Genomic DNA, 57,671 nt, shown 5'->3' with positions numbered 1-57,671 from the left:
GGTTCCTTGTAATCCATAAATACCTTACGGTAAAATTCTTTATACTCTTCATCCGTGCACTCATTTGGGTGTTTCATCCAGAGCGGCTGTGTATCGCTTAAGGATACCGGCCGTTTATTGATCTTTACTTTATCTTTGGCAGGAGAAACTTCCACAACTTCTTTCTCGCCTTTATCATTCTCCTTTTCCTCTGTCTTGGCATCCTCATGGATATGTTCAACTACCACATCATCTTCACGGAGATCTGCCTCATCGATGGTTTCATACTCCTGTTCAGCATTTGCTTTGGAAAGATAGATATTTACCGGCATGAAAGAACAGTATTTCTCGATAACCTCTCTCATACGATATTCATTGGCAAACTCCAAGCTTTCCTCATTGAGGAAAAGAGTGATCTCTGTTCCCGGTTCTGTTTTGTTTCCGTCTGCCATCTCATACTCCGTACCACCGTCACAGGTCCAATGTACCGGTGTGGAACCCTCCTTGTAAGAGAGAGTATCAATATGAACTTCATCTGCAACCATAAATGCAGAATAAAATCCAAGTCCGAAATGACCGATCATCTGATCATCCGTTGTTTTATCCTTATATTTCTCAAGAAACTCTGTGGCACCGGAAAAAGCGATCTGTGTGATATATTCCTCTACTTCATCTGCTGTCATACCAATACCGTTATCGATAAACTTCAAAGTTTTCTGATCCGGATCAACGATAACATTTACAGCCGGTTTGTAACCTTCCGGGAATGTATAATCTCCCATAACTTCCAGCTTTCTCAGTTTGGTGATCGCATCGCATCCGTTGGAGATCATCTCTCTTACAAAAATATCATGGTCGGAATATAACCATTTCTTGATAATCGGAAAAATATTTTCACTGTTGATTGATAAACTGCCATGTTTTGCTGACATATATGTCACTCTCCTTTTGTTTTTATTTTTATTTCTGATGTTCCGACAGAGCCGGAAACCTGTTGTTTTTTTCAATAAATATATACTAATACGACTTTTTACAAAAGTCAAGAAAAATTTAGCACTCATCATTATAGAGTGCTAGTAACAGCATGTAAAACGGATCTCTATGTGCAAAAAAATCCCTCCGTACATTTTTTGTACGGAGGGTGCTGTAAAACTATCTTCTACATTCTGTTCTTATTTTTTCTTTCTACGATATACAAGGATTCCTCCAATACATACCACAGCCACGATCAAAATGATCACAAATGTCATGATCGGTGTACTGTCTCCCGTCTGCACTGCAGATTTCTGATTTGTCTGTGTCACTGCCGGACTCGGAGTCGCAGTAAGAACTGCTGCCTGTGATACCGTAAAAGTAACCGTACTTTCTGACTGTGTACCGGTATCCTTCCAGCTGGAGCCGTCGTATTTCTGCTGTCCAAAGGTAACTTTCAGAGTATATTTTCCCGGCTTGCTGACACGGAATGTTGCAGTATAAGGCTCTCCATCCCAGGTACGGGTCTCTGTGATCTTCCAGCTCTTCGGCTGATATCTGGTATCTCCCTTACGCGGGTTTGTATTATCCATTCCTGCACCAGCTGCTGTAAAGGTGATCTTTGTATTGGTATCATACTTGCCATTGGAATCAATGCCTGTGATCTTATTGTCCGATGCAGCGGCTTCCGTGCCCTGATATCCATTTACTGTAATACTTACTGCGATCACTGTACTGATCTTGTTGGGATTCTTAACCCCCTCCGGAAGAATGACGGTACCTTTTACATTAAATATCTGACGTTCTGCAGAAGACGGATCATAAGAAGATCCCTTAACATCCCATTTAACAGATGCCTTCTGCTCTCCCTTTGTTGTAGTGATCTTTACTGTTCCCGGAAGCTTCAGGGCTTTCTGGGTTTTCTGGGTTCCATTGGGTAGATCTTTGATATCGGATGGCTTTTTGATGCCTGTAAGGTTATTCGCCTTCTTACCGTTATCTGTTTTTTTCTTTGTAACGCTGAAATGGACATTTACATAAGCTTCCACATTTGCATCATTGGCGATCACAATGTCTTCCAGATATTCCCCCTGTGAAAGTCCGCTGACCGGCTGTACGCTAAAGGTTGCATTATCTCCTGCTTCCAGCTCTGTGGCGGAAAGTGTACCAATTGTATATGCATTTGATGAAGGCTGTTTCAGAACGATCTTTGTATTTCCGGTGTTGGTAACTGTAACTGTCTTCGCATCAGGAAGTTCCTTATAGCCTTCCTCTTTGGTTCCAAACTCCAGACTGTCTGTTACCGAAAGACCGGGATTGGGTTCCGGTTCCGAAACTGTAAATTCCAGCCGGACTTCAGCCAGTGTGTTTCCGGTATTCTGATCTGTCACAGAAATCGTATCGCTGTGATCTCCGGCCTGAAGACCGGTCTTGGGCTGTACGGTAAAGATTGCCGCCTTATCTCCGGGATTGAGCACTTCCGCAGAAAGCTCTCCCACCTCATAATCCTCCGGAGCAGAAAGCTGGATCCGGATAGCCTCTGTACCTGTATTCTCTACGGTTACAGGCTGTGCATCCGGCGCAGTCTCATAGCCCTGTTCCAGTGTTCCAAACTTCAGAGGACCTTCCGGTTTCACTGTTGCAGTAACTGTTTTTGGTGTTTCTGTCTTTACCATAACCGAAGCCGTCACTGTAGCAGATGCTTCCGTGCTTTCATCAGAAGCAAATACAAGCTCTTCCACGTATGGATCATCTTTTGCAGAGAGTCCAAGCTTAGGCTGTACGGTAAAGGTCTGCTCTCCTCCCTGCGCCAACTGGATATTTCCGCTACTCTCCACTTCACTGACCGGCGCAATATCAAAAAACTTCGACTCAGGCTGTACTAACGTCACAGCTTCTGTACCTTCGTTTTTGATCGTGACTGTACTTGTTGTTTCTACCTTTTCATAACCGGCAGTCAGATCATCAAAAGGCAGTTCTGTCGGATCCGCAATTAGCTTGTATATTTTTTCCGCTGCAGGGTCCGATGTTTCCCCGGGATCTGTCTGCTCATTATTTTCATGATCTTCGACTTTTTTATTTTCCGGTTCTTTTACTGTAAAGTCCGCTTCAAAGAAGACATCGGCACCTTCTTCTGTCTGATACGTGATCAGATCTTTGTATTCTCCAGCCTTCAGACCTTCTCGTGGTTTTACCCACACAGCAACACTTTCACCACTCTTTAATGGCGCATCGTTAATATCCGCAGCCATGAAATTCTCCGGGGCGATCTCTTTAAAATTAAGATCCCCGGTTCCGTTATTTGTGATAGTAACCATCTGTGCTTCCGGAATTTCCGTATATCCCTCTTCCACGGAACCAAAATCCAGAATTCCACTTCCATCTTCCGTGTATGCAGATGCCGAATATGTCGGTTCCTCATTTTTTTCGGAAGCGTCTGCTGCTGTATCTGCGGAATCCGGTGTCTCTGTCTGACTATCTCCGGATGTATCTGCCTCATCGGCATTCTGAGGCCCTGACTGTTCTCCGTTTACTTCTATAACAGAGTTTTCAGCAGGCTCCTGGGTATCTGCAGGTTCCTGTACATCTGTATTCTCCTGCACATCCGCAGACTCCGTTTCTTCTGCCGGCTCTATGGTTTCCTCAGGCTGAGCACTATCAGGCTCCTCTGACGTTCCAGCTTCTGTATCCGGCGTGTTCTCTGAAGACTCCGAAGCTTCACTTTCCTCCGCATCCGGATCTTCTCCTGCTGCTTTGGCTTCTTCCTTTTTCTTTTCTGCCAGTGCTTTGGCTTCCTCCTCTGTTTCGGAAACCTCCTGGGTCGTCACCGTAAGCTCACCACTGACTCCCGTCTCTTCTTTTCCGGTGATCTTCAGAACGATCGGAATACCCAGATCTTTTTCATCGATTTTATAAGTCTTGTCAGTTCCTACCTCTGTAAGAAGGTCTCCGTCTTTTAATGACCAGGAAAAACTCACATTATCATCTGTGATCCCCTCCGGCTTGACCTTTGAGTAATCTGCACTTAAGGTAGACCCGATCGCAAGTGTTCCTTTGACCTTCAGCTTTCCATCAAGATTTCCAGATGGAGCTGCAGTGGCAAATACCATCGATGGAAGCAGCGTTACAATCATAAGCACAGCCATGACGACTGCCAGCACTCTGCTTTTTTTCATATCCCATCCTCCTTTACATCATTTTATTTTCCCCACATTTACCCTTTCTACGCAGGGCTTTCTTTTTGCTGATGCAAGTTTATCATATTTAATTTTCAGAGGTGTAATCCCTGCTTTCCGTCAGCCTTCTACGATCATATATTTTCCGTCCGGGAGTTTAAATACTTCGCTTTCTTCTTCCAGCTCCTTCAGGGAAATCCCCTCCACATCTGCGCCCATTCCATCCAGATATTTTTTAACATCCTTCAGGGAATCCAGCACAACTGCCATGCAATCCTCGAGAAATTCCTCTGCCTCCTCAAAATCCTCTGCTACCGGCTCATCAAAAAGCTGACCCTGTTTTTCCAGAAATGTCTGGACATATTCTTTCTTGTACATATTAAAGTACCTCCTTTATATCTCCGCCCGCCGCAATCAGTCTGCGAAGTACTGGTTCCACCTTCTCTGTCTCGTAGAAAGCCGCCGCCTTTACCCCTGGCTTCGCATGCTTCATGGCAAAGCTGTATTTTACAGATTTCATCATTTCAATATCATTGTATTCATCCCCGAACGCCATGCATTCATCCGGTCCGATTCCCAAAAGTTCCTGGTATTTACGGATCCCTTTTGCTTTGTTCGTGGTAAATGGAACAAAATCCACCCACGCAAATCCGGATGTCACAACAGTACATCTGTCTTTGAACCGTTCTCTCCAGTACTGGATGGATTCCTCCGTCATTCCTTCTCTCTCATAAACTGCAACCTTCATACAAGGCTCTGTGATCTCATCAAAACTCTTTATGATCTTACACTGATTTTTTACTTCTTCGATCATCAGATGGCGATAATGTTCTGTCTTGGGCATGATATAATAAAAATCCTTTGTAGAACAGGAAAATTCCGCTCCGGGCTTTTCCCATATTACCTGAATGATCTCTCTGACCAGTTCTTTGTCAAAGCTGTCGCAGTACAGAAGCTTCTCATTCTGGACAGCGAGCCCGCCATTTTCACTGATAAATGCCATCTCGTCCTTTACCGGCGCAAAAAGATTCCTCATATTGGCATACTGTCTGCCACTGGCTGCCACAAAGAGGATTCCCATTTTTTTCAGTTCCTTTACCAGCGGAAAGATCTCTTCCGGCAGCGTCTGTCTTCCACCGATAAGCAGCGTTCCATCCAGATCGCTGGCAACCATCTTAATCATGCTGCTTCTCCTCATAAATAGTAAACAGATCACCAGGTACAGCTGCTACAATATCTGCACCGTTATTTTCAAGCTCTTCTCTGTCACGGAATCCCCATAGTGCACCAACGGTATACATTCCGGCAGCACTTCCTGTCTGCATATCTGTCTTTGTATCTCCGATATACATACATTCTTCCGGCTTTACGCCGAAATCTTCTGCAATCTTCAGCGGACCATCCGGTGCCGGCTTTCTGCGGATCCCTTCCTGCTGTCCCATCACCTCATCAAACAGATCGCCATAGATCGCCTTTACCACTTTCTGCGCCGCAACATGAGGCTTATTGGAGCATACAGCCATCTTAAGGCCTGTATGTTTCAGCTTCTGAAGGGTTTCCGGCATATCTTTATATGGCACAACTTTATACAGCGGATCTTCATCAAATTTCCTGCGATAAAGTTCCCTGACTTCTTCGTAGTGTACCAGCTCCGGATCTCCTGCATCGATCAGGCATCTTCTGATCAGCATATCTGCACCTTCACCGCTGTAATAACGAAAATTATCTGCCGGCTGTGGTTTCAGGGAAAACTTTTCCATGATCTCATTCGCCACATATGCCATAGATTCCAGTGTATCCGCAATTGTTCCATCCAGATCAAATATACAAGCTTTTATCATTTTGTCTTTCATCCTCTCAGGTTCATTCCCAGTTTTTTTGTCTCATAGATCAGTCTTGCCACAGGCAGTCCCACCACGTTGTTATAATCACCACGGATTCCCTTCACATAGGCTCCCCAGGCGCCCTGGATCCCATAGCTTCCGGCTTTGTCCATTGGGTCTTTGCTGTTTACATATTCCTTTATTTCTTCCTCTGTCACCGGATAAAAGCTCACATCTGTGCACTCATGGAAGGTATGAGCTTTCCATCTCCCTTTTTCTCTTATCAGCAAAGTTACACCGGTATATACCTGATGTGTATTCCCCTGCAGCATAGCGAGCATCTCTATTGCAGCTGTCTCATCTGCCGGTTTACCTAAAATCTTACCCTCATAAGATACAACGGTATCTGCACCGATCACAACCACATCTCTCAGATCTCGGTTCTCCTCTTCCTCCAGCGCGTATGCCGTAAACATAGCTTTCTGACGAGAAAGTTCCTCCACCACTTTCGCAGGCTCTGCACTGGTGATCCGTTCTTCCCCGCTGGCAGGCTTCACTTCAAAGGCGACTCCTACCTGGCTTAAAAGTTCCCGCCTCCTGGGAGATGCGGAAGCAAGCACGATTTTCTTCATGTGTAATTCCTCTCTTTCCTGTGTTATCAGTATAACCGTTTCTGTAAATGGGCGCAACCGAAATCGTTGCAGGAGCATTTTGTACTTATCCATTTATTCCTGATGACGATAAAACAAAACAAGCAGTACACCCTGATACCTGTTCACGGTGTACTGCTGTCATATGTTTCGTATTCTTTTTGACAGTTTTTATGCTTTCGGTAATTTGAAAGAGCTCTTCAGAGATACAATGCGGTTAAATACCGGTGCTCCCTCCCTGGAGTCATGGATATCTGCGCAGAAGAAACCGTTACGTACAAACTGATAGCTGTCATAACCTTTTGCTTTCAGAAGCTCCGGCTCTACATAAGCACTTGTTACTGTAAGAGAATTCGGATTTACATTAAGAGAACCATCTTCTTTATTGTAAACACCTTTTTCTTCATCTACGATATTCTCGTAAAGTCTTACCTCAACTTTACCTGCATTGGATGCTTCCACCCAGTGGATCGTTCCTTTTACCTTACGTCCGTCCGGTGCATTTCCGCCCTTGGTCTCCGGGTCATAGGTACAGTGGACTACACGGATCGTTCCGTCGTCATCTGCCTCATAACCTGTGCAGGTTACAAAATATGCATTCATAAGACGAACTTCATTTCCAATATAGAGACGTTTGTATTTCTTAGGAGGCTCTGCCATAAAATCATCACGTTCAATATAAAGTTCTCCACTGAACGGGATCTTTCTGGTTCCAAGTTCCTCATTCTCCATATTATTCGGAGCTTCAAGATACTCAACCTGTCCTTCCGGATAGTTATCGATCACGAGCTTGATCGGATCAAGGATCGCCATCATACGCGGACGTTTCAGCTTCAGGTCCTCACGGATGCAGTACTCGAGCATTGCATAATCTACAGAACTGTTCGCCTTTGAAACACCACAGAGTTCTACAAATTTACGGATAGACTCCGGTGTAAATCCACGGCGGCGAAGTGCGGCGATGGATACTAGTCTCGGATCATCCCATCCATCTACGATGCCGTCCTCAACAAGCTTCTTGATATAACGTTTACCTGTAACAACGTTGGTCAGGTACAGCTTTGCAAACTCGATCTGCTTCGGTGGGTGCGGATATTCCAGCTCCTTTACCACCCAGTCATAAAGCGGTCTGTGGTCCTCAAACTCCAGAGTACAGATAGAATGTGTCACACCCTCAATGGCATCCTCGATCGGATGAGCGAAGTCGTACATCGGATAGATGCACCATTTATCTCCTGTATTGTGATGTGTCATGCGGGCTACACGGTAAATGACCGGGTCACGCATGTTCATATTCGGTGATGCCATATCGATCTTGGCACGAAGAACCTTCTCTCCATCTCCGTATTTGCCCTCACGCATCTCTTCAAAAAGCTGAAGATTCTCTTCTACAGTACGGTTTCTGTACGGACTCTCTTTACCTGGCTCTGTAAGAGTTCCTCGGTACTCACGTATCTGGTCTGCAGTCAGGTCGCAGACAAAGGCCTTGCCTTTCTTAATAAGCTTCACTGCTGCCTCATACATCTGATCAAAATAATCAGATGCAAAGAAAAGTCTGTCTTCCCAGTCTGCACCAAGCCATTTCACGTCAGCCTTGATGGACTCTACAAATTCGGATTTCTCCTTTGTAGGGTTGGTATCATCAAAACGGAGGTTGAATTTTCCGTTGTATTTCTGAGCCAGTCCATAATTTAAAAGAATGGATTTCGCATGTCCGATATGAAGATAGCCGTTAGGTTCCGGTGGGAAACGTGTATGCACGGTGTCATAAACGCCTTCTTCAAGATCTTTGTCTATAATATTTTCAATAAAGTTTTTGGAAACTGTTTCGTTCTCCATTGCTTTCCCTCCTAAATATCATCCTGATGTTTTATCTTATCATAAATCCGGAGTTTTTGAAACCCGCAAAACCTGTATCTAAACAAAAAATTGTCTGTTTTTAGACACAAAAAAAGCTGCTGACGGGAATCGAACCCGTGACCTCCGCCTTACCAAGGCGACGCTCTACCGACTGAGCCACAGCAGCTTGTTTCGCGACGTTTGTGCCGCTCACAGTTGTTTATATTATCAGATGATTGTCATATTGTCAATACATTATTTTTATTTTTTTAAAAATTCATATTTTCATGATTATAGCACAAAAAATCCTGTGTGCTGTCGCTCGCAGACACAGCACGCAGGATTCTCTTTTTACTCTTCTGTCTTTGTCTCTTCTGCTTCTGTCTCTTCTTCCGCTTCGGCCTCCGATTCATCATCTGCAGGTGTTTCCTCTTCTGCTTCTGTTGGTGCCTCTTCAGCATCATCTGCCTCTTTGGAAACTTCTACAGTCTCAGATGCAGTCTTGTCCCAGTCCTGGAAGACTTCTTTCTCTTCTTTTTCTTCCTTCTTCTCGTCATCCTTGAAATCATCAAGATCTTCGAAATCATCCTCAAAGTCTTCTTCGCATACAGATCGTCTGGATACAAGTGCTGCGATAGCTCCTGCTGCGGCAGCGGTAAGCGCTCCTACTGCAACAAGTCCCCAATATTTATTGATCTTTGCCATAATTTGGTCTCCTTTCTTATTCTGCTCCTTATGAATATTATTTTAATACTTTTATATTCAAAAGGAAAGAGGTATTTACTCTTCTCAAAAATAGCTTTTAATTTTCCCACGGATCCTCTGCAGTGCATTATCAATGGATTTCGGTGTTTTTCCAAGGATCCGGGCAATATCCATATATCCATTTCCATCCAGATACAACTGCAGTACCCTGTTTTCCAGAGGGCTCAGGCTCTTTTTCATTTCATTTTCGAGAGCCGCCACATTTTCCCGGTCGATCAGGATCGATTCCGGATTATCATGCTCCACACAGGAATCTCTGAAGTTTTCCTCCGCCTCTCCGTCGCTTAAAGACACATAAGTGTTCAGTGGCTGATGTTTCTGGCGGTTTGAACTTTTAATTGCAGTATATATCTGTCTGTCAATACATATATTTGCAAAAGACTGAAAAGACGACTCCCTGTCTGGCTGGTAATCACGGACTGCCTTAAACAGTCCGATCATCCCCTCCTGTATCAGATCATCTGTGTCCCCACCTATCAGAAACATGGCACGGGCTTTTTTTCTGACCAGACCTTTATACTTTTCCATCAGATAATCTGCAATTGCAGATTCCCCTGCACGAAGTCTTTCGATAAGAGCTTCATCCGTCATCTCATTATATCGGCACATTTTTTCTCCGAACAGCTATGGCTGTATTTGATGTATTTATTTTGACAGTCTCTGTCTCACGATCTCAAAAGCAAGCACCCCTGCTGCTACAGAAGCGTTAAGGGAATCGATATCCCCCTTCATCGGGATCGCGGTAGTAAAATCACATTTCTCTTTTACAAGGCGGCTTACACCATTTCCCTCATTTCCGATCACAAGGCCAATAGGTCCTGTCAGATTCTGACGGTACATCACCTCTCCGTCCATATCTGCACATACGAACCAGATGCCTTTTTCTTTCAGTTCATCAATAGTCTGTCCCAGATTAGCAACCTTGGCAACCGGTGTATAATTCAATGCGCCTGCCGACGTCTTGGCAACCGTAGCAGTCAGTCCTACTGCTCTGTGTTTGGGAATGATCACACCATGAGCACCTGCGAGATTTGCGGTACGGATGATAGCTCCCAGATTATGAGGATCCTCAATATTATCAAGAAGAATGATAAACGGAGGCTCTCCTTTATCTTCTGCTTTTTTCAGGATGTCTTCCACTGTAGAATAATCATAAGCCGCAACCTGTGCGATCACACCCTGATGTGCACCTGTCTCGCTCATGGAATCCAATCGTTCCTTTGGAACAAATTTTACAATGGTATCATGTTTTCTGGCTTCTCTTGCGATGGTGCGGACCGGTCCGTCCTGACAGCCATCCAGAATAAACAGTTTATCAACACATTTACCGGAACGAAATGCCTCAAGGACCGCATTTCTTCCTTCTATCATTTCAGTCAATTTAAATTTCCTCCTTCTCAAGTCCTGCATGGACCAGCTCCAGTATCCTTGAAAAATCCTCTTTCAGGTAAAGATATCCCATCAGCGCCTCAAACCCTGTGGCACGCCGGTAATCCGCCATGGTGGCATGTTTGGCCATGGTAGCGGAATGCGCATTCCTTCCTCTTCGATATACACTTTTTTCTTCTTCTGTCAAAAGTGGTTCGAGGATCTCCATCATCCCCGACTGTGCAGATGCTTTTACAAGGCTGCTGGCTTTTTTGTGGAGACGATTTACCGGACAATTCGCTTTTTTCACAAGAATAGTACGGATCACCAGCTCATAAACACCATCCCCGATATAGGCCAGCGTCAGCGGCGAATAGGTCCGAAGGTCTGCGTCTTTCAGATCAAACAGATCTTTCAGTTTCTTTAAGCTCTCTGCCATTTCACACCTTCTCTTGTATCTTTAAGGATGATACCTTTTTTCAGGAGCTCATCTCGGATCTCATCTGCTCTCTTGAAATCCTTTGCCTTTCTTGCAGCCTGGCGCTCCTGGATCAGATCCTCGATCTCTTTGTCAAGAATCTCTTCTTTTTTCTCGATTTTCAGTCCCAGCACATCACTGAGCTTAAAAAGTTCCTCATAAAGGCCACCGGCAAACTCCCTTGAGCTGTTCTCGTCTACGTTTGTGTTGGCAAATTTTACAAGCTCAAAAATTGCCGCAAGTGCATCTGCAGTATTAAAATCATCATCCATGGCAGCTTCAAATTTGGTAACAAAACCTTCTGCTTCTTTGAGAAGCGCAAGCTCTTCTTCTGTAATATTCTCTGCCGCCCCATTGTCTTTACGGTCGCTGAGCTTGCCTGCCGCCTCAAGGATACGCTCCAGAGAGTTCTTTGCTGCCTCCATCAGATCTGCGCTGAAGTTCAGCGGACTTCTGTAATGTGCGTTCAGCATAAAGAAACGGAGAACCTGAAGATCATACTGTTCACCGATTTGACGAACGGTACGGAAATTTCCGAGAGATTTGGACATCTTGCGGTTGTCGATGTTCAGGAAACCATTATGCATCCAGTATCTTGCAAAAATCTTACCATTGCAGCACTCACTCTGTGCAATCTCATTCTCATGATGCGGGAAGATCAGATCCTCACCGCCTGCATGGATATCAATCTCTTCTCCGAGATATTTCTTGGACATAACAGAACACTCAATATGCCAGCCAGGACGTCCGTCGCACCACGGTGACGGCCAGGACGGCTCGCCCTCTTTCTTTGGTTTCCAAAGCACGAAGTCTAACGGATCTTCCTTCTGATCCTCACCGGATACCTTAAGAGAACGGAATCCTGACTGGAGATCATCCAGATTCTTATGAGAAAGCTTGCCATACTCTTTAAATTTCTTTACACGGAAATAAACGGTCCCGTCAGCTGCCGGATATGCATATCCTTTATCAATAAGAGTCTGGATCATGTCGATCATGCCCTGGATCTCCTGTGTAGCCTGGGGTGCCGTTGTAGCAGGTTTTACATTCATATCTGCCATATCTTTCTTGCACTCTTTGATATAACGGGTAGAGATTTCCTCTGCGGAAACGCCCTCTTCAATGGCCTTCTTGATGATCTTATCATCTACATCGGTAAAGTTGGATACATAATTTACTTCATATCCTTTATATTCCATATATCTGCGCACCGTATCAAAAATGATCATAGGGCGGGCATTTCCGATATGGATCAGATTGTATACCGTAGGTCCGCAGACATACATTTTTACTTTTCCTTCTTCCAGAGGTACAAATTCCTCTTTTCTGCGTGTCAGTGTGTTAAAAATCTTCATGTTACTCTTCCTCCAATTTCCCGATTCTGTACAGGGAGCAGATCGCCTGTGAGGAGATTCCCTCTCCCTGTCCTGTAAATCCAAGGCCTTCCTCTGTTGTCGCCTTGATATTCAGCTGTGATATTTTAATCCCAAGTGCTTCTGCGATATTTTCTCTCATCGTCGGAATATGTGGTGCCATCTTCGGTTTCTGAGCGATGATGGTGGCATCGATATTTCCGATCGCATAGTCATTCTCCTTCAGTAATCCGGCAACATGCACCAGAAGTTTCACACTGGAGATTCCCTTATATGCAGGGTCTGTATCCGGAAAATGCTTTCCGATATCTCCAAGAGCCGCAGCTCCCAGAAGTGCATCCATGATCGCATGGATCAGAACATCCGCATCCGAATGGCCCAAAAGACCTTTTTCCCAGGGAATATCAACACCACCAAGGATCAGTTTCCTGCCCTCTGTCAGTTTATGTACATCATATCCCATTCCTACTCTCATCAAACCGTTCATCACTGCCTTTCCTGAAATTTATGTCAAGTCAAAAGAACCTTTTATGAGCTGTTCCTGCTCAGTATGTGAGCATCTTCCGAAGTCTCAGAAGGCTCAGCCTTCTTCTTGTATACGGTGCAAGTCTGAGACTCTCCTCGATCGCTTTTCCCGGCAAGCCGATATCCCGGACTCTGCTCACGCAACCGACGATACTCATCATCTCCTGCATATCTGTAACTGCAGGAAGAAGATCTATGATCTTAAGGATTTCCGGAAGTGCACCGGAAAGTGTTTCTGTGCTTACATCGTCCAGAAGTTCCGGAGTGTTTTCTTTTTCAAGTGCTCCAAGAATCCCTTTTCTGCCGAAGGTCTCCTGCAGGAGTTCTGTGTCTCCGTCTGTAAAGGCATGCACTCTGCAGGCTCCTCTTCGGATAGCATCTGCAAGCTTTTTATATTCCAGAAGGACCAACATGGTTGCTGCAGAAACCTTCTCCCCGTGAAGAGCATCCAGGTGACCATTGACCACTTCCATATCCCAGAGGTGGACCATATGGTGCTCCGCCCCGGATGCCGGTCTGGAGTTTCCTGTCATCTGCATGGCCAGTCCGGAAAGGATCAGCGCATACATCAGCTTCTCACATGCATCTTTCTCTCCTGCTGCAATTTCTTTCAGATTATCCTTAACAGTCCGGATCGCTTTTGTTTCCAGGTCTGCCACCGCTGTACAATAGTATTCATCCATAAGAATACTTGCTATCTTCCAGTCTGCCAGCGCAATGTATTTTCCCAGAATATCCGACACCCCGGCTGCTGTAAGCCTTGCAGGCGCCTTAACAAAAATATCCGTATCCGCAAAAACAAAAAGTGGCGCAGATGCCTGAAATACTTTTTTTACACCATTCCAAGTCATGTCTGCTACTGTGGAAGTAAATCCGTCTGAACTGGCTGCGGTGGGCACAGAGACAAAAGGGATCCGGTACTGATGGGCGACAAAACGGCTGAGATCATGGATCGTCCCCGCTCCAACTGCAAGAACAAGATCGATGTCCTCTTCCATATAATTCTCCACGATCTCCACGGCACGCTCATCTGCCTCAAGACCTTCAGCATCCAGGATCAGTACCTGACACCGGTCATAGATATCCTCCATCAGTTCCTCTGTAGCTTTGTAACTGTTCGTGTCACAGATCAGAAGCGGGGAAATACATTCTTTCAGATCACCGTCTGACATTTCCTTTTCCAATTTCCCGATAGCTCCTGATTCAATTACAATTTCTCTAACGTCTATGTGGTGCTCCCTCCCGCAGCTGCAAGGTCGGGCAAAATCGTCCGCATCGACTCGCATGTACTTATGTCCTCCTGACTTCTTTTAATGATTCACAGCGTATTTCTCTGTCCGCTGAATGATACAATATTACAGTTTGGTATTATACAGGATTTTTTTTTATTACGCAATGATAGAGTTCAACTTGTTTCATCATATAGCAAAAATCCTTTATTTTCAAGGATTTCCGGTGTTTCTACGCCAAACAATGTTTCGCCTGGTTGCGTCTATTTTCTTTTGTTTGTCACAAAAATTGTCATAATAAAAAGCCACTCACAATAAAGGGAAGTGGCTCTGATTATTACATTACATTTTCAAGCTTTTTCAATTCATTCTGTACTCTTGCTCTTCTGCATCCTTCCCCTCCGCTTATTTCCATTCAGCGTCTGCTTCACTTAAAGTCTTTAATTGCCCAAAAAACTCTTTTGCAGCATCCAGACCTACAACCCCACTGTCTGTCAAACAGATATTCGCAATCCGCTTCGCTACTTGCTCATAACCGAATAACATCATAAAAAAAACACCGTCTCACAGACAGTGCACCTCATTTCATGCAACTGGCTGCCATTTTACAGGCCCTGTAGCTTTGCGTCCCAGACTTTCATCTGGTTTGCCGATCATCCTTATTAAGCTTTTATACGTATCCTAAAAAACTGGTTTTATTATACTACAGCGTTCTACTTTACACAAGAAAAAACATTACCGTTTTAACGCCTGAAAACACAAAAAAGAGATTGCTCCAAAACAGAGAAAAATACTTTATCACCACGAAAAAAAATCCCCGCTGTCTGACTGAAATCAGACAACAGGGATTTTTTATCAGATCATCCGATCGCTGCGATCACTTCTACCTCGCAGAGAACGTTCTTTGGCAGTGTCTTGACTGCAACACAGGAACGTGCAGGTTTATTTACGAAATATTTGGCATATACTTCATTAAATGCCGCAAAATCGTTCATATCTGCAAGGAAGCATACTGTCTTGATCGCATTCTCATAGCTGGAACCGGCAGCTTCCAGAACTGCTCCGAGATTCTTCATAACACGGTCAGCCTGCTCCTCGATGGTTGTGCCAACTACCTCTCCAGTTGCCGGATCCACCGGGATCTGACCGGATGTGTAAAGTGTATCTCCATGGATGATAGCCTGGGAGTATGGTCCGATTGCTGCAGGTGCTTTGTCTGTATGTACTGTCTTCATAATAGAATTCCCCTTTCATGAACATTTCGGATACTTCTCTGGCGGAAATATCCATCAGGATCTTACTCAGCTGTTTTTTATTCTAACTCACAGATCACCCCTGGTCAAGGTCCATATTCAGATAATTATAAACAATACCGGAAATATCCCGGATATGCGAAACTGCGTCCCCAGGTTTACAGTCTTCTGACATCACACAGAGGATATATGTAATCTTTTCTCCATATATAATGGCGATATCATGCTGGTCCGTATCCGTTTCTCCAGTCTTATTTGCAATTTCCACGGACACAGATATCCCGCTGGGGATCTTAGTAGTAACCTGCTGGTTCAGAAGCAGGTTCAGCATAGCCTCCGAAGCTTCTTTCGATACACATTCTCCTTTATAGATCCGGGAAAGAAGCTCTGTGCAGTCTTTTACAGAAGTGGTGTTCCTGCCACCGAGGCCGACATCCTTTGAAGAGGACGGGCTTAAGATGTGCTGTACGGAAGTATCTGCAAATTTCTGTTCCGCAAGAAATCCATTTACAGCCTGTGCTCCGTCCTTAAAAACACCCGATGCTGTCTGCAGACGTACCAGCTCATTAAAGGATTCATTGTCACTGACTGTGATCATATTCCAGAGAAGGTCATTGACCTTTGTGGATACGGACGGATCTGTAACATCTTTTTTCATTTTTGCCGCTTCGTTCTGAAGGACTGCATCCATGTTGGCATAGGTCTGGGCCATGACAAACACTTTGATCAGACTGGCTGAGTACAGTGACTGACTGTTCTGTTCAAACTCCTGATCACTGGTTAGATCCTTTACATAAACGCTCCATGTACCCTCATAGGTTCCAAGAAGATCCGCAAGCCGTTTCTCAAGGCCATCCATTCCCAGATCTTTCGTCTCGACTTTTCCGGATTTATCCACGGAAAATCCCTCCGGAGTCTCTCCCTCTTCCTGGAGCAGAACGCCGTTTTCTCCGCCAAAATAATAATATCCGTCAAACATCTGTCCTGCAGCATTCATTTCCAGATAATGGATACCTGGATCTGTAACCATTTTTCCATATTCATCAAAATAATACAGCCCGTTGTATGTTGTTTTGTCCACCACCAGCTCATCCATATAACGTACCTGTGGAGAAGCGCTGAGTTTTCCCAGATTGTTTACCATATAACAGCCGTCAAAAGAAACTTCCTCACCGCTACCGTCTTTTGCCGGAGCCTTCAGATCGGTGATCTGGACCATATGCGAGTTTCCCGCTGTAAATTTACCGCTTTCGTCGTGATAATAATATCCATCAAAAACCGTTCCGTCGATCTCAAAATGATCAAAATAATACACTGCCGGAGTATTTTCTTTGGTTCCATCTTCATTCAGGCAGTAAAAGCCATTGCTTTTCAGAATATATTTCCCGCTTTCACCGGGAATTGGAAGTATCTGGGACTCCTCCGTAACAGAACCAAGGCTTCCCTGTGCCGTCTGCTGCACTGTTGTCGCAAAAACCGGCTGTGCGAGCATCACTGTGCTCAGACAAAATGCCAATGCTTTATATATTTTTTTTCGTCTCATATACTTCTTTCACTTTTCTTATGATCCTATTTTACAGTTTCTTGTCCTGATCCGGCATCCACACATTCCTCCAGTGATTTTCCAGATAAAGACTCTATAAGTATATCGGATTTCTCCGTTCTGTCAAGTAAACCTCTTCCAGAACGTCTCCACTGCACCTTCTACCGTATCCAGCCTGCAGCCTGTACGGTCCTGCCATTCCCTGGGAAAGATTTCCTGGTAATCCCGATCCCAGAAGCGGTCATCCAAAAGCAATATCACGCCTTTGTCCTCTTTTGTGCGGATCACGCGCCCGGCGGCCTGAAGCACCTTGTTCATACCCGGGTAGCGATATGCATAATCAAAACCACAGTGATTCTTTTTATCGTAATACTCTTTCAAGATCTCACGCTGACTGCCGATCTGGGGAAGTCCGGTTCCTACGATCACTGCCCCGATCAGACTTTCCCCTGTCAGATCAACACCCTCAGAAAAAATTCCTCCAAGGACACAGAACCCTACCAGGGTACCTTCCCGTTCCTGAAATTCCTCCAAAAATCCTTCCCGTTCCTGTTCTGTCATATCCGGCGTCTGACACACGCAGCGCACCCAGTCTACGGAAAATTCTTCCTCATAAACTTGCAGTACGTCTTCCATAAGACGATACGACGGAAAAAACACCATATAATTTCCCTGCCTCTGCCAGACACATCTGGCAATATATCCGGCGATCTTCCGGTATTCTGCACGATTTCTCCGGGTATACCGGCTGCTTACGTCGCTGCCGATAAGAATCCTGCGGTTTTCTTTTGGGAAAGGAGACTGCACATAAATCCCATAGGCATCACGGTCTGTTGTCAAAAGCTCCCGGTAATAGAGCATGGGAAACATTGTAGCTGAAAAGAAAATAGCACTTTTCCCTTTTTTCAGGTATTCTCCCAGATTTTCTGCCGGGTTCACACAGAACAGCCTCAGACGAAATCCTTCTTCTGCGTTGTTTTCGGTATATACTACATAATTTTCATCTACCAGCTCTGAAACATTTAAAAAATCACGCACTATAAAATAAAATTCCAGTATTTCCCTGCGTAGTTCTTCTTCCAGTTCTTTTTCCTCCAGTATTTCTTCCAGTTCACCTGATATTGTAAGAAATGTGATCGGCAGTACTCCGGGATTGGGAAGCACCTGATACCCTTTTCCTGTTTCCGCAAGATTCTCTTCCAGTTCCATCATCTGGCGATTTGCTTTATCCAGTGTTCTGGCCAGTTTTGAAAATCTCTTTCTTATCTTCTTTCGAAGTGCTACCAGACTCTGACGGGAAATACCGGCACTGTACATCTCTCTGCCACGTTCTACCAGATTATGTGCCTCATCGATCAGAAAAATATAATCCCCGGAAATATTTTCCCCGAAAAAACGTTTCAGATGAACATTGGGATCAAACACGTAATTATAATCACAGATGATCCCGTCTACCCAGATTGAAAGATCCAGACACATTTCAAAAGGGCACACCTGCCATTTTTCTGCATGAGCACGGATCACTTCTCGGGAATATACCTCTTCAGTGGTCCAGAGCTCATAAACCGCATCATTTACCCGGTCAAAATGCCCCTTTGCATAAGGACATTTCTCCGGTGTACATTCCGGAGTATCCTGAAAACACAGCTTTTCCTTTGCCGTGATCGCCGTTACCTTGAATTTCAGACCTTTTTCCCGCAGGATGTGAAATGCCTCCTGCGCCACAGTTCCTGTGATGGTTTTTGCGGTAAGATAAAAAAGTGTTTCACCTTTTCCCTCACCGATGGCGCGCACGGACGGAAAAATGGCAGACATGGTTTTTCCCACACCGGTAGGCGCCTGAACAAATAAGGTCTTCCCGCTGGAAACCGTATGGTACACACCACTAACAATATCCCGCTGCCCTTCTCTGTATGGAAACGGAAACTGCAGATCCTTCATGGATGCATTTCTCTCTTTTTTCCAGTTAAGAGAATATGCGATCCATTTGTGATAGGCATCCAGAAGCTTCTGATACCAGCCTTTAAGCTCCTCTATGGAAAAATCCTCACGAAATCTCCTGGTTTCTTCCGTCTCAAGATGAGCGTATGTCATCTGAATGTGGATTTCAGAAATCCCTTCTTTTTCTCCCCAGATCATTCCGTAACACATGGCCTGGGCACGGTGGACAGGTATTGGCATGTCCATTGCCTGGACATTTCCGTAAGTCCCCTTGATCTCATCAATATAAACGGCTCCGTCCTCTGTAAAGATCCCATCTGCACGGCCCTCGACCTGAATGACCACATCGTCGTATTCACTTTCTTTTTTCAGAGAAACCTCTGCCTGATAATCGCCCTTCATACTCCGCTGTATCTTGCGGTGAAGCCTTCCGCCTTTTAACATGGCTTCCTTATCTCCGGATGTCCCACTGCTGTTATCCAGATCTCCGCTCCTCAGTATAAATTCCACAAGATTTCTGACAGAAATCCGCACTCTTGGTTTTTCCATATTTTCACTCCCGGCAGCTGCCGGAATTCCAGTCCGGCAGCTATTCTTTTTCCATGCTATACCAGGATTATACCATAAAATATGATCCGAAAGCTTCCCATAATAAAAAGGACGCATGTTCTGCTTTTCTTCTCATGAACTGCGCCCTTTTATCACCGTTTTTCTTTATTCATATTTCTCAACCTGCTGCATACTTGGAAAGAACACGATTAAAATCCTCATCTTCTCCGTAACACTTTACTGTCAGAGTCTTTGTCAGATCCAGACTCAAAAGTCCGAGGATCGACTTTGCATCAATGATAATACGGTTATAAAATACATCAATATCAAAATTACATCTGCTGGCTGCACTGACAAACTCCTGTGCACTTTTTTCATCCAGTTTGATCTGTTTCTCCATAGCTGACCGCCTGCCTTTCTGATTTTTTCATATTTCAGTTTTACACAAAAGTTAAGTTTTTGTCAATACTGTTTATTTCATATCAAACTTTTTTCGACACAATGTACAATATCTTTGTCTTTCCTTTGGAAATCCTGTTGAATTTGATTGTATTATTTTTAGATAAATCTTGGATTTTTTCCAAAAAAATCCGCCGCAGGACGGTATGTTACACGTACTGCGGCGGTTTTAAATAAATCGGATATTCGGAATCCGTTTCCGGATTTATATAAATCGGATATTCGGAATCCGCTTCGCTACTTCCTCATAAACAAAATCCGTTTCCGGATTTTGTTTATATCCGTGTCAGAACAAAAATATCGTAGATTGCTCTGACTGCTTTTTCGAAATCACGATTCTCTACACCGATGATGATATTCAGCTCACTGGAACCCTGGTCGATCATTTTTACGTTTACATTTGCATGGGCAAGAGCAGAGAAGATCCTTCCTGCAGTGCCTCTCTGGGATTTCATTCCACGACCAACAACTGCGATCAGTGCAAGGTCAGATTCCATCTCCACAAAATCAGGCTGCACCAGACGGTGGATACCTGCGATAACCTGCTGCTCTTTCTCCTCAAATTCGTCCTGATGAACATATACAGTCATAGTATCGATTCCGGATGGTACATGCTCAAAGCTGATCCCCTGATCTTCAAATACCTGAAGTACCTTGCGTCCGAACCCGATCTCACTGTTCATCATAGATTTCTCGATATTAATAGAGCAGAAACCTTTCTTTCCGGCGATACCGGTAATAGTAAATTTCGGCTTCTTACAGGTGCTCTCTACGATCAGAGTACCTTTATCCTCCGGGCTGTTTGTGTTACGGATATTGATTGGAATTCCCTCTTTACGAACCGGGAAAATGGCATCCTCATGAAGAACAGTAGCTCCCATGTAGGAAAGCTCACGAAGCTCTCTGTATGTGATTGCCTCGATAGGCTCCGGATTGTGAACGATACGCGGATCTGTTACAAGAAAACCGGAAACGTCCGTCCAGTTCTCATAAATATCTGCATGGATAGCTTTTGCAACCAGGGAACCTGTCACATCAGAACCACCTCTGGAAAATGTCTTTACTGTGCCATCTGCACATGCGCCGTAAAATCCCGGAATAACCGCATGCTGGGATTTGCTGAGTTTTTTGGAAAGGAGTTTATTGGTCTCCTCCGCTTCCAGATTACCAGCTTTATCAAAACGGATCACAGAAGCTGCATCCACAAAATCATATCCAAGATATGCAGCCATGATCTTACCATTAAGGAACTCTCCTCTGGATGCCGCATACTGGATTCCTGCCTGTGCACGGAAATCTTCATCGATCTTCTTGAACTCCTCCTCAAGAGAAAGGCTCAGTCCGAGTCCCTTGATGATCTCATAATATCGCGCCTTGATCGCATTGATCTTCTCAGTGATATCCTCCCCTTTGGATGCTGCGTCATAACATCCATAAAGCATATCCGTCACTTTGATATCCTCGTCAAATCTCTTTCCCGGAGCTGACGGAACTACATAACGGCGGCTCTCATCACTGCGGATGATATCGCCCACTTTCTGGAACTGCTCCGCATTTGCAAGAGAACTTCCACCGAATTTTACAACTTTTTTCATGATAACACCTCTCACCTGTAATTTCGACTTCCAGCGCCGCCTTTTCACCATTCACTGCAACGCTTTACCACAGAAACCTACGGCTATTTTATTGAATAATTTGTAATTTTGCAAGCCTTTCCGTAACATTTCTGCAAAAAAGTCAAATTATACAAGAGAAAAGTATCTCCTGATCTGTTTCTTATGCACAGTACTGCTTCAAAATGTTCTCGAGAGCTGCAGCGCTGCTTGTGTGACAGCGGCATACCGGAATGGATTTTTTCTTTGCTTCTTCTACTGCGCAGTTTACCATTTTGTGGGAAACGGTACTGGTGAACAGGATCATCAGATCCGGCACCCCGATCTTTTTCTTCATGGCTCCTTTTTCCTTGGCAAAAACTTTCGCCTTGCATCCGAAGCCTTTGCAGATATCCTCATACTGACATACCATTCTTTCATTACCGCCTACAATTACAACGCTCATAATTCACTCTCCTTTGATCTCTGAACTTTTATATGACTGTTTCAAGGTTATTTTAAACTAACTTCACTTTTAAAATATTGAGTTAGCACTTGCTAACTCATTTATTATAATACCATCTCACAAAAAGTTTGTCAAAGGTAATTTTAAATTCTGTCTAATTTTTTATATCCTGTGATCTCACATACTGTAAGTATGCCGTTTTTTACCTGAAAATGAACATCCATTCCTGCAAAAGGCATTCCGTATATCCTCTCCGGATCTTTCTGGTAGGCAGGCCTCGGATCCTCTCTGAGCACGCCTTCCAACGCAGTAAGCTTATCCTCCGGAATCCTTGCCTTCCATTCTTCCGGGATCTCTACCTGCAGAAAATGCTGCTCCACCTTCGTCGCAAAGCCGCCCAGCGCTTCCGGATGGCAGTCTGCCACAGGCAGATATGGCTTAATATCATAGATAGGGGTTCCATCCATCAGGTCCGCACCGGATACGATCAGTACAGGAGCTTCTTTGCTTTCCAGATCGATCTTTTCAAGCTTCACACAGGATAAGCCTACAGGATTGGGACGGAAGGGCGATCTGGTGGCAAATACGCCCATCCTTTCATTTCCGCCCAGGCGTGGCGGACGTACTGTAGGGGACCAGTTCTCACGGATCGACTGTGAAAACTCCCACAGCAGCCAGATATGCGAAAAATCTTCCAGTCCTTTTACCGCTTCCCGTACCCGGTATTCCGGTTCAAAAACAATACAGGCTGTCAGTTCTTCCACTCGACCGCTCTGACGCGGGATTCCGAATTTTGTCGGAAAATCACTTCTGATCCTTGCGATTATCTTCATATCCCTATTCTCCCTTTCACTTGCCAGATATACACCTCATGCGCCTGTTACATAATTCTGCTTTCAATGACTGTCATGTCATTTCCGTCAGATCCTCTTGTAGGCAACACAGTTTTTTTGCCGCTTGGCCTGATAGAGAAGCCTGTCCGCTTCCATCACTCCATCTCTGACCTTACAGCTTCCATATACACCTCCCACGCTCATGGAAAGCCGGATTTCTTTGTATTCCGGCACATCTGCCATTGCGATCTCTTCCCGGATATCTTCCAGCTTCTGCTGAAATACCTGTTCCGGGATTTCTTCAAACATCAGAAGAAATTCGTCTCCTCCATAACGCAGTACCACGTCATCTGCCCGCACATGCTCAAAAATCATTCTGACAATGGTACAAAGCGCCGCATCTCCAGCTACATGGCCATAGCTGTCATTGATCTGTTTAAAATTGTCCACGTCGATCATAGCTATAGCCCCCATCTTATCCAGGGATTTCAGCTGTTCCTCAAAATATCTCCGGTTTCTGGCACCAGTCAACGGATCTTCATATAATTCCCGGTTGAATCTGCTGATCTTATCGATCAGAGATCCGCTTCCATAAGCTCCCAGAAAGATCTTATCCGTCATTTTAAAGACCATTTCCATGACAAGAGGTGTCCCGTCTATAACCACATATTTGGCGATTACCTGATAAATGTCATCATTGACGAACTCAAATTTCGTCATTTTGTTTTTACGGGCAAAAACTTTGGCAGAAATACAGTTCTCACATCTTCTGCCTTTATTCCACACTGCAAAGCATTTATGTTCTGCTTCATAAGAGCAATCGTCTAAGCCAATATTTACCGGAGCTGTACGGCTGACATCCACCAGTCTTACAATGTCAAAAACCGTCTTCAGCATTTCTATTTCCATATTTACTTCCCGGGCAGTCATAAATACACCCTTATCTTTATCCATAGTATTTTCCTGCGTTTCTGAAATATTATATACATTCATGATAACACATTGCGCATCAATTCACAATTGTATTTCATCGTCGTTTATGCTATTGTATAGTGTATAAGAAGTAATATTTTTATCAGGAGGTTTCATATGGCACAGAGACGTACAAAGATAGAAGTACTCAATGAGAAAATTTCCAAAGTAGATTCCAAGATTGCTGCCTGCACCGAAAAGATAGCAGCGCTGGAGGATGAAAAAACTGCACTGGCAGCTCAGCTGGATGAGATCCGCAAAGCTGAAAAAAAGGCAAAGGAAGCTGCCGAACTGAAACGTCTGCTCAAGCTGATGCACAAAAAAGACATTTCCGTAGAAGATCTGGAAGCCATGATCTCCAGGGAAGCATGAAACAGATCCTCAACAAACAAAAAACCGGTTTACGAAGAATTTTTTCTTCCAAACCGGTTTTTTTGTGATCTTTCTATGATATGATCTGTATATTTCTGCAATCTTTATATTCTTTGGAACAGCTTTCCGTCAGGATCACCGCTCCGTCAAATGAAAAGAACGTCACCGCACTGATCTGTCCGAATTTGGAGCTGTCAGACACTACGTACTTTTCCAGACACTGCTCCATGGCTGTTCGCTTTACCAGTGCCTCATTGGATTCCGGCGTGGTAAAGCCTTCTCTCTGAGTCATCCCGTTGGTCCCGAAAAAGCCCTTTGTAAAATGATAATTCTTCAACATCTGCATGGCCTGACTTCCGATCACAGCTTCCGTAGATCCCTTCAGTTCTCCGCCGATCAGCAGCACACGGACTCCCATCTGAGCCAGAGCCCTGGCATGGGAAACACCATTGGTGACAAAAGTCGCCCCGGAGCCTTCCAGATGCTCCAGCATATATCCGGTAGTCGTTCCCGCATCCAGATACACAAAATCTTCCGGACGGATCAGAGCTGCCGCATAGGCTGCGATCTTCTTTTTTTCTTCAACATTCAGTTCAACTTTCTGGGCTACGGTAGGCTCATAGGCATTGACAGTATGTTCCAGTGCCACCGCACCGCCAAAAACCCTGGTCAGCTTCCCCGCCTTGTAAAGCGCCGTGATGTCTCTGCGGACCGTAGATTCCGATGCATCCAGGATATCTTTCAGTTCTGTTACCGTAACACTGTTTTTTTCTCTGAGAAGGCCGAGTATGATCTCGTATCTCTGCTCCGTCAGCATTCCTTTTCCTCCTTCAAAAAAGACATCCCGATCGACCGGACCGGGATGCCTTCTGTTCACTCATTCTGAGATTACAGGTTCTCCTGCATGAATTTGCTTACTGCCTCGTATGCTGCATCCTCATCTGCACCATCGAATGTAAAGGTAACCTCATGTCCCTTCTTTACGCCAAGTCCCATAAGTGCAAGAAGCTTTCTGCACTCTACAGTCTTGCCGTCCTTCTCGATAGTGATCTTGGACTCGAAACCTTTTACAAGCTTCACAAGCTCTCCGGCCGGACGTGCATGGATTCCTTCGTTATCTGTTACTACATACTTGAATTCTTTCATTTCTTTATCCTCCAGTTTTTTATTTTAATTTTAAAAAATTTAAGCAACTTTTTTCTTCAGTACCCCGAGAAGTACAGCTGAGATCAGAGTTCCCACAACCAGTGCGACCAGATACATCATTGCATTACCTACAACCGGGAATACGAAGATTCCGCCATGTGGTGCCATCAGTGTACAGTTGAAGAACATGGAAATCGCTCCAGCTGCTGCGGAACCGACGATACAGGACGGAAGTACATGGACCGGGTCAGATGCCGCAAAAGGAATCGCACCTTCTGTGATAAATGCAAGTCCCATAATAAAGTTGGTCGGTCCTGCCTCACGCTCTTCTTTTGTAAATTTGTCTTTAAACAGCAGGGATGCGAGTGCGATGGCACACGGAGGAGTCATACCTCCCACCATAACTGCTGCCATAATGTCATAGTTGCCTGCCGCAATAGCTGCTGTACCAAATACATATGCTGCTTTGTTGAACGGGCCGCCCATATCAATGGCCATCATACCACCAAGAACCAACCCTAAAATTACTTTACTTGAATTTCCCATGCCTGTCAAGGCATTATTTAATCCTGTATTGATACCGCCCATGATCGGCTCTACAACGAAGGTCATACAGAGTCCCATAAGAAGGACACCAACAACCGGATAGATCAGTACAGGCGCTATTGGTCCGCTTTGCTGATTCCATCCGAAACCTGACATTCGATGACTTTCTTTCCATCGAAACGATCCATGGGAACCTTGGCATCTGCAGCTACAATGATGCAGTCTGCCTCCCGGATCTCCTGATCCGTAAGTACATTTTTGCTCCACCGGAGCCTCGTGTCTCTATTTTAATAAAACAGTCTTTCGCCTTCGATGCTTTTTCCAGTCCCTCTGCTGCCATGTAGGTGTGGGCAATACCTGTGGGCGATCAGGAAAAGAAGGGTAACCGGCTCATTTACCGCATCATCTTTACCCCTCTGTTACCTGTTCATATACTGCCTGAACCTCTTCCCTTGTGGCAAGATTTTCAGAAAATGCACTTGCGCTTCCTGCGGAAATCCCCATATGGAATGCATATTCGTGATCCTGTTTTTCCATCCAGCCTGCCATAAAGCCTGCTACCATGGAATCTCCGGCTCCTACGCCGTTTACCAGTGTTCCTTTCGGCGCCGGTTTCTCAAACACCTGACCGTTCTCCGCTACCAGGACAGCTCCCTCACCGGCCATTGAGATCAGCACGTTTCTGGCTCCTTTTTCCTGGAGCTTCTTTCCGTAAGGGATCACATCCCGACGGTTCTTAAGCTCTACGCCGAAGATTTCTCCAAGCTCATGGTTATTGGGCTTCACCAGGAACGGATGATACTTCAGGACATTTACAAGAAGATCTCTCGTTGCATCCACAACGATCATCACGCCTTTTCCGTCCAGTCTCGCCATGATCTTCTCATACATATCATCCGGCATAGATGAAGGAATACTTCCTGCCAGAAAAAGCACATCTCCCTCTTTCAGTGTGTCAAGCTTCTTCATCAGCTCCTGAACCTTTTCAGCGCTGATCTCCGGTCCCATTCCGTTGATCTCAGTTCCATCAATAGATTTCAGCTTCAGGTTGATCCTTGAAACGCCTTCCGGGATCCTGATAAAATCAGATCTCACTCCCATCTCCTCAAGCTTTCTTACAATCTCATCTCCGACGAATCCTGCCATGAAACCAAGTGCTGTATTCTCGATTCCAAGATTCATCAGCACGGTGGAAACGTTGATTCCCTTTCCGCCCGGAAGCATCAGCTCAGAGCTTGTTCGGTTGGTAAGTCCGAGTTTAAAATCCTCCACGGAAACGATATAGTCCAGAGACGGATTAAAAGTAACTGTGCAGATCATTTTTCTCCTCCCATATCTTTTATCCTGCGGTTTTTGACCGCTTTTTGTTGTTTTTCATTTGTTGAACTCAGTATACTTCCAAATTCATTCAAAGTCAATCAAATTACTTCACAAAATTCATGAACGTTTTTGGTTGAGTTTGCACAAAAAACGTGCATCAACCTTAGCTTTCCCTGGTTAATGCACGCTTATCTCTGACTGTATTGGTCACTTTCATTCAAATTCCGTTATAAATCTATGTACCATTCCAAATTCCTGTTTATATTACCTCCATCCTCAGGTACATTTCCCGGAAAGCCGGATCTTCACATTCCATCACCTTTCCTAAATGTGATAGTTTCGCAATAACATTTATCTGATTTGTTTCCTATTCGCAGTATCTCTGACCATCTTCCGATATCTTCTCATCAGCTCCCTTGTCACTTTGTCTTCCTCAAACCGGATTCCTCCGATCTGACGCACCGGCATGATTCCCATCAGGGAATTGGTGACAAAGCATTCCTGATACCATTTAAGATCCTGAACATAGATATAGGTTTCTTCCACCTCTTCCGTGTCACAGAGATATTCACGGAGGATTCCCGGGAGAAGTCCGCAGCTGACTTTTGGTGTATAGATCATGCCATTTCGCACAAAGAATACATTACTTACTGTCCCTTCCGATATCTGTTTCTTTGTATTCAGAAACAACCGTTCATCCATTCCTGCTGCTGTAGCATTACGTTTTTCCAGGATACAATCTCCGTAATTCATGGTTTTGTGATATACAAGAGGTGATGTTTCATTTCGTTTTACCTTGCTGACATCCATGATAAAGCCTTTTTCATAATTCTCCGGCGTATAATGATTGGCACGAAGAGAATACACTACATTTTCCTTTGTAAGCATAAGCTTCAGCGCACAGTGTTCCAGTCCGTCAAATTCTTTCTGCACCTCCGGGCGTTTTTTTTGTTCTTCCAGATATTCTTCGATCCTCCCGGCTGTGATCCCACGCACTGCCGGATCACCCAGCTTCAGGAAATCTGCCGCTCGTTCCAGTCTTTTCAGATGCTTTTCCAGAAGTATGGGGGTTCCCTTTTCTATTCCTATGGTCTCAAATGCTCCCAGACCGAACTGAAAACATTCATCTAAGGTTATGTTGTTCATTTCCTTTGACCTCCTTATGAAGTGTCCCTGTCAGATTCTCTGATCTGTCCACAGAGCCTTTCACTTTTACCGTTCTGTATGTTTCTCTACTGCAGTGCATCCAGGATCGCTTTCGCCTTCTGCAGAGTCTCCTCATACTCAAATTCCAGATCTGACTCTGCTGTGATCCCGCCGCCGACACCAAGGTGATATTTTCCGTCTTTATGAAGGGCTGTACGGATCACAATATTGAAATCGCAGCTTCCGTCCAGTGTCAGGTAGCCGATAGAGCCTGTATAAAGATTTCTCTTTCCGTGTTCCAGCTCGTCAATGATCTCCATGGCACGGTATTTCGGCGCACCGGTAATAGAACCGCCGGGGAATGCAGCTTCCAGAAGATCCATAACATTTTTTCCTTCTTCCAGTTTTCCTTCAATATCCGATACCAGATGAAAAACCGTAGCGTATGCTTCCACTGTAAAAAGCTCGGTTACCTTCACGCTTCCCGGTGTACATACCCGGTTCAGATCATTTCGCTCCAGGTCTACGATCATAAGAAGTTCACTCTTATCTTTTCCGGAATCCTGAAGCTCCCGACGGAGCATTTCATCTTCCTCAGATGTTACGCCACGTTTTCTTGTTCCCTTTATAGGACGGGTATTTACATGACGGTCTTTCATCTTCAGAAAACGTTCCGGAGATGCACAGACGATCTGATAATCTCCGAAATCCAGATATCCGCCGAAAGGAGACGGATTATTTTTCCGAAGATCATAAAAAACATCCAGAGGTGGTTTTTCGCTTTCAATGGTCAGCTGCTGCGTCATATTGGCAATATAGATATCGCCCTCTATAATATAGCGGATCATCCGATCTACTGCCTGTTTGTATTCTTCTTTCTCAAAGTTGGGATGAACCTGGATCCTGAATTTCTCACGGTGAGAATTTTCCGTGACCATCTTGTTTCCGGATTCCTTTTTTTCCCCTGTTTCCGATCCTTCCTGTTTCCCCGCCTCTGTAAATTCCCGGATTGCTTTTTCCATCGCTCTGATTTCTGCTGCAGCGTCTGCACTGATTCCGTTTGACACAAGATAGGTTCTTTTTTCCTGACAGTCTTCTATGATAAAACAGTCATAAAACGTCAGAACTGCCTCCGGAACAGTCACAAGATCCTTTTCTCCGGATGGTACTCCCATCTGTTTTCTTCCGTAATCATAGGAAAAATATCCTACTGCACCGGATACGATGGGAAGTCCGCTGTTATTTTTGTCTTCATGGGTATTTAAATATTCCCGCATATAGTCTTCAAAGGTTGTTTCTGTTTCCGGCCTTCCGTTGATAGTAAAGTTCTCTCCGTCCTTTACCAGCTTCAGATACGGACATCTTCCGATCACAGAATAATGTCCCAGCTCATTGACAAGGGAGGAATCCAGAAACGCTGCTCCGGGTTCTCCCTCGTAGATCCGAAAAATGTCCACTGCCGGGATATATGGGGTCAGTTCTTTTATTCTTCGCTGATTTTTGTACATATTTTTACTCCTCCTTCTGAAAATTCTCCGCGATCCTGCAAAAATTCTCAAGAAGCTCATGTCCATATTCCGTAAGAACGGCTTCCGGATGGAATTGCACACCATAGATAGGCAATGCTTTATGGGAAATTCCCATAACAGCACCATCATCAGAAAGCGCATCCACCTGATACTCCTCCGGAATGCTGTCTTCCCGCACGATCAGGGAATGGTATCTTGTCACCTTGTATTTCTCAGGCAGGCCTGCAAACACTCCTGTTCCATGGTTGTGGATCTCTGTTACTTTTCCGTGCATGGGACACACGCCCTTTTCCACTACTGCTCCCGCGCAGTGGCCGATCACCTGATGGCCCAGACAGACACCAAGAACAGGAATCCTTCCCTGAAATCTTTTTACGGTATCTACGCAGAGCTTCGCATCCCAGGGACGCTTCGGTCCCGGAGAAAGGATGATTCCTTCCGGGTTCAGCTCCTCCAGCTCCTCCAGGGTGATCTCGTCGCAGCGTCTGACCAGGATCTCTCTTCCAAGTTCCTGAAAATATGCCTTGAGATTATAAACAAATGAATCGAAATTATCGATCATCACATACATGCTTTTTTCCTCCATATCAAGCAGATATTTAAGACTCTCTTTATCGTCTGCTCACAAAAAAAGGGATAACGACGGCATGCCCAAAAGACATGCACAGTCGTTATCCCCTTGCGGTCCGTAATCTGTACGTTCTAATATAAATTGTACTGCTGATTATTTCTGTTTCTTGGTTTCCTCATAATGATGGATGTCTGCCAGTACAGCGTTTACATCAAGTCCGTGTACCATACATGCCTCCTCAAGAGACTCACCGATAGAAGACGGACAGCCGATACAGTGCATTCCTTCCTGCATAAGAATGTATGCAATCTTCTCATCGTATGCAAGCATCTCGCCCATTGTTGTTTCCTTTGTGATTTCCATGATCTATATTCTCCCTTCTGGATCTGTAATCTTACCCGGAATCCCGGTTTCCTGGTTTTTTCCGCAGTTATAATATCATTATAACTGTATCTTCCATAATTGCAAGCCTAAATTTATTCTTTTCATTTTCTGTATTATACCCACTCAGGCAGCAGTTTCCTTTTTTCCCCTGCTCCACTTTTTCATCACATAAATATAATACGGGATCAGAGGGATCAGCGCTGCGATCCATGCGGCAGGATCTGCCAGACATACACCTGCAAAACTTGTTTTTCCTGCAACAAACATAACGATCGCACTTCTTGCCGCCAGTTCAAACACACCGCCCAGCATGGGAACCAAGCCATATCCCAGTCCCTGAAGTCCGTTTCGGTAGAGGAAGATACTTCCAAGGAACGGATATGCCCAGAATACCGTATGAAAATAAGTAACAGAAACATTAATAACATCCGTCTGGGATTTGTCAATAAATAGCCAGGTCATGTACTTTCCGAAAAAGAACATAATGATCATAGTGATCACACTCCAGATCAAGATCATGATCTGGGTATATTTCATTCCTGCTTTTACACGGTCCATCTTTCCGGCGCCCCGGTTCTGTCCTACATAGGTTGCCATCGTCGCACCAAAAGCTACAAATACAGTTGCAATGATATTCTGTATTTTTCCCGCAGCGGAAAATCCTGCCATATATACAGAACCGTAAATATTTACCGCACCCTGCACAATAATGGTTCCGATCGCTGTGATGGAAAACTGAAGTCCCATGGGAATACCAAGGGCCAGCAGATAACGGAAGCTGGTAAAAGAAACTTCAAAGTTTTCTTTCTTCAGATGCAGGATCGGGAACTTTTTGATAATATAGATCAGGCAGCAGACTGCGGAAATTGCCTGCGCGATAACTGTAGCATAGGCACAGCCTTCCACTCCCATCCCGATTTTTACAATAAACAGAATATCCAGGAACACATTGATCACTGCCGAAATGATCAGAAAATACAGCGGAGATTTTGAATCTCCAAGTGCACGGAGAAACGCTGCCAGTGAATTATATGCCGCTGTTACGATCAGGCCTGCATAAATAATTCCCATATATCCCTTCACAGATCCCATCAGATCCTCCGGTGAATTCATCAGCCGCAGAATCGGTTCATTCAAAGCCTCAAAGCCAATGGTCATCACAATGGCAAAGGCTGCTGCCAGATAAATGGACATAGCTACGTAATGACGCATCTTATCATATTGCTTCGCCCCGAACCACTGGGATACCAGAATGGCAAAGCCACTGCTCAGTCCGTTAAGCCATCCGGTAACAAAAAACATCAGTGAACCGGTGCTTCCGATTGCAGCCAGCGCATCTACTCCCAGGAACTGACCCGCAACAATGGAATCCGCAATGTTATAAAACTGCTGAAAAATATTTCCGAGACACATGGGAATCATAAAGCGGATGATCAGGCTCACCGGATTTCCCACGGTCATATCATTGGTCTTGTCCTTTGTCAATTTCATCCAACTCCTTTTCTACAAATATAACTATCTTTTATTTTTTAAAAACAATCAATTTACTGATCACATAATTCAATACGATCACAACCACCTGAGCAACAAGTTTCACTGCCATGCTGTTAAATCCAAGCCAGGTGATAAATACCGCAAGGATTGCTTCCTCCACAATCAGCGTAAAGAGCCGGCCTCCGAAAAACGAAGCCATCTGCTTTAAAAATCCGGCGGCGGAATCCACCTGCCCGTCGAATACCCATGTCCTGTTTGTAAAATATTGGAACAGTACGCAGACCACCCAGCAGATCACATTGGCGATCAGCGCATTCATGCCCAGGCCCTTATCCAGCCATGCATACAACGCAATGTTCAGAAAAAATGTGAGCCCTCCAAAGAACAGATACATCAGAACTTCCTTATGTTTCTTATAAAAAGGTTCCAATATATTCAGCACCGGAAGATGCATCAGTTTATCAAAAATGTCCTTCTTTTCCTCCACATCCATATCCTTTCTCCTATTCAGTTTAAGCCGTAGCTTTATCATATGTAAACTTATATAACATAGCAAAAAATATCCTGGATGTCAACGCATTCCAGGATATTTCTATAGTTTGTTTCTTTAATGTTTTTATCTATATTCTGTCATCAGTTTGTAAAGACCTTTTACAAAAATTTCGGTCATTTTCTGCAGACTCTCAATGCTTAAAAATTCATTTGCTTCATGAGCCAGTTCTTCCTCATACGGAAACAGCGGCCCAAATGCCACAGCATTAGGAAGTGCCCTTGCATAGGTAGCTCCGCCAATAGCCATTGGCTCTGTATCCATATCCCCTGTCACTTCCTGATAGGCCTCCATCAGACACCGGATCAGTGCTGAGTCCTTTTTATGGTATACCGGAGCCAGATAATCTACTTCATTATAAAAGAAGCCATATTTTTTCAGCTGTCTCTCCAGCAGCTCCCGAATATCATTATACTCCACAGATGCAGGATAACGAATATTACACTGCAGAAAAATCCTTCCATTTTCATCCATATTCACAGTTCCCACATTAAACGTCAGTGCCCCTGCGGAATCCTCCATGGCACAGCCCAGACGCTCTCCGTCATAATCCATTCCTATGGCCTGATGAAAACATTTCATATAAGAAGCATGAGAAAGTTTTTCGCCAAATTGTCCCAGCGTTTCCAGAAGACAGGAAACTGCATTAAACCCTTTTTCCGGACTCATACAATGTGTACTGATCCCTCTGACTGACAATTTCAAAAATCCATCTGTGATCTTTGCTGTAACCTGTTCCGGAAGCGCAATGCTTTTTACTGCCGCCTTCGGATCTTCACATTTCAGAAGACAGGACGCCTCGTCCGGAACAATATTTCTGCTACGTCCACCTTTTAATTCCACAATTTGTATCTCTGCTCTTTCATCCACAGATTCCACAGAAGAAAGATCAAAGTCAAGAAGTCCTTTTTCGCAGTATAAAAGTGGAAAATTAGCATCTGGTACGATAGATACCTGTGGAAGTATTTCTGCATGATCCAGATAATAACGAATACATTGCCAGCTCTCTTCCTCATCGGTTCCCACAATCATGCGAAGACAGGTATCTTTTGGAATCAACTGATTATCTGCAAGATATTTCATAGCAAAAAGTGAAGACACCAGAGGGCCTTTATCATCTGAAGTTCCTCTTCCATAAAGCTTTCCATCTTTTTCCACAGGATCAAACGGATCTGTGTTCCATCCCTCTCCTGCACTGACCACATCTGTATGGCAGAGGATTCCGATCATCCTGTTTCCCTCTCCGGCAGTGATCTCTCCGGCATAACCATCATAATTTTTTACCTGAAATCCCATTTGCTGTCCCATTCTAAGGACGTACTCCAGAGATTTTTGGATATTTTTTCCAAAAGGTGCTCCTTTAGATGGTGCATCCTCAAAAATCCCGGGAATAGCTACCAGTTCTTTTAGACATCTGACCATTTCCGCTGTATTTTTTTCTACATATTCTCTAGCCATTTATTTATCACCTTTTTTTACCAGTCTCCACACCAGATACAGGATTCCGGAAACCAGCATTCCATTGATAAAAGAAATTCCCACAGTCAAAAACGTAGCTGCAAAACCAAGAGCCCAGGTCACGATTCCAGCCACTGACCATCCTTCACGTAATGTAAAGTTCTCTGCTTTTCCTTTCCCAAGGCTCCAGTATTCCACAATAAACAGAGCAATGATCGGCATAAACGCATTTCCAAGAAGTGTAAGAAATCCCTCAAAATTTCCGGCTACACCAACAGCTGCCAGAACTGTTCCCACAGCTCCAAGTATAACCGTTGCCATAGAACGGCCGCTTTCTTTCAGATTGAATACCATAACTGCATTTAAGCCTGCACTGTAGGCATTGGTAGTATTCGTTGTCCAGGTTGCCAGGATCAGTACGACCATTCCAAGGAACGGAAGGCCAATATTAGAAAATACAAGTGAAATGTCATACTGCTGGGCAATTCTCGTCATTACCGCTCCGAGAATAAGCATAGCCATTCCTGCCGGCATCACACCGATAGCAGAAGAAAGGACTGTATCTTTTCTTGTTCTCTGATATCTGGTAAAATCAGGTGCATTCAAGGCGCCGGTGGCCATAAAACTGATAGTAAGTACAACTCCATCTGCAAAGCTCATGGCCGGATCTTCGATAGTCATACTTAAATTTCCGGTTCCGAAACGCTGGATTGCTACCACACACCCGATCACAGTTACGATCACAAGTGCAGGAATGGCAATCTTATTCAGTTTATCCAGAGCATTGATTCCATATACAGCTGTAACCAGCATGATTATTCCCCACACAACCGTTGATACCGGAATCGGGATTTTTACTCCTGTGCTTGCTTCGATCAGATTGGAAAATGCAGAGCCACAGACACCGTTCTGCACTGCAAACCAACCGATCATGGAGATCATAAATAATGCAGAGATCAGCTTTGATGATCCCTGTTTTCCAAAAACGCCAGATGCAACAACACATGTCGGTACACCAAGATCACTTCCCATGATTCCACAAAATATCATCAACGCCACGATCACTGCATATCCGATTACCCCTGACCAGATGGCCTGAGACATCGGCATAGACTCTGCCAGGATTCCTCCCAGCATCAGACTGGGCACACAGATCATAATTCCCGCCTGGATCATGGCAACATCTGCCCAGCTTTTTCTCTCTTCCATCGGAACCTGTTCCAATGTGACAGATTCCACATTTCCTGTTTTCTTTTCCTGTTCCACTCTCATACCTCTTTATTCTTTTTTATCTCCAGCATAGATTCGATCCGCACAGCCAGAGAAATGATCTCATGAAAAAGCAACGGCTGTTCTTCCACATCAAGATAATTTCTCAGACGGTTAATACGATAACGGATCGTATTCTCGTGCTGTTTCAGTTTTTTGGCAGTTTTTTTAAAATCTCCATTGCACTGTACATACGCCCTTGTTGTAAGAAGCATGTCCTCCATGCCTTCTTCCGTTGTTTTCGCCGCAATCTCTCGACAAAATTCGTCATAAAATTCCTGCATTTCCCGACTTCCCCTGATAGGCAAAAGAAGCTGCTGCGGAGACAATGGATCATAGACCTGCTGCCTCCGGTCCGATGCCTGTGCCATGTCCAGGGCGTCTCCTGCTTCAAGAAGTGTTCGTTCTACTCTGTATCTGGCATAAGGTCTGCCAATTCCAAGTCTGCGGTTATGATAGCTTCTCAAAAGCTGTTCACACACTACATTTTTATGCTGTTCCAGTTCCTTCCTGGAATCTGCACTCAAAATACAGATATCATAGTTATCCGCCGGAATAAATATATCAAAAGATGAACAGACTTCTCCTGTTTTTTTTCTTTGTGTGATCTTCCGCCGTTCATCCCGGATATAAACAGCCTGTACGTACTCCCTGATCCCCGGATTAATGCTAAAAAGGATCTTCATTCGCTCCTGGGGCAGAGTCCTCGATGCTAGGATCTTATCCAGTTTCAGCTGATTAAGCACATTTGTCTGTTCTTCCAGGATACATTGATTAATAACTCCAAGGACCTCTGCATAAGAAATATCTTCCCTCATACAGATCACAGGAAACTGCTTCTCTTCACAGAAAGCAAGCATTTCTTTCGAAAAAAGCTCTGCTCTCTCCTCCATCATCACACAGAGCCCACTGCAGTTTCCTTTTACAAGAAGCGCCAGAACCTGCATCAGTTCTTCTGATTTCGGCTGAAACTGCAAAAGAGATGTGATAAAAAAATCTCCAGGTGCCAGAATATCTTTCTCCAGCACATCCTCTTTAAATGGCGCATCAAAAACAGATGCCCGCTTTACGATCCGGCCAAGTCCGGCCCGTCCTGACAAAATTTTTACATTCTCAAACAAAGGTGCATTTAAAACCTGCAATAAAGATATGTTCATATTATTTATTCTCTGAATGCAGCCAGCTCTTTCAGATATGGATCTGTTATTCTCCCTTCATCCATGATCTGTACACCATCAAGCCATACAGAAGAATTCAGGCAAATGCCATCACAGTGGGATTTTGCATCCTGTCCGTGCGGCGGAGCGTCAAATGGGCTGACATAACCAATTCCCCACTCTGTGGATCCCCATACACGCTCATCCTCCACAATATTGCCGGTAAGAACCGCTCCTGGATTAAACCCATACGCAATATGTGCAAGCTTGAACATTCCCTCATCTTCAAAGCTTTTCAAATGCTCTTCAAAAATGGCTGCATCACGGCCTCCTTCAATTTTTACGATTTTACTGTTTTCAATTGTAAGACGGATCGGCGCATCCGGTGTGGTTCCAAAAGGTGGGGTTACAGATCCGTCAAAAACGATCACGCCATTGATGCTTCCAAATCGCGGCACAACATTGATCTGTCCTGTAAGCATATGGATTCCTGGTACTGTTGCGTTTCCGCAGTCACATGCTGTATAATGGCCAGGATCGATTTCAAATGATATATCACATCCAGCCGGAGTTGTGACACGCATGTTCTTTGCATTTTTTGTTTTTTCAGTGATCGCAAGCATAAATTTTTTGAGCTGCTCTGTCTCCACATTGCCGATGGTACGGATCATGAGGTCAGGGTTAAAATCTACCAGACACATGTAACGCATTTTTTTGTTCTCTGCTTCTGCACGCTCAAATGGTGTGGAATAAAGAAGCCACTGATGATTAAATTCGATCCATACATCTGCACAGAGAAGTGCTGCACTTAACGCATCGACCGGAAGATCCGGATCTGCTGCTTTTCCTACTCCCCCTGGTGTGGGAACTGAAATTACCATTGCATGTGCTCCTGCATTTTTTGCACTGTTTTTTACTGCTTCTACAACCGATGCATCCGAATCATCATCTGCTGTGATGATCACAGTTTCTTCAGGCTTCACGCCAAAAATTTCTTTTACCAGCTTATCTGCTGCTGTTTCAAGTGTGATATCCATGTTTTTTCCTTTCCAATTCGTGGTGTCCCGAAAAATATTTATCTGATCTTTAACTTTTCCAGGTCACTGTAATTGTTTAACATGATAGCACAGTGATTTTTTAATTTGTATGGAATTATTCCAAAATACAGAACAGAAATTTGTAATTTTTTCAAAAAATAAGCCATGGCTTATTTTTTGCCATGGCTTATGGAGATCATCATTTATGCTTTTATCGCCCAGCGCATCTTCGTTGATCTGGCACGTCCATTCTGAGCGCATTCCTGAGCAGACGGTCGGATCACATCTTTGGAATAATCAGAATAAATTCCTTCTTTGTATCCCTGTTTCAGTGCTTTCTTTACCAGTTTGTCTTCTCCGGAATGGAAGGTAAGGATTGCCACACGTCCGCCTGGTTTCAAAGCTCCGGGGAGTTTTTCCATAAAATCATAGAGAACCTCGAATTCCCGGTTTACATCGATACGCAACGCCTGGAAAACCCTCTGGCATGTTTTTTTGACCGTGTCTTTTTTCTCTTTTTCCGGAAGAAAATCCAGAGTCTTCTCGATCACTTCCCGAAGTTTCGTGGTGGTATCTATGCGGTTGCCCTTACGGATCTCATCGGTAATGGCTCTGGCGATTTCCTCACAGTACGGCTCATCGGAATTCTCATCCAGCATTCCGGCAAGTTCTTCTCTGGAAATGGTATCCAGACGCTCCGCCGCACTGATCCCGGACTCCTGGTTCAGTCTTAGATCCAGAGGTCCGTCCACTTTAAAAGAAAAACCTCTCTTTGGATTGTCGATCTGCATGGAAGATACCCCAAGATCCGCCAGGATAAAATCAAAGCCCCCGACTTCTTTCGCGATCTCATCAATGGTGCAGAAATTCTGGAGCTTAATTGTCAGGATATCTTCCCCGAACCCCTGCTCTGCCAGACGTTTCCGGGTCTTGGCGGATTCTTCCGGGTCCACATCCGTGGCATACATATGGCCCTGGCCTTTCAGACATTCCAGCATGGCCTTCGTATGTCCGCCATAACCTAGTGTCGCATCAAATCCGATCTGCCCCGGTTTGATCTCCAGAAAATCAATGATCTCCTTCACCATAATGGAAATGTGCATTCCCGCCGGTGTATTCCCCTTGCTAATCACATGTTCAATAGTATCTTTATATTTCTCAGGCTGAAGCTCTTTATATTTCTCTTCGAATTTCTTCGGATATTTTCCTTTATATCGTACCCGCCTCTTATGCGGTGTCTGTGATTCCTGGTTCATAAAATTCTCCTTATCCTCTGGCATGATCTGCCCTGTTTCTTTCATGATACCATGAATCCTTTTTTTCGTAAACTGCCGGAATCACCCTAGCAGAAAACTTTCAGTTATGCAGCCGAAAATTTCTCTGTATAATACTTCTCCAGATACTCATAAAAATGGTCTCTGTCTATATGATATTCCTCCGGAACGTCAAAGAGGAGTTTTTCCAGCATCTCATCCATAATCCCTCTGGCTTCTTCCTGGCTCATCCCTGCTTTCAGATGTTTTCCCAGATACATGTTGGAAATATAATCATAGATCGGATAATATTTTTCCGGGTTCTCTGCCGTCTTTTCATCGTAGTAATCATGATATTGCTCATCCATCAGCGTCAGGATCGTCGTTGCATAGTTGTCATCCTGATTATATTCATCCAGCTGTTTTGCGTAATATCCAAGACTGTGATTCACATAATCATCCAGAGAATAATTGTCCATACATTCGATCATTATTTTATGGGCATTGCTCTGCATCTGATAGGCAATATCGTTTTCCTCATAATCAAAAAGGCTGACCGCAAACAGGGAATTGATTGCCTCCGCATTGGGAACATCATAATAATTCAGTCCGGCAAATTGAATGTATACTTTGTTTCCGTCTTCATCTGTATAATGGCTGTCCCGCAGACAATGGCTCAGTTCATGGAAGATCACCTGATAATCCCAGGTTCCTTCTTCGTATTCTTTATCTTTCAGCACATAAATCTTATTCTCTGATTTCACGTAACATCCGCAGGAATAAACATCCCAGCTGACTTTTAACAGTTCATCCTCTGTACATTCCACAACTTCCAGGCTCTGAAGATTCTGATAAAAAGGACGAAGTTCCACATCCGGATATTTTTCAAACACACATTTGCAATATTCTTCCATAAGTGGTTTGAATTTATCCGGGATTTTCGGATTCTGCCTGATCACCTCCTCAAAATCCTGAAGGCTTTTTTTCTCAAAGGAAATGGCCTTTTCAATATAATCCATGTCGTAAATATACAACCGGTGAGTCATATCTCTGTGATCCAAATACGTATCCAGCTCAAACGCTTTCTTCTCTTCTTCCTCTGAAACTTCTTCGTTCTCCGCAGCTGGCTCATCTTCAGAATCTATCCCCGCAGAATCTGCCCCGGAATTGGCGGATGCATGAAAATCTTTTTCAAATTCTTTTACTGCCTGTCTGGTTCTGATCACGGAAGGCACGATAACTATTCCTGCCAGGATACACAGAATCATTCCTGTGATAATAAAAATTTTCTTTTTCATGGTTCTTTCCCCTGTATAAAAAAAGCTCCTGACAATCTGTATTTCTACAGACTGCCAGAAGCTTTCTATGCTTGATCAGGCTGAAGTTTCAGCCTTGAAGCAATATGAAGTTCTGCTTAGGCGTTCTTCTTAGCGATTGCTGCCTGTGCTGCTGCAAGACGAGCGATCGGTACACGGAACGGTGAGCAGGATACATAGTCAAGTCCGATCTCGTTGCAGAACTCTACGGAAGACGGATCTCCGCCGTGCTCACCGCAGATACCTACGTGAAGTTTCGGGTTAACCGGTTTTCCAAGCTGGATTGCCATCTTCATGAGTTTACCAACGCCAACCTGGTCAAGCTTAGCAAATGGATCGTTCTCGAAGATCTTAGCATCATAGTATGCGTTAAGGAACTTACCAGCATCATCACGGGAGAATCCGTATGTCATCTGTGTAAGGTCGTTTGTACCGAAGCAGAAGAAGTCAGCCTCTTTAGCGATATCATCAGCTGTAAGAGCTGCTCTCGGGATCTCGATCATAGTACCAACCTCGTACTCAAGGTCAGAACCAGCTGCTTTGATCTCAGCGTCTGCTGTCTCTACAACGAATTTCTTAACATATTTAAGCTCTTTGATGTCACCAACAAGCGGAATCATGATCTCCGGTTTGATGTTCCAATCCGGATGATTCTTCTTAACATTGATAGCTGCACGGATAACAGCGCTTGTCTGCATCTTAGCGATCTCCGGATAAGTAACAGCAAGACGGCATCCACGATGTCCCATCATCGGGTTGAACTCGTGAAGGGAAGCGATGATTGTCTTGATCTGCTCTACAGTCTTGCCCTGAGCATCAGCCAGTTTCTTGATGTCCTCTTCCTCTGTAGGAACGAACTCATGAAGTGGCGGATCAAGGAAACGAATTGTTACAGGATTTCCTTCAAGTGCCTCATAGAGTTTCTCGAAGTCTCCCTGCTGCTCCGGAAGGATCTTAGCAAGTGCTGCTTCTCTCTCCTCTACTGTCTCAGAGCAGATCATCTCACGGAATGCATCGATTCTGTTACCCTCAAAGAACATATGCTCTGTACGGCAAAGACCAATTCCCTCTGCACCAAGCTCACGAGCTTTCTTAGCATCAGCAGGAGTATCAGCGTTTGTACGAACTTTCATTGTTCTGTACTTGTCAGCCCATCCCATGATACGTCCGAACTCACCAGCGATCTTAGCATCTACAGTCGGGATAAGTCCGTCATAGATGTTACCTGTTGTACCATCAATGGAGATTGCATCTCCTTCATGGAACTCTTTACCAGCAAGTGTGAATTTCTTGTTCTCCTCATCCATAGCGATATCGCCGCATCCGGATACACAGCAGGATCCCATACCACGAGCAACTACAGCTGCGTGAGATGTCATACCACCACGAACTGTCAGGATACCCTGAGCAGCTTTCATACCTGTGATATCCTCTGGGGATGTCTCAAGACGAACAAGAACAACTTTCTCTCCTCTTGCAGCCCACTCAACAGCGTCCTCTGCAGAGAATACGATCTTACCGCAAGCAGCTCCTGGAGAAGCACCAAGACCTTTACCCATCGGTGTAGCAGCTTTAAGAGCAGCTGCATCGAACTGCGGATGAAGAAGTGTATCAAGGTTACGAGGATCGATCATTGCAACAGCCTCTTCCTCAGTTCTCATTCCCTCATCAACGAGGTCACAAGCGATCTTAAGAGCAGCCTGTGCAGTTCTCTTACCATTACGTGTCTGAAGCATATACAGTTTACCATGCTCTACAGTAAACTCCATATCCTGCATGTCTCTGTAATGTTTCTCAAGAGTCTCGCAAACCTGTTTGAACTGTACGAATGCTTCCGGGAACTTCTGCTCCATCTCGGAGATGTGCATAGGTGTACGAACACCAGCAACTACATCCTCGCCCTGTGCATTGGTAAGGAACTCACCGAACAGACCGTTAGCACCTGTAGCAGGGTCACGTGTGAAGGCAACACCTGTACCACAGTCATCACCCATGTTACCGAATGCCATCATCTGTACGTTAACAGCTGTACCCCAGGAATATGGGATATCATTGTCACGACGATATACGTTCGCACGTGGGTTGTCCCAGGAACGGAATACAGCTTTGATCGCACCAACCAGCTGCTCCTTCGGATCAGTTGGGAAATCAGAACCGATTTTAGATTTATACTCAGCTTTGAACTGGTCAGCAAGCTCATGCAGGTCAGCAGCTGTAAGCTCAACGTCCTGCTTAACACCTCTCTTAGCTTTCATCTCATCGATGAGCTCCTCGAAGTATTTCTTACCAACTTCCATAACTACGTCAGAGTACATCTGGATGAATCTTCTGTAGCAGTCCCAAGCCCAACGCTCATTGCCGGATTTCTCAGCAAGAGTGTTAACAACTTCTTCATTTAAACCAAGGTTGAGGATTGTGTCCATCATACCTGGCATAGATGCTCTCGCACCAGAACGAACGGATACAAGCAGAGGATTTTCTTTGTCACCGAATTTCTTACCGGTAACTCCTTCCATCTTGGTAATTGCTTCCATGATCTGAGCCATGATCTCATCGTTGATGGATCTGCCATCCTCGTAGTACTGTGTGCAGGCCTCTGTTGTGATTGTGAAGCCCTGCGGTACAGGAAGACCGAGGTTTGTCATCTCAGCAAGGTTGGCACCTTTGCCGCCCAGAAGATTTCTCATAGTAGCATTACCTTCTGTAAACATGTAAACCCATTTTGCCATTTTACATTTTCCTCCTAATTATTGTTCTTTAAAACATAAAAAATGTATGTTTTCTACGCACATAATTATTTTATAGATTTATCCTTCATTAGTCAAGGTTATTCTTCCAAAAAACAGTAATTTCTCTTGTAAAATATGACAGATTTTCCAGTTATATTTTTCACAGATTGTATTTTTCTCGTTATCATCTGAAAAATGTGCTAAAATAGAAAAAAACATGCAGCAATTCCGAGGTAATATTACCCGAATGCTGTCATACAGGAGGTTTATCATGACACGAACGATTGAAAACAGCTTTCTTAAGATTTCCGTTTCCGATCACGGTGCTGAACTCACCGGCATCTATGACAAGACTAATGACAGGGAGATCCTCTGGCAGGCAGATCCGGCTTACTGGAAACGCCATGCGCCTGTACTTTTTCCCAACGTGGGACGTAACTACAAAGATATCTGGCGTCTGAACGGAAAGGAATATCCTTCCAGCCAGCACGGCTTTGCAAGAGACAGCGATTTTATCTGCACGGATATCACCGATACTTCCCTTTCCTTTGTCCTTAAGTCCTCTGAAGAAACCCTGAATATTTATCCGTTTGCTTTCGCTCTGAAGATCACCTACACTCTGAAGAAGCACGACCTGGAAGTATGCTGGGAAGTAGTTAATAATGATTCTGAAACTATGTATTTTACCATCGGCGGCCATCCGGCATTCCGTGTTCCGGTACGTGAAGGCGAATCCCAGAGTGATTACCGTCTTGCTTTTGAAGGCCTGGACACTCTTACCTATCTCCTTATCGATACGTCTGTAGGAACAGTCCTTGCTGACGAGCCACATACACTTTCCCTTGAAAACGGAACCTGTTCCATTGCTCCTCACATGTTTGATAAAGACGCTCTTGTTTTTGATAACGGCCAGATCCAAAAGGCCGGTATCCTCTTCCCGGACGGAACTCCATATCTGACACTTACCAGTGAGGGCTTCCCGAATTTCGGTATCTGGTCCGTACCCGGTGCTCCCTTCGTATGCCTGGAGCCGTGGATGGGACGCTGTGATGACTGTGGTTTTGAAAAACCTCTTTCCGAAAAAGCAAATATCAATGTGCTGAAACCGGATGAGGAATTTATCAAGAGCTATCAGATCACCGTACACTGAGCTATGATAAAAAAAGATCCGCCATACATCGGCTTTTTCAGCTGTCTGTATGACGGATCCTTTTATTTATCTTACTGTCTCAATACGCTCTTATTCTCTCACAAAATGATACTGATAAGCTCTGTACTCCCCAAACTCTGCAGGAAGCGGCATTCCACCATGCATCAGAGCAGCTCCGGAATAGATCCTGCCGGTAGTCTGTTCCTTATAAAGTGCACTCTCATCAAGGCCGCGAAGCTGCACATAATTCACAGTCATATTTCCATGGATCTCCTCCATGACAACATTGAGCAGAACTTCTTCCTGAGAATTTCCAACGATCTCCCATGCACAGACCTCACTCTTAAACGGATCTGTCAGGCGATAGTACCGTCCGTTCTGGATCAGTGGCGCATATTTACGGAATTCCCCGATCTGGCTGCGGACCTCATCTTTTTCTTCCTCAGTCAGCTTCAGAAGATCCAGCTCGTAGCCGAAGGTTCCGGACATAGCAACCACACCTCTGGTATGTAACGGGGTGATCCTTCCTGTCTGATGGTTCGGCACTGCAGATACATGTGCTCCCATGGCCGATACCGGATATCCGAAGGAAGTGCCATACTGGATCCGAAGCCTGTCAATAGCATCGGAGTTGTCGCTGCACCAGATCTGCGGTGTGTAATACAGCATACCTGCGTCAAATCTTCCGCCGCCGCCGCTGCAGCCCTCGATCAGAAGATCCGGATAACGGTTCACCATACGATCCAGAAAATCGTACAATCCCAGGACATAATCATACATTACACGTCCCTGATCCTTGGTCATTACGGAAAATACATCCATCAGGCTTCGATTCATGTCCCATTTAACGTACTCAATATTGGCATTATCCAATACCGCACTGATCTGTCCAAAGATTCCGTCTACAACTTCTTTTCTGGAAAAATCAAGTACCAGCTGATTTCTGGATCTCACTGGTTTTCTTCCTGGAATCGTAAGTGCCCAGTCCGGATGCTCACGGTAAAGATCACTGTCCTCAGAGATCATCTCCGGCTCGATCCAGATACCGAATTTCACTCCGAGGTCATTGACTCTTTTTACCAGTCCGCCGAGAGTCTCTCCAAGCTTCTTCTCATTGACATACCAGTCCCCAAGACCACTGTTGTCATCGTCACGTTTTCCAAACCAGCCGTCATCCAGAACCAGCATATCGATACCAAGGCTCCTTGCCTCTTTTGCCAGATTATATAAAGTCTCCCCTGTAAAATCAAAATATGCTGCCTCCCAGCTGTTTACCAGCACCGGACGGACCTCTGTCTTATATTTACCACGGCAGATATGATGACGGATGCAGCTGTGCAGATTCTGGGAAAGACAGTTCATTCCCTGATCTGTGTAGCTTAAGATCACCTCAGGTGCATAGAAGGTCTCCCCGGCTTCCAGCGGATACCGGAAGCACTCCTCCTGTACACCAAGGAGCATTCTTGTCTGATTGTACTGATCTTTAAGAACCTCACCCTGGAAATTTCCGCTGTATACAAAGGACATAGCATAGCAGCCTCCATGATCCTCTGTTGTGTCCTTCTCTGCCAGGATCATCATCGGATTATACTGATGGCTGGATGTGCCACGGACACTGCCGATCATCTGACTTCCATGAGCCACCGGTACTCTCTGCAGATTCCGCTCCATGGCATGTCTTCCGTAAAAAGTAAGCAGGTCATAATCTCCGTAAAGAAAATCCAGTTCTGCGGACATCACCTTGTTCACATAGATCTTCTCACTGCTCTGATTGCGGATATAGACGCTTCTTGTAATGATATCCAGTTCCGGAAGTACACCGTAAAGAAGCATGGCCTCCACGCCAGTAGCCGGATCCTCCAGTACGATCTCCAGAGTCTGTGCCTCATCATTATCTGCATAAACCGCCGGAAGCCCCGGAAGGCTGTATTTACCGTCACGGATAGTATAATTCTTGTAACGCATATCACAGCTCATGCTTCCGTCACCGTTTTCCAGCATCAGTGATGCACTGCGGAAATCTCCGTTTCCGTAGCAGGAAAGCTCCTGTGGAAGAGAGTCCATGGAATAGGTTCTGTCTGTTCCCGCATCATAGGGATTTCCGGAAAATCCTCTGTCATAGTAGGTCAGAAGATAATCCATGCAGCCTTCTGCCTTTTTACCATAATAGAGATGAAGAAGAAATCCGTACTGATCCACCTGCATCTGATATGTAGTTTCTTTTGTCTGTAGGGTAAACGTTCTGTCTTTCTCGCAGTAGATGATTCCCATATGTGAATCCTCCTTTTTCTTGTGTTTTTATTTTACGGCACCGTTTACAACACCATTTAAAATGTGCTTCTGGCAGATCAGATAAAACAGAAGGATCGGAAGCAGTGCCAGCAGATAAGAGGCAAACGCAAGGTTATAGTTTGTTCCGAACTGAGTCTGGAAATTCAGCTGTGCCAGAGGCAATGTGGTTCCACCCGTAGATCCGGACATGATAACCAATGGAGTCATAACATCATTCCAGGTTCCAAGTGCTGTCAGAACTGCCACTGTGGCATGCATCGGCTTCATGATCGGAAAGATGATCTTCCAATATGTTTTCCAGGTACTGGCTCCATCCACACAGGCAGCCTCCTCAAGGGCCATTGGAATGTTTGTCAGATATCCGGAATAAAGAAGCACGTTCATAGGCATATAAAATACCGTGTAAAGAATGATCACACCGACTTTGTTATCAAGGCCCATCTCAGCAGTCTGCTTTACAAGCGGCATCATCAGGATAGCAAACGGAACAAACATACCGCTCACTACATAGAGATAGATAAATTTATAAAATTTACTTCTCTTGTTTCTGGCTATAGCATAACCTAAAAGTGAATGAATTACAATAGCAAGAACCACTGTGATCACAGTGATCAATACACTGTTTCCAAGAGAATGCCAGAAGTCTGTTACCTCCATAGCTTCCCTGAAATTGGCAAGACTGAATTTCTCTGGCAGAGACAGGATCCCGGCTACACTGTTGGTCATCTCTGTCGGCTGCTTGAATGCGATCACAATTGTCATATAAAGCGGAAATACCACTGTGATAAGGCCAAGGATCAGAAGGATCGTTACCGGCCAGTTCGCTTTTTCTCTTACTTTCGTTTTCATTACAGCTGCTCCTCCTTTTTCCCTGTGATAGTCAACTGCACTGCAGAAATGATCACGATCACAATAAAGAATATAACCGCATTAGCGCTCTGGAATCCAAACTGACCGCCACTCATACCATTGTTATAGATCAGATAGGAAATGGATTCTGTACTCTGTGCAGGACCACCCTTTGTCAAAGCCATGATCTGATCAAATACCATCAGGAAGTTTTTCACACAGAGAACCATGTTGATACTGAAAAACGGAACGATCAGCGGGAATGTCAGATAACGGAACTTACTGAATCCGGTAGCACCGTCAATAGCTCCTGCCTCGTATACATCCTCCGGCACTGTCTGGAGGCCCGAAATATAGATAATGGTATTCATTGCGATGGACTGCCATGCACAAACGATCACGATGGCAACCCATGCCAGGCTCGTACTGGAAAGCATGCTGGAAGACAATGTTTTATTTCCGATCATCTTTCCGAATGCAGGCAGGATATATGTAAAGAAATAATTGAAAATATATCCTACGACCAGTGCGCCAAGTACATTAGGAATAAAATAAGCTCCACGCAGTGCACTCTTGAAACGGATCTTGCTGTTCAGTCCAAGTGCCAGGATCAGGCTGAGTACATTCGTTACAATAGTTGCCACGATGGCCAGCTTAAAGGTAAACAGATAGGAACCGCCAACACGGCTGTCTGTAAAAAGATCCTTATAGTTTCGAAGTCCTACCCAGTCATAGCTTCCATAGCCTTTAAAGTTCGTAAAGCTGTAGATCACACCCTTGATCAGAGGCAGTGTGTTAAAGCAGAAAAATAATGCCACGATCGGAATGGTGATCAGAAGAAAGGTCAGCTTTCTTCCACTCATAGATTTTTTTCCCATGATCAGTTCTCTCCTTCCCCGTTCTTCTCCTCATAGTCCTGTACTTTACGGATAATGTCACGGTTATATCTTGTCCAGTCTGTATCAAATTTTTTCAGGAATGCATCTTTATCCTTTTTCATCAGGAAGGTCTGGATCTGTGCATCCACAGCCATCTCTGTAGGATAATAATGATCCTGGTAGTCGGCCATCCTTCCCTCTTCTATGTATTCCTTCATACCATCCAGCGTAGAGGGAAGTGTGAAATCACCCTCTTTACAGGGAACTGCCTTCTGGTCATCCAGATATGTCTGTATATTCTCATCCTCAAGAAGGAAATCCAGCACTTCATATGCAGCTTCCTTATTCTCACAGTCATCCATCACACAGAACTGAAGGTCAACTCCGGAATTCAGTTTGTTTTCTGACGGATCATTGCTTGCCGGTGTTACAAAAGAATCAATATCCATATCCGGATTTACACTCTGGATTTGCGGGATCGCATAGCTTCCGATGGGATACATGGCAGCCTCCCCTTTTGCAAAAGCGGTGCAGGCTCCATTGTAATCATAGGCAAAGGGATCATCCGGTCCATACTGGATAAGCTCCAGCATACGGTCTGCTACTTCCTTATACTCTTTTGCAAAAGTAGTGTTTCCCTGGTTTACCTGGCGGCATACATCGGCTGGTGCAAGATCTACCGCAATAGAATTCCACGGTGCAAGACAGGTCCAGGTATCTTTAAATCCGAAATAAAGCGGCTGGATACCTGCATCCTGAATTTCCTGGCAAAGGCTCATAAATTCATCCCATGTAGTCGGGATCTGCCAGCCATGCTCCTTGAAAAGCTCACGATTGTAAAGGATTCCGGCGGCATTGGCCACGTAAGGAACCGCATAGACTCCGTCTTCCGGAACGAATTCCAGCGCTTTATCAATTTCTTTATATGCATCTTTGATCGAATCCAGTCCCTGATAATCGGAAATATCCATCAGCATATCAGAATCAATAAAATTGGAAAAGTTAACATCGCCTCCGATTCCAATGATATCCGGATTATCCTCACGGATAAATCTTGTCTTCAATACAGTCATAGCATCGTTTGGTGATTCGATGGTAAGATGGATATCATCATGAGTGGCATTGAATTTTTCTTCCAGTTTTTCAAATGCCTTAACCGCTTCCGGTTTATACTGCACAAGTTCGATCTCTGTCTTTCCGCTGTCCTTTTTACCTGTGCCGCATCCGCTCAATGTAACGGAAGCTGCCATGGTAAAGGCAAGTCCCATACAGAGGATCCATTTACTTCTGTTGCGCATCTTGTAATGCTCCTTCCTTTTCCTTTTATTTGATAAGTCGGATATCACCCATTTAACTGATATGGCTATCCGGGTTCTCCAATACTTATTCTCTGGTTTCTTTTTTCTGAAAGCTATTTTAACATAGCTTTATGCTTGCATAAATAGCAGTGTTTTTCTTGTTTTATACCAAAATGCAATTTTTCTCTGTCTTCATTAAAGTCATCTAGCATTTTGATATATTTTACGCCTATATCACTACTTTTATCTAAAATTAGTATATTCCGAATTTATCGAAAATCAACAGGTTTCTCGAGAAACTTAATTTTCTCACAAAGTTTTATCGATTATCCTTCTCTTTTTAGTATATTTTACAGGCTGTTTTTGTAATTGCATTTTTATACATATGTTGAAGTTCCCTGCTGTTTTAATATATAATGTTACTGAAACCAGACAAAATCATACGCCTAAAGGATAAAAATATGAATGACCTTCTCTTCTCCGTTTTTCCAAATGAAAACTTTGTTGATATCGGACTATACCAATACGGCTGGGAGCACTGCGCTCCGGCACATTCATTCGGCCCGGCCGCACGAAACCATTATATTTTTCATTATGTGATCTCCGGTACCGGAACTCTGATGGCAGACAATTCCGCAGGAGAGACCATCACCTATCAGGTAAAAAGCGGCCAGGGTTTCATGCTTTTTCCCGGTCAGATCAACACCTACATTGCAGATACCGACTTTCCATGGGAGTACACCTGGGTGGAATTTGACGGGCTCCGGGCAAAAGAGATCGTGGAAACTGCAGGTTTAAGTCCGGACCATCCGGTCTATCACAGCCACTCTGCAGATCTCCGCCAGAAAATGATGGAGGAAATGCTTTATATCAGCCATAATTCCCAGGAATCACCCTTTCATCTTATCGGACATACCTGGCTTTTTCTGGATTACTTTATGCGCTCTACTGAAACTGTCCGCATGAAACAGGATGGAAGTATCCGTGATTTTTATATCAAGGAGGCGCTCTCTTTTATTGAACAGAATTTCCAGAATGATATTTCCATTGAGGATATCGCAGCCTGCTGCGGCCTGAACCGAAGCTACTTCGGTAAGATCTTCCACGACACCATCGGACGTTCTCCCCAGGAATTCCTGATCAGCTATCGCATGACCAAAGCTGCAGAACTTCTTAAGATCACAGCCCTGTCTATCGCAGATATCGGAAATGCAGTCGGATATCCCAATCAGCTGCATTTTTCCCGGGCTTTCAAAAATGTATACGGAATGTCGCCAAGAAACTGGCGAATGAAAAACAGACTTATTGAAAAAAAGCCTCCGGCCAGAAAATAGCCGGAGGTTTTTTATTAAAAAATGTATTTACTTAAAATGTAAATTTATCAGCAAAGTATGCATCAAGCTCATCGATCTTCACACGTACCTGCTCCATAGTGTCACGGTCACGGACTGTAACTGCACCGTCATTCTCAGACTCGAAGTCATAAGTGATACAGAACGGAGTACCGATCTCATCCTGTCTGCGGTAACGTTTACCGATATTTCCACGGTCATCGTACTCACAGTTGTACTTCTTGGAAAGCTGCTGGTAGATCTTCTCAGCACCCTCGTTAAGCTTCTTGGAAAGCGGAAGCACACCGATCTTAACCGGTGCAAGTACCGGATGGAAATGAAGGACTGTACGGACATCGTTCTTCTCTTCATCCAGAACTTCCTCATCGTAAGCGCTGCAGAGGAAAGCAAGTACCATACGGTCTGCTCCAAGTGATGGCTCGATAACGTATGGGATATATTTCTGTTTCTTCTCATCATCAAAGTATGTGAGATCCTGGCCGGATACATTCTGATGCTGTGTCAGGTCATAATCTGTTCTGTCAGCGATTCCCCAGAGCTCACCCCATCCGAATGGGAAAAGGAATTCCACATCTGTGGTAGCCTTGCTGTAGAAGCTCAGCTCTTCCTTATCATGGTCACGGTAACGAACCTCATCATCCTTAAGTCCGAGAGCACTCAGCCAGTCAAGGCAGAACTTCTTCCAGTATGCAAACCACTCAAGATCTGTATCCGGCTCGCAGAAGAACTCAAGCTCCATCTGCTCGAACTCACGGGTACGGAATGTGAAGTTACCCGGTGTGATCTCGTTACGGAAGGATTTACCGATCTGGCCGATACCAAACGGAATCTTTTTACGAGATGTTCTCTGTACGTTCTTGAAGTTTACGAAAATACCCTGGGCAGTCTCCGGTCTTAAATATACAGTATTCTTGGCATCTTCGGTAACACCCTGGAATGTCTTGAACATCAGGTTGAACTGACGGATATCTGTGAAGTTGTGTTTACCACAGCTCGGACATCCTACCTCGTGTTCTTTGATGAAGTCCATCATCTTCTCCTGGGACCATGCATCTACGCTTCCCTCAATGGCAATGTCATGCTCTGCACAAAAGTCCTCAATGAGCTTATCTGCACGGAAACGCTCGTGGCACTCTTTACAGTCCATAAGAGGATCAGAAAATCCGCCAAGATGTCCGGAAGCGATCCATGTCTGCGGGTTCATAAGGATCGCACAGTCAACACCTACATTGTACGGAGACTCCTGAATGAATTTCTGCCACCATGCACGTTTTACGTTATTTTTAAGCTCTACACCGAGATTTCCATAATCCCATGTGTTTGCCAGGCCGCCGTAGATCTCGGAACCCGGGTAAACAAATCCTCTGGCTTTTGCAAGAGCTACGATCTTTTCCATTGTCTTTTCCATGATTTCTCTCCTCTTGACTTGCAGCTGTTCCGCCAAATGCGTCCGGAAAGCTCCGGAAAAAGCTGCTTTTTTACATTTTTGGTCTTATTATACTAGTATCCTCATGATTTTTCAAGGATATTTCCATTTGCATTGCATCCTGTCCTGCTTTTAAAAAATAAATCGTTACGGTTATTCCGCAGCCGGCAGTGATCTATCTCATCAATTCCAGGATCTCCAGACTTTTAAACCGCTTGTCTGTATTCAGCTCCGTATACCGGTAAATGTGGCGTTCCAGTTCCCGCAGCACATCATCCCGCACTGTAAACGTATACAGCTTTGCCAGGGGGGACACGGCTATGTAGCGCATGGCATACAGGGCAGCCGCTGAGATCCGTTTCCTGTCCATGACCATCCTGCTGCAGTCCGCACACAGGATCCCATGCTCGTCCTGGGAGAAAAAAAGTTCTCCGGTTTCTTCCTCCGTAAGCTCTCTCCCGCAGCCCGCACACTGGAACAGTTGCGGCATCACGCCCTGGATCACCATAGTCCGCAGTTCATAGATACAGCGCACCAGCCGGTCTTCTATATGAGGATTCAAAATGGCTTTGATGGTCACATAGAGAAGATTCATCATCTCCTTCTCATCCGTTCCCTCTTTGCCAAAATAATCTGCCAGCTCCAGAAAATAATATCCATAGTAAACCCCCGGCTGCCGGGTGGCCAGCTCCACAAAATGATGCTGCACGCTGACCTGGTTCAGATTATAGCTTGTCCTTCCCTCATAAAGAGTAAAGCTTCCGAATACAAACGGGTTAGCTGCTGCCATGAACGGACTGTTCTGCCGTCTCGCTCCCTTGGCAAAAGCGGAGATCTTCCCCCTCTCTCGTGTGAGAAGGACGATCCGCTTGTCATAATCCCCTACCGGCATGGCAGAAAGTACCACTCCCTGTACGGTAATCAGATCACTCATTTTCAGATTTCTTTCTTATCATATCCAAAGTTCTTGATCAGGAAATCACTGTCTCTCCAGTTCTTGGTCACCTTGACCCAGAGCTTTAAGTTTACCTTTGCTTCCAGCATACGCTCCAGCTCATAGCGGGCATTGCTTCCGATCTTTTTCAGCATGGCACCCTGTTTTCCGATGATGATGCCTTTGTGGGAATTACGCTCGCAGATGATGGTCGCATCAATATCTATGATGTTGCTTCTTCCCGGACGTTTCTTCATCCGGTCGATGGCAACGGCGATTCCGTGAGGGATCTCCTCATCCAGTGCATGCAGAGCCTTCTCACGGATGATCTCTGCGGCGATCTGGCGCTGAGGCTGGTCGGTAACTGTATCCTCATCATAGAACATCGGTCCGTACGGAAGATATTTGAAAATACTTGGAATGATATCCTGTGTGTTTTTTCCGCGGAGGGCAGAGCAGGGAATGATCTCTGCAAAATCACAGATCTTACGGTAGGTATCGATTGCAGGAAGAAGCTCTTCTTTTTTTACCGTATCGATCTTGTTGATGATGAGAATCACAGGAACTCCAACCTTCTGCAGCTGCTCGGCAATGTGGCGCTCTCCCGCACCTACGAATGTGGACGGCTCCACCAGCCACATAATGGCATCTACTTCCTTCAGGGTTCTCTCCGCAACCTGTACCATGTATTCTCCAAGCTTGTTTTTTGCCTTGTGGATACCCGGTGTGTCCAAAAATACGATCTGTCCCTCATCACAGGTATACACGGTCTGTATCTTGTTTCTGGTTGTCTGTGGCTTGTTTGATGTGATAGCAATCTTCTGTCCGATAAGATGGTTCATCAGCGTGGATTTTCCAACATTCGGTCTTCCGATGATCGCAACAAAGCCTGATCTAAAATTATTATCCATTCTTTATCCTCTCATAATCCTTTCACAGCCTGCTATCCTATTTAACGGACAGCAGGCTTTGTTTCTCCTCAGCCGATCAGTGGCTTCACTTCCATGAATACATCTTCCGCCTTCTCTATTGCAGTCTCACTTCCTACTACGCAGATCTGATCATCGGAAAGTACTGCTTCTACAAGAGCTGCCAGTTTCTGGATATCCTCCTTCTGCGCTCCGAGGATCTGATTTCTTTCCTTCTGGAGCATATCTTCTGTAACATTGGAGAAATATGCGGTTTTTGAGATACTTCCCTGCATCTGCGGAGTTCTCGGCACATCCTTGTTGCTGATCGTTCCGATGATATATTTTGTCATCTCACGCTCGTCTGCCTCAAAGGCACGGATATAATCCGGCACTCCCTGGTATACTTCCAGGGTTCTCTTTAGATGGGGATCACGGTAGGATACCAGGAAGCTCTCTCCGTTTCTCTTAAAGCCGCTCATGCAGCCATACGCTCCACCCTTTACACGAAGGTTGATCCAGAGATAATCGTAGCTTAAGATCACTTTCAGGATCTCCAGTGCACCGGTATACTCCAGGCCTTTTTTGCGGAAGTTTCCGTTCTGTGCCACATACTGGACCTGGCCGGAGGTCTTGAAGGCTTCGTTTTTCTTTATGCAGGGGGCCTGCTTCACAGACTCCGGCTTCTGTCCGTTAAACAAGACTTTTTTGATCCCGGCAGCCTGTGCTTTTACTACATCCAGAGATTCTCTCTCTCCGGTATAGCTTACACAGAAATTCTCCGGACGAAGGACCTCTTCCATCACCTTACAGAGATTTTTCACGATCTCATCCTTGCAGCTGTCAAAATCCTTCTCCAGTTTTTCGATAAACTGATAATATCCGATTCCTGCCATCTCATCCTGGAATGCCGCCATCGGAGATGCGTAGGAAGCACCACGGAGAACGGCGGTGGAATGGCCTGCACTTGCAAGGCTGGCCTGGGCTCTGGATCTCACTCTGGCAATGATCTCGTAGAGACGTTTGGTGTCATCCAGCTTCGAAGTTGTAAGAACCTCCCGGATCATGGAAAACATGAAATCCATCTCCGGATATAACGCTTTTCCTCTTACGGCAAACATGGCACGGAATGCATCGGTATCCTGGGCATCATCAAAAACCTCTATCCCATAGGCAATACCGCCGGTTCTCGCATTCACTTCATTAAACAGCTCGCCATAAGTGTAATTCTCCGTATCCACTGCACCAAGCACAGATTTCAGAAGTCCCAGATAATGGACTGTATCAACATCAAAGTCATGGATCTCAAAAAGAAGATCCGCATAACCGATACCATTGGTGCACACATCATGATACAGAAACAAGCTGTCCTCCACATGGTGCTCCTCGTTTGTCAGCCCTGTGATCTCTTTTTTGATGTCTTCTCTGGAGAGCATGGGGATGCAGGTCAGCGCTTCCGGAGCTTCCTCCGCTTCCTGATAAGCCTCCAGCGCTTTGGTATTCTCTACCATCCGGGTAAGCTCTTCATCAGAAAGGCTCTTTCTGTAATTCTCCAGCTTTTCTTCCAGTTCCTTATCCCTCTTTGCTGCAAGGCCCTTCTCCGGTACCAGGGAAAGGATCGCGCCATGGGTGTTATCCAGAAGATATTTCCGGATCAGCTCCTCGAAATATCCCTCTTCCAGAGCTTTTTTGAGGAACTCAAAGCCCTCCAGAAGCTGCACCTCACAGAACGGCTTCGTATCATCATAAAGCCAGCTGCTTAAAATATCCAGGCCATACATCAGCCCCTTCGGATAGGAAGAAAAATCTGCTTCGCGGAAACGGAATTCATAGTAATTGATCCCGGCTGTTACTGCCTTTTTATCAATTCCCTCCTCTGCGATCTTTGTGAGAGTGTCGCGGATCACCTTTATAAATTCCTCTTTCCGACTTAAGTTTGCTCCCTTTGCCACAATGGAGAAATAGGTCTGCTTGATACCGTCCTCAAAGGAGCCGTAGATATCTTTGCCGATCTTTGCATCCAGAAGTGCCTGCTTCAGCGGTGCACCAGGTGCGCTTAAAAGTGCGTAATCCAGAACCTCGAAAGCAAGACTTAAGTTGATATCTGCTGCCTCGCCCACAACCATATTGTAGGAAAGATAGGTGTTATCCTCTTCTCCTTCGTCCTCTGATACCGGATAATTTTTCCGGATATCTTTTACCTGGGCAAAAGCTTCCTGATCCCGGATCTCGGAATCAATAGTAAGGGAATCAAAAGCAGACAAATAATGGCTGTCAATAAACTCCAGTTTCTCCTCCATATCCATGTTTCCATAGAGATAGATAAAACTGTTGGACGGATGATAATATTGTCTGTGAAAATCCAGAAATTCCTCGTAACTGAGATCCGGGATATTTACCGGATCTCCGCCGGACTCACAGCCATAGGTGGTATCCGGGAACAGAGAATTCATGATCTCTCTCTCCAGAACATCGTCCGGTGAGGAAAAAGCACCTTTCATTTCATTGTAAACAACACCGTTGTACTTCAGCGGTCCCTCTTTCTGCTCCAGATGATAGTTCCAGCCTTCCTGGCGGAAAATCTCCTCTTTTTTGTAAATATTCGGATAGAATACCGCATCCAGATATACATGCATCAGATTCTGGAAATCCCGGTCATTACAGCTTGCTACCGGGTAGCAGGTCTTATCCGGATAGGTCATGGCATTAAGGAAGGTATTAAGAGAACCTTTTACCAGTTCCACAAAAGGATCCTTCAGCGGAAATTCCCTGGAGCCGCACAGTACGCTGTGTTCCAATATATGAGCAACACCTGTGCTGTTTTTCGGCGGTGTACGGAATGCAATGTTAAAAACCTTATTCTCATCACTATTCTCGATGAGCATCACTCTGGCTCCTGTTTTTTTGTGTCTCAGAAGCCATCCTTTTGAATGAATATCCTGAAGCTCCTCTTCCTTCAGGACTTCATATGCTTTCAGATGATTGGGATTCATAAAATAGTAACCTCCTGAATGTTTCTCTTCACACCCGACATGGATCTTCGTTCAAAAAATCTCAGAATATTTTATCGGATGCATGGCAACAAAAGGCTGCCTGAGTAGTCAGACAGCCTGAAACGGAAGCGCTCCGGCCTCCTAAATGTTTCCTTCGTTGGGATAATACTGCCTGTAGATTTCTCTGGCAGCTCTTGTGATGATTCCAAGCTCAGCTTCCATTCCAAGATTAGCCGGAAGCTCCACAGCTGTTTCCCTGATGTCTCTCTGGACCTTGGCCTTCGCACTGTCCTCCTTGATGTGGATCAGGCCGAAAATCGTTGTGTTATAGGATTTATCTGTCTGACAGAGATCCATGTAGACCAGAACCAGATGACAGCATTCCCGGTAAAGAAGCTCCTCATAAAGGCCGCCCCTTTCCTGGAGCTCCTGAAATTTCAGCTTCTTAAGATACTTGCCTATCTCTTTCTTCGCACTTCTTGTACCAAAGAATCTGGAAGCGGAATTCCGGTTAAACTCCATGGTCATC

51 protein-coding genes, 1 tRNA gene, 1 pseudogene and 1 riboswitch (2 of these 54 cut by a window edge) are annotated in these 57,671 nt (G+C 44.8%); of the genes and pseudogenes, 3 read left to right on the top strand and 50 right to left on the bottom strand.

Going from position 1 to position 57,671, the window contains the following annotated elements; genetic code table 11:
- The 24 genes from htpG to NE638_RS06350 all read right to left on the bottom strand — a co-directional run.
- A protein-coding gene (htpG, locus tag NE638_RS06465; protein ID WP_044961170.1) for a molecular chaperone HtpG crosses the window boundary here: on the bottom strand, nucleotides 1-911 show its start. The gene continues 1,144 nt to the left of window position 1, outside the view; only the first 911 of its 2,055 coding nucleotides appear in the window; it begins with the start codon at nucleotides 909-911; the stop codon falls past the left edge of the window.
- A 240-nt stretch (nucleotides 912-1,151) separates the two neighbouring features.
- Complete coding sequence (locus tag NE638_RS06460) at nucleotides 1,152-4,127, bottom strand: LPXTG cell wall anchor domain-containing protein (RefSeq protein ID WP_244094809.1); 2,976 nt, start codon at nucleotides 4,125-4,127, stop codon at nucleotides 1,152-1,154.
- Between the two features lie 120 nt (nucleotides 4,128-4,247).
- Nucleotides 4,248-4,505, bottom strand: a complete 258-nt coding sequence (locus NE638_RS06455) for a hypothetical protein (RefSeq protein ID WP_015525887.1) — start codon at nucleotides 4,503-4,505, stop codon at nucleotides 4,248-4,250.
- 1 nt (nucleotide 4,506) lies between these two features.
- Nucleotides 4,507-5,310: a Cof-type HAD-IIB family hydrolase gene (locus NE638_RS06450; RefSeq protein ID WP_015525886.1), complete on the bottom strand. Its 804-nt coding sequence runs from the start codon at nucleotides 5,308-5,310 to the stop codon at nucleotides 4,507-4,509.
- The gene (locus NE638_RS06445) at nucleotides 5,303-5,968 is read right to left on the bottom strand and encodes an HAD family hydrolase (RefSeq protein ID WP_044961208.1); all 666 of its coding nucleotides are present in this window, start codon (nucleotides 5,966-5,968) and stop codon (nucleotides 5,303-5,305) included. The genes NE638_RS06450 and NE638_RS06445 overlap by 8 nt, the downstream gene beginning before the upstream one ends.
- 8 nt (nucleotides 5,969-5,976) lie before the next feature.
- Nucleotides 5,977-6,582 (bottom strand): Maf family protein, encoded by a 606-nt coding sequence (locus NE638_RS06440; protein WP_022426223.1) that lies wholly within the window; start codon nucleotides 6,580-6,582, stop codon nucleotides 5,977-5,979.
- Between the two features lie 189 nt (nucleotides 6,583-6,771).
- Nucleotides 6,772-8,439: a glutamine--tRNA ligase/YqeY domain fusion protein gene (locus tag NE638_RS06435; protein ID WP_015525883.1), complete on the bottom strand. Its 1,668-nt coding sequence runs from the start codon at nucleotides 8,437-8,439 to the stop codon at nucleotides 6,772-6,774.
- Nucleotides 8,440-8,553: 114 nt separating this feature from the next.
- Nucleotides 8,554-8,626, bottom strand: a tRNA-Thr gene (locus NE638_RS06430).
- Nucleotides 8,627-8,790: 164 nt separating this feature from the next.
- A complete protein-coding gene (locus tag NE638_RS06425) occupies nucleotides 8,791-9,144 on the bottom strand; it encodes a hypothetical protein (RefSeq protein ID WP_147603663.1) in 354 nt (117 codons plus the stop codon).
- Between the two features lie 84 nt (nucleotides 9,145-9,228).
- On the bottom strand, nucleotides 9,229-9,813 hold the full coding sequence (sigH, locus tag NE638_RS06420; RefSeq protein WP_022426224.1) for an RNA polymerase sporulation sigma factor SigH: 585 nt from the start codon (nucleotides 9,811-9,813) through the stop codon (nucleotides 9,229-9,231).
- 36 nt (nucleotides 9,814-9,849) lie between these two features.
- Nucleotides 9,850-10,575: a 23S rRNA (guanosine(2251)-2'-O)-methyltransferase RlmB gene (gene rlmB, locus NE638_RS06415; RefSeq protein ID WP_227573913.1), complete on the bottom strand. Its 726-nt coding sequence runs from the start codon at nucleotides 10,573-10,575 to the stop codon at nucleotides 9,850-9,852.
- A gap of 10 nt (nucleotides 10,576-10,585) precedes the next feature.
- Nucleotides 10,586-11,011, bottom strand: a complete 426-nt coding sequence (locus NE638_RS06410) for a Mini-ribonuclease 3 (protein WP_015525844.1) — start codon at nucleotides 11,009-11,011, stop codon at nucleotides 10,586-10,588.
- Nucleotides 10,996-12,405: a cysteine--tRNA ligase gene (gene cysS, locus NE638_RS06405; RefSeq protein ID WP_021650981.1), complete on the bottom strand. Its 1,410-nt coding sequence runs from the start codon at nucleotides 12,403-12,405 to the stop codon at nucleotides 10,996-10,998. The genes NE638_RS06410 and cysS overlap by 16 nt, the downstream gene beginning before the upstream one ends.
- Before the next feature lies 1 nt (nucleotide 12,406).
- On the bottom strand, nucleotides 12,407-12,898 hold the full coding sequence (gene ispF / locus NE638_RS06400) for a 2-C-methyl-D-erythritol 2,4-cyclodiphosphate synthase (protein WP_044961210.1): 492 nt from the start codon (nucleotides 12,896-12,898) through the stop codon (nucleotides 12,407-12,409).
- A gap of 70 nt (nucleotides 12,899-12,968) precedes the next feature.
- On the bottom strand, nucleotides 12,969-14,132 hold the full coding sequence (locus tag NE638_RS06395) for a sn-glycerol-1-phosphate dehydrogenase (protein ID WP_244094808.1): 1,164 nt from the start codon (nucleotides 14,130-14,132) through the stop codon (nucleotides 12,969-12,971).
- 450 nt (nucleotides 14,133-14,582) lie between these two features.
- Nucleotides 14,583-14,726, bottom strand: coding sequence for a hypothetical protein (locus tag NE638_RS06390; protein ID WP_015525840.1), 144 nt, complete (start codon nucleotides 14,724-14,726; stop codon nucleotides 14,583-14,585).
- Between the two features lie 36 nt (nucleotides 14,727-14,762).
- Nucleotides 14,763-14,838, bottom strand: a riboswitch (cyclic di-GMP riboswitch).
- Between the two features lie 199 nt (nucleotides 14,839-15,037).
- Nucleotides 15,038-15,412, bottom strand: coding sequence for a RidA family protein (locus NE638_RS06385; protein ID WP_015525839.1), 375 nt, complete (start codon nucleotides 15,410-15,412; stop codon nucleotides 15,038-15,040).
- 94 nt (nucleotides 15,413-15,506) lie between these two features.
- On the bottom strand, nucleotides 15,507-16,973 hold the full coding sequence (locus tag NE638_RS06380) for a serine hydrolase (protein WP_059085173.1): 1,467 nt from the start codon (nucleotides 16,971-16,973) through the stop codon (nucleotides 15,507-15,509).
- Nucleotides 16,974-17,096: 123 nt separating this feature from the next.
- Nucleotides 17,097-19,463, bottom strand: a complete 2,367-nt coding sequence (locus NE638_RS06375; RefSeq protein ID WP_059085249.1) for an ATP-dependent DNA helicase — start codon at nucleotides 19,461-19,463, stop codon at nucleotides 17,097-17,099.
- A gap of 178 nt (nucleotides 19,464-19,641) precedes the next feature.
- Nucleotides 19,642-19,863, bottom strand: a complete 222-nt coding sequence (locus tag NE638_RS06370; protein ID WP_015525837.1) for an HPr family phosphocarrier protein — start codon at nucleotides 19,861-19,863, stop codon at nucleotides 19,642-19,644.
- A gap of 334 nt (nucleotides 19,864-20,197) precedes the next feature.
- Nucleotides 20,198-21,517 (bottom strand): aspartate kinase, encoded by a 1,320-nt coding sequence (locus NE638_RS06365; protein ID WP_015525836.1) that lies wholly within the window; start codon nucleotides 21,515-21,517, stop codon nucleotides 20,198-20,200.
- A 181-nt stretch (nucleotides 21,518-21,698) separates the two neighbouring features.
- On the bottom strand, nucleotides 21,699-21,980 hold the full coding sequence (locus NE638_RS06360) for a DUF2325 domain-containing protein (protein ID WP_015525835.1): 282 nt from the start codon (nucleotides 21,978-21,980) through the stop codon (nucleotides 21,699-21,701).
- A 143-nt stretch (nucleotides 21,981-22,123) separates the two neighbouring features.
- A complete protein-coding gene (gene tsaA / locus NE638_RS06355) occupies nucleotides 22,124-22,813 on the bottom strand; it encodes a tRNA (N6-threonylcarbamoyladenosine(37)-N6)-methyltransferase TrmO (RefSeq protein WP_015525834.1) in 690 nt (229 codons plus the stop codon).
- Nucleotides 22,814-22,900: 87 nt separating this feature from the next.
- Nucleotides 22,901-23,767, bottom strand: coding sequence for a GGDEF domain-containing protein (locus tag NE638_RS06350; protein WP_173745924.1), 867 nt, complete (start codon nucleotides 23,765-23,767; stop codon nucleotides 22,901-22,903).
- 135 nt (nucleotides 23,768-23,902) lie between these two features.
- Here NE638_RS06350 and NE638_RS06345 point away from each other — a divergent pair, with 135 nt between their 5' ends.
- A complete protein-coding gene (locus tag NE638_RS06345) occupies nucleotides 23,903-24,157 on the top strand; it encodes a hypothetical protein (RefSeq protein WP_015525832.1) in 255 nt (84 codons plus the stop codon).
- 73 nt (nucleotides 24,158-24,230) lie between these two features.
- Here the strand turns inward: NE638_RS06345 and NE638_RS06340 are convergent, their stop codons facing one another.
- From NE638_RS06340 to ppdK, 17 genes and pseudogenes are all read right to left on the bottom strand, one after another.
- Nucleotides 24,231-24,974 (bottom strand): DeoR/GlpR family DNA-binding transcription regulator, encoded by a 744-nt coding sequence (locus tag NE638_RS06340; protein ID WP_059085199.1) that lies wholly within the window; start codon nucleotides 24,972-24,974, stop codon nucleotides 24,231-24,233.
- 71 nt (nucleotides 24,975-25,045) lie between these two features.
- Complete coding sequence (locus NE638_RS06335; protein WP_015525831.1) at nucleotides 25,046-25,303, bottom strand: HPr family phosphocarrier protein; 258 nt, start codon at nucleotides 25,301-25,303, stop codon at nucleotides 25,046-25,048.
- A 39-nt stretch (nucleotides 25,304-25,342) separates the two neighbouring features.
- A pseudogene (locus tag NE638_RS06330) lies at nucleotides 25,343-26,213 on the bottom strand (PTS fructose transporter subunit IIBC); the annotation flags it as partial.
- 44 nt (nucleotides 26,214-26,257) lie between these two features.
- Complete coding sequence (gene pfkB, locus NE638_RS06325) at nucleotides 26,258-27,169, bottom strand: 1-phosphofructokinase (protein WP_059085202.1); 912 nt, start codon at nucleotides 27,167-27,169, stop codon at nucleotides 26,258-26,260.
- 351 nt (nucleotides 27,170-27,520) lie between these two features.
- On the bottom strand, nucleotides 27,521-28,315 hold the full coding sequence (locus tag NE638_RS06320; protein ID WP_021650993.1) for an aminotransferase class IV: 795 nt from the start codon (nucleotides 28,313-28,315) through the stop codon (nucleotides 27,521-27,523).
- Nucleotides 28,316-28,401: 86 nt separating this feature from the next.
- Complete coding sequence (pabB, locus tag NE638_RS06315; protein ID WP_021650995.1) at nucleotides 28,402-29,823, bottom strand: aminodeoxychorismate synthase component I; 1,422 nt, start codon at nucleotides 29,821-29,823, stop codon at nucleotides 28,402-28,404.
- A 4-nt stretch (nucleotides 29,824-29,827) separates the two neighbouring features.
- Entirely contained in the window at nucleotides 29,828-30,415 is a 588-nt protein-coding gene (locus NE638_RS06310) for an anthranilate synthase component II (protein ID WP_044961185.1), read from the bottom strand.
- A 153-nt stretch (nucleotides 30,416-30,568) separates the two neighbouring features.
- Nucleotides 30,569-30,778 carry a DUF1858 domain-containing protein gene (locus NE638_RS06305; protein ID WP_021650997.1) on the bottom strand — a complete coding sequence of 70 codons (210 nt, stop codon included), beginning with the start codon at nucleotides 30,776-30,778 and terminating at the stop codon, nucleotides 30,569-30,571.
- A gap of 144 nt (nucleotides 30,779-30,922) precedes the next feature.
- The gene (locus NE638_RS06300) at nucleotides 30,923-32,290 is read right to left on the bottom strand and encodes an MATE family efflux transporter (protein ID WP_129974629.1); all 1,368 of its coding nucleotides are present in this window, start codon (nucleotides 32,288-32,290) and stop codon (nucleotides 30,923-30,925) included.
- Between the two features lie 31 nt (nucleotides 32,291-32,321).
- Nucleotides 32,322-32,786 carry a GtrA family protein gene (locus tag NE638_RS06295; RefSeq protein WP_044961189.1) on the bottom strand — a complete coding sequence of 155 codons (465 nt, stop codon included), beginning with the start codon at nucleotides 32,784-32,786 and terminating at the stop codon, nucleotides 32,322-32,324.
- 123 nt (nucleotides 32,787-32,909) lie between these two features.
- Nucleotides 32,910-34,301: a dipeptidase PepV gene (pepV, locus tag NE638_RS06290; RefSeq protein WP_021977544.1), complete on the bottom strand. Its 1,392-nt coding sequence runs from the start codon at nucleotides 34,299-34,301 to the stop codon at nucleotides 32,910-32,912.
- Nucleotides 34,302-35,567, bottom strand: coding sequence for a cytosine permease (locus tag NE638_RS06285; RefSeq protein ID WP_059085206.1), 1,266 nt, complete (start codon nucleotides 35,565-35,567; stop codon nucleotides 34,302-34,304).
- 2 nt (nucleotides 35,568-35,569) lie between these two features.
- Nucleotides 35,570-36,727: a PucR family transcriptional regulator gene (locus NE638_RS06280; RefSeq protein WP_021977542.1), complete on the bottom strand. Its 1,158-nt coding sequence runs from the start codon at nucleotides 36,725-36,727 to the stop codon at nucleotides 35,570-35,572.
- Between the two features lie 5 nt (nucleotides 36,728-36,732).
- Nucleotides 36,733-37,764: a hypothetical protein gene (locus NE638_RS06275; protein ID WP_021977541.1), complete on the bottom strand. Its 1,032-nt coding sequence runs from the start codon at nucleotides 37,762-37,764 to the stop codon at nucleotides 36,733-36,735.
- 203 nt (nucleotides 37,765-37,967) lie between these two features.
- On the bottom strand, nucleotides 37,968-39,020 hold the full coding sequence (rsmH, locus tag NE638_RS06270) for a 16S rRNA (cytosine(1402)-N(4))-methyltransferase RsmH (RefSeq protein WP_059085250.1): 1,053 nt from the start codon (nucleotides 39,018-39,020) through the stop codon (nucleotides 37,968-37,970).
- Between the two features lie 104 nt (nucleotides 39,021-39,124).
- Complete coding sequence (locus NE638_RS06265) at nucleotides 39,125-40,315, bottom strand: hypothetical protein (protein ID WP_021977539.1); 1,191 nt, start codon at nucleotides 40,313-40,315, stop codon at nucleotides 39,125-39,127.
- Between the two features lie 116 nt (nucleotides 40,316-40,431).
- Nucleotides 40,432-43,062 carry a pyruvate, phosphate dikinase gene (gene ppdK / locus NE638_RS06260; protein ID WP_059085207.1) on the bottom strand — a complete coding sequence of 877 codons (2,631 nt, stop codon included), beginning with the start codon at nucleotides 43,060-43,062 and terminating at the stop codon, nucleotides 40,432-40,434.
- Between the two features lie 271 nt (nucleotides 43,063-43,333).
- On the opposite strand from ppdK, the gene NE638_RS06255 reads away from it, so the two are divergent.
- Entirely contained in the window at nucleotides 43,334-44,212 is an 879-nt protein-coding gene (locus tag NE638_RS06255) for an aldose 1-epimerase family protein (protein WP_059085208.1), read from the top strand.
- A 90-nt stretch (nucleotides 44,213-44,302) separates the two neighbouring features.
- On the opposite strand, the gene NE638_RS06250 is transcribed toward NE638_RS06255, so the two are convergent.
- Genes NE638_RS06250 through NE638_RS06235 form a run of 4 tightly spaced genes read right to left on the bottom strand, consistent with a single transcriptional unit; the run spans nucleotide 44,303 to nucleotide 49,529 of the window.
- Nucleotides 44,303-46,483, bottom strand: coding sequence for an alpha-galactosidase (locus NE638_RS06250; RefSeq protein ID WP_059085209.1), 2,181 nt, complete (start codon nucleotides 46,481-46,483; stop codon nucleotides 44,303-44,305).
- A 27-nt stretch (nucleotides 46,484-46,510) separates the two neighbouring features.
- On the bottom strand, nucleotides 46,511-47,353 hold the full coding sequence (locus NE638_RS06245) for a carbohydrate ABC transporter permease (protein ID WP_015525816.1): 843 nt from the start codon (nucleotides 47,351-47,353) through the stop codon (nucleotides 46,511-46,513).
- Entirely contained in the window at nucleotides 47,353-48,231 is an 879-nt protein-coding gene (locus NE638_RS06240; protein WP_015525815.1) for a carbohydrate ABC transporter permease, read from the bottom strand. Before NE638_RS06240 ends, NE638_RS06245 begins: the two co-directional genes overlap by 1 nt.
- A 2-nt stretch (nucleotides 48,232-48,233) precedes the next feature.
- Entirely contained in the window at nucleotides 48,234-49,529 is a 1,296-nt protein-coding gene (locus NE638_RS06235; RefSeq protein WP_015525814.1) for an ABC transporter substrate-binding protein, read from the bottom strand.
- Between the two features lie 461 nt (nucleotides 49,530-49,990).
- Here NE638_RS06235 and NE638_RS06230 point away from each other — a divergent pair, with 461 nt between their 5' ends.
- Nucleotides 49,991-50,863, top strand: a complete 873-nt coding sequence (locus NE638_RS06230) for an AraC family transcriptional regulator (protein ID WP_022426301.1) — start codon at nucleotides 49,991-49,993, stop codon at nucleotides 50,861-50,863.
- A 31-nt stretch (nucleotides 50,864-50,894) separates the two neighbouring features.
- Here NE638_RS06230 and NE638_RS06225 read toward each other — a convergent pair whose 3' ends face one another.
- The 5 genes from NE638_RS06225 to NE638_RS06205 form a co-directional block, all read right to left on the bottom strand.
- Nucleotides 50,895-52,289, bottom strand: coding sequence for a glycine--tRNA ligase (locus tag NE638_RS06225; protein WP_092069375.1), 1,395 nt, complete (start codon nucleotides 52,287-52,289; stop codon nucleotides 50,895-50,897).
- A gap of 193 nt (nucleotides 52,290-52,482) precedes the next feature.
- Entirely contained in the window at nucleotides 52,483-53,241 is a 759-nt protein-coding gene (recO, locus tag NE638_RS06220) for a DNA repair protein RecO (protein ID WP_173745923.1), read from the bottom strand.
- A 2-nt stretch (nucleotides 53,242-53,243) separates the two neighbouring features.
- Nucleotides 53,244-54,152: a GTPase Era gene (gene era / locus NE638_RS06215; protein WP_015525809.1), complete on the bottom strand. Its 909-nt coding sequence runs from the start codon at nucleotides 54,150-54,152 to the stop codon at nucleotides 53,244-53,246.
- A 68-nt stretch (nucleotides 54,153-54,220) separates the two neighbouring features.
- On the bottom strand, nucleotides 54,221-57,142 hold the full coding sequence (locus NE638_RS06210; RefSeq protein WP_173745922.1) for an insulinase family protein: 2,922 nt from the start codon (nucleotides 57,140-57,142) through the stop codon (nucleotides 54,221-54,223).
- 141 nt (nucleotides 57,143-57,283) lie between these two features.
- Nucleotides 57,284-57,671 carry the 3' portion of a DUF6553 family protein gene (locus NE638_RS06205; protein ID WP_015525807.1) on the bottom strand. Its footprint extends 191 nt past the window's final position, so 388 of the gene's 579 nt are visible here — the last part of the coding sequence; its start codon lies beyond the right edge, outside the window; the stop codon is at nucleotides 57,284-57,286.

The sequence above is a fragment of the Blautia sp. MSK.18.38 genome, assembly GCF_024460535.1.
Lineage (GTDB): Bacteria > Bacillota > Clostridia > Lachnospirales > Lachnospiraceae > Blautia_A > Blautia_A fusiformis.
The sequence above is the reverse complement of the archived record's forward strand: the minus strand, read 5'-3'. Positions and strand labels throughout refer to the sequence as shown.

What these genes read in the sequence shown, in the direction of transcription:
- NE638_RS06460 (WP_244094809.1), bottom strand. Translation starts at nt 4,127, where the DNA reads ATGAAAAAAAGCAGAGTGCTGGCAGTCGTCATGGCTGTGCTTATGATT.
- NE638_RS06455 (WP_015525887.1), bottom strand. Translation starts at nt 4,505, where the DNA reads ATGTACAAGAAAGAATATGTCCAGACATTTCTGGAAAAACAGGGTCAG.
- NE638_RS06450 (WP_015525886.1), bottom strand. Translation starts at nt 5,310, where the DNA reads ATGATTAAGATGGTTGCCAGCGATCTGGATGGAACGCTGCTTATCGGT.
- NE638_RS06445 (WP_044961208.1), bottom strand. Translation starts at nt 5,968, where the DNA reads ATGATAAAAGCTTGTATATTTGATCTGGATGGAACAATTGCGGATACA.
- NE638_RS06440 (WP_022426223.1), bottom strand. Translation starts at nt 6,582, where the DNA reads ATGAAGAAAATCGTGCTTGCTTCCGCATCTCCCAGGAGGCGGGAACTT.
- NE638_RS06435 (WP_015525883.1), bottom strand. Translation starts at nt 8,439, where the DNA reads ATGGAGAACGAAACAGTTTCCAAAAACTTTATTGAAAATATTATAGAC.
- NE638_RS06425 (WP_147603663.1), bottom strand. Translation starts at nt 9,144, where the DNA reads ATGGCAAAGATCAATAAATATTGGGGACTTGTTGCAGTAGGAGCGCTT.
- sigH (WP_022426224.1), bottom strand. Translation starts at nt 9,813, where the DNA reads ATGTGCCGATATAATGAGATGACGGATGAAGCTCTTATCGAAAGACTT.
- rlmB (WP_227573913.1), bottom strand. Translation starts at nt 10,575, where the DNA reads ATGATAGAAGGAAGAAATGCGGTCCTTGAGGCATTTCGTTCCGGTAAA.
- NE638_RS06410 (WP_015525844.1), bottom strand. Translation starts at nt 11,011, where the DNA reads ATGGCAGAGAGCTTAAAGAAACTGAAAGATCTGTTTGATCTGAAAGAC.
- cysS (WP_021650981.1), bottom strand. Translation starts at nt 12,405, where the DNA reads ATGAAGATTTTTAACACACTGACACGCAGAAAAGAGGAATTTGTACCT.
- ispF (WP_044961210.1), bottom strand. Translation starts at nt 12,898, where the DNA reads ATGAGAGTAGGAATGGGATATGATGTACATAAACTGACAGAGGGCAGG.
- NE638_RS06390 (WP_015525840.1), bottom strand. Translation starts at nt 14,726, where the DNA reads ATGATGTTATTCGGTTATGAGCAAGTAGCGAAGCGGATTGCGAATATC.
- NE638_RS06385 (WP_015525839.1), bottom strand. Translation starts at nt 15,412, where the DNA reads ATGAAGACAGTACATACAGACAAAGCACCTGCAGCAATCGGACCATAC.
- NE638_RS06380 (WP_059085173.1), bottom strand. Translation starts at nt 16,973, where the DNA reads ATGAGACGAAAAAAAATATATAAAGCATTGGCATTTTGTCTGAGCACA.
- NE638_RS06375 (WP_059085249.1), bottom strand. Translation starts at nt 19,463, where the DNA reads ATGGAAAAACCAAGAGTGCGGATTTCTGTCAGAAATCTTGTGGAATTT.
- NE638_RS06370 (WP_015525837.1), bottom strand. Translation starts at nt 19,863, where the DNA reads ATGGAGAAACAGATCAAACTGGATGAAAAAAGTGCACAGGAGTTTGTC.
- NE638_RS06365 (WP_015525836.1), bottom strand. Translation starts at nt 21,517, where the DNA reads ATGAAAAAAGTTGTAAAATTCGGTGGAAGTTCTCTTGCAAATGCGGAG.
- NE638_RS06360 (WP_015525835.1), bottom strand. Translation starts at nt 21,980, where the DNA reads ATGAGCGTTGTAATTGTAGGCGGTAATGAAAGAATGGTATGTCAGTAT.
- tsaA (WP_015525834.1), bottom strand. Translation starts at nt 22,813, where the DNA reads ATGAAGATAATCGCAAGGATCAGAAGTGATTTTCCGACAAAATTCGGA.
- NE638_RS06350 (WP_173745924.1), bottom strand. Translation starts at nt 23,767, where the DNA reads ATGGATAAAGATAAGGGTGTATTTATGACTGCCCGGGAAGTAAATATG.
- NE638_RS06345 (WP_015525832.1), top strand. Translation starts at nt 23,903, where the DNA reads ATGGCACAGAGACGTACAAAGATAGAAGTACTCAATGAGAAAATTTCC.
- NE638_RS06340 (WP_059085199.1), bottom strand. Translation starts at nt 24,974, where the DNA reads ATGCTGACGGAGCAGAGATACGAGATCATACTCGGCCTTCTCAGAGAA.
- NE638_RS06335 (WP_015525831.1), bottom strand. Translation starts at nt 25,303, where the DNA reads ATGAAAGAATTCAAGTATGTAGTAACAGATAACGAAGGAATCCATGCA.
- pfkB (WP_059085202.1), bottom strand. Translation starts at nt 27,169, where the DNA reads ATGATCTGCACAGTTACTTTTAATCCGTCTCTGGACTATATCGTTTCC.
- NE638_RS06320 (WP_021650993.1), bottom strand. Translation starts at nt 28,315, where the DNA reads ATGAACAACATAACCTTAGATGAATGTTTTCAGTTCGGTCTGGGAGCA.
- pabB (WP_021650995.1), bottom strand. Translation starts at nt 29,823, where the DNA reads ATGTACAAAAATCAGCGAAGAATAAAAGAACTGACCCCATATATCCCG.
- NE638_RS06310 (WP_044961185.1), bottom strand. Translation starts at nt 30,415, where the DNA reads ATGTATGTGATGATCGATAATTTCGATTCATTTGTTTATAATCTCAAG.
- NE638_RS06305 (WP_021650997.1), bottom strand. Translation starts at nt 30,778, where the DNA reads ATGGAAATCACAAAGGAAACAACAATGGGCGAGATGCTTGCATACGAT.
- NE638_RS06300 (WP_129974629.1), bottom strand. Translation starts at nt 32,290, where the DNA reads ATGAAATTGACAAAGGACAAGACCAATGATATGACCGTGGGAAATCCG.
- NE638_RS06295 (WP_044961189.1), bottom strand. Translation starts at nt 32,786, where the DNA reads ATGGATGTGGAGGAAAAGAAGGACATTTTTGATAAACTGATGCATCTT.
- pepV (WP_021977544.1), bottom strand. Translation starts at nt 34,301, where the DNA reads ATGGCTAGAGAATATGTAGAAAAAAATACAGCGGAAATGGTCAGATGT.
- NE638_RS06280 (WP_021977542.1), bottom strand. Translation starts at nt 36,727, where the DNA reads ATGAACATATCTTTATTGCAGGTTTTAAATGCACCTTTGTTTGAGAAT.
- NE638_RS06275 (WP_021977541.1), bottom strand. Translation starts at nt 37,764, where the DNA reads ATGGATATCACACTTGAAACAGCAGCAGATAAGCTGGTAAAAGAAATT.
- rsmH (WP_059085250.1), bottom strand. Translation starts at nt 39,020, where the DNA reads ATGAACCAGGAATCACAGACACCGCATAAGAGGCGGGTACGATATAAA.
- NE638_RS06265 (WP_021977539.1), bottom strand. Translation starts at nt 40,315, where the DNA reads ATGAAAAAGAAAATTTTTATTATCACAGGAATGATTCTGTGTATCCTG.
- ppdK (WP_059085207.1), bottom strand. Translation starts at nt 43,062, where the DNA reads ATGGCAAAATGGGTTTACATGTTTACAGAAGGTAATGCTACTATGAGA.
- NE638_RS06255 (WP_059085208.1), top strand. Translation starts at nt 43,334, where the DNA reads ATGACACGAACGATTGAAAACAGCTTTCTTAAGATTTCCGTTTCCGAT.
- NE638_RS06250 (WP_059085209.1), bottom strand. Translation starts at nt 46,483, where the DNA reads ATGGGAATCATCTACTGCGAGAAAGACAGAACGTTTACCCTACAGACA.
- NE638_RS06245 (WP_015525816.1), bottom strand. Translation starts at nt 47,353, where the DNA reads ATGAAAACGAAAGTAAGAGAAAAAGCGAACTGGCCGGTAACGATCCTT.
- NE638_RS06240 (WP_015525815.1), bottom strand. Translation starts at nt 48,231, where the DNA reads ATGGGAAAAAAATCTATGAGTGGAAGAAAGCTGACCTTTCTTCTGATC.
- NE638_RS06235 (WP_015525814.1), bottom strand. Translation starts at nt 49,529, where the DNA reads ATGCGCAACAGAAGTAAATGGATCCTCTGTATGGGACTTGCCTTTACC.
- NE638_RS06230 (WP_022426301.1), top strand. Translation starts at nt 49,991, where the DNA reads ATGAATGACCTTCTCTTCTCCGTTTTTCCAAATGAAAACTTTGTTGAT.
- NE638_RS06225 (WP_092069375.1), bottom strand. Translation starts at nt 52,289, where the DNA reads ATGGAAAAGACAATGGAAAAGATCGTAGCTCTTGCAAAAGCCAGAGGA.
- recO (WP_173745923.1), bottom strand. Translation starts at nt 53,241, where the DNA reads ATGAGTGATCTGATTACCGTACAGGGAGTGGTACTTTCTGCCATGCCG.
- era (WP_015525809.1), bottom strand. Translation starts at nt 54,152, where the DNA reads ATGGATAATAATTTTAGATCAGGCTTTGTTGCGATCATCGGAAGACCG.
- NE638_RS06210 (WP_173745922.1), bottom strand. Translation starts at nt 57,142, where the DNA reads ATGAATCCCAATCATCTGAAAGCATATGAAGTCCTGAAGGAAGAGGAG.